Below are 57,419 nucleotides of genomic sequence, written 5' to 3'. Positions count from 1 at the left end.
GGATGCCCTGCATGATGATGCTCTTGGCGGCTTTGAACCGCTCGTCGACCATCGCGTCCGACGACAGCACCGCGCGCTTCTTGAGCCGGACCTCGTCGAGGATGCTGCGCGACAGACGGATCTCCTCGTCGCGCTTCTGCCGGACGTAGCGCGGCACGAAGTCGTCGGTCTCGGGGTCGACGAGCAGGATGACCGCACGGTCGGCGCGGATCAGCTGGAACGCCTCGTCGACGATCTTCTGCAGCAGCGTGTCGAGCTCGGCGTCGATCGACAGCCGCTGCGACAGCTCGTGGGCGATGCGCAGCTTCTCGTAGTCGGCGCGCAGGGTGGCGACGTCCTTGATGTCGGAGGCCGGCAAGAAGCGCGAGCTGGCGGACACCGAGCTCTGGACCTGGCTCTGCACCTGGTCCGGGGTCATGGTGACCTTGTTGAGGACCGGGGGCTGGTTGCGCGGCGGGTCCTCGGTGAAGCGGTAGGTCGTGTTGCCGAGCGAGATCTGATCGCCCGACTTCAACACTCGCTCGGTGACGCGTTCGCCGTTGACGAAGGTGCCGTTCAGGCTCCCGACATCGCGGACCACGTATCGGCCGTCGGGGCCGAGGGTGATCCGGCTGTGCTCCTTCGAGACGATCCGATCCAGCACCTGGATCGAGTTGTCGGGATGGCGCCCGAGGGTGTTGAACGACGTGAGGATGTGCTCAGTCGGGTGGTCCCCCCCGATGAGGATGAGCTTGGCCGCCATCGACGATTCCGCATCGTAGGGCAGGTAAATCCGCGGATCAACCGCCCTCGATGTCTCGCTGCGAGCCGGACGATCGACCGCGAGGGGCCCGGCAGGTCGATCCCAGGCCGCGTCCGCACCGCCGCCTCTCGCGGCGCCGTCCCCCTCGCGACCCCCGGCTGGCCTCGAGTTCATCCGCAGACCGGGCCTCTGCGGCCCGCGTGCAGACCGCCGCGCGCGTTTGCGCCATCGCTGTCTCTGGGGGAAAGCGACGGCCCTTGCAGTATGATGCCGGGGCCAAAGTCCCCTCCTCGTGTACCACCTGCCCGCATATGTAGCTTTGGAGCGTTGGCTGCTCCAAAAGCGCGTGGCCGTCGTGCTCCCCGGGGGGCCGGAAGGACCGCGGCGACTCGCCGCAGCCGGGGTCGCGCGGGTGCTCGTGCTCGGCGGCGACTGCCCGGCCGAGCCCGGTCTCGAGGTGTGGTCGGGCCCGCTGGAGCTGTCGCGCCTGCCGCTGCGAGACCGCAGCCTCGACGCCGTGACGTGCATCGAGGGCGGCGTCTCCCACGACCCGACCGCCCGCCACGCGCTCATCCTCGAGGCGAAGCGAGTGTTACGCGACGGTGGCATCCTCGCCCTCGCCGTCGAACCCGACCCGGATCACCTCTGGGAAGTCGAGGACGATCTCCGCGGCGTCTTCGCCCATGTCGGCGCCTTCGCCCAGCTCGAGTGGCAGGGCGTGAGCGTCGCGCCGCTCCTGCCCACCGCCCCGGGCGAGGCGCTGGTGCCGGTCCTGCGCGAGGGCCTGCTCGACGAGCCGCTGCCGATCCAGCGCTACCTCCTGATCGCCTCGCAGTCGGAGCTCGAGGCCCGGCTGCGCGAGTGCATCATCGTGCCGACCGGCCCGGTCGCGCCGCTCACCCCGACGATCGAAGTGGTCGAGGTGACGGTCGCGTCGCCGCTGCCGCTGCCGCCCGAGCCGGAGCCCGCACCGCCGCCCGAGCCGGCCGAGAACACCGACTTCGACCTCGTCGCGCTGTTCGCCGCCGAGTCCGCGTCCGCCCTGCTCGGCGGCGTGCCGCAGCCGCGCGCCCACGAGATTTCGGCGCCGGCGCCGATCCCCGAGCCCGAGCCGGAGCCCGCGCCGGAGCCGGCGGTAGCGATGCTCGAGCCGGAGGCGCCGGAGGTCGTGCAGGTCGACCCGGGCACGCTCGCGGAGCTCGAGCGCCTGCGGGAGATCGTCAACAACTTCTCGGCCGAGCGCGAGAGCCTGCTGGGCCACGCGGTCAAGCTCGCCGGCGAACTCGACCGCACGCGCGAGGAGAAGGCCCGCACCGACGCCGAGCTGCACGCCGCGCGTCAGCGCCTCGAGTCGCTGCAACATGTCCAAGAGGACAGCCGCATGCACTCGCTGGCGATGCTCATGCGCCGGCCCGACGCGGACAACGCGGTCGCCACCCACGAGCTGGTCGACGAGGTCGCGCCGCTCGCCGCCCCGGAGAGCGGGCGGGCCACCGCCGACGCCGCGATCGATCGCAACCGCCTGCGCGAGGAGCTGGCGCGCCGCACCGCCGAGCTGCAAGAGCTCGAGACGCGGGTGCTGCAGCAAGAAGAGGAGATCCGCCGCGAGCACCTCGAGAACGTGCGCCTGGTGACGGACGTCGATCGCCTCCGCGAGCAGGTCGAGCGCAGCCGGGCGATCGAGCAGGACCGCGTGCAGGAGCTCGAGCGCCTCGGCCACGAGCTGCGCAAGCTCGAGGTCGACCACGCCGAGCTGCAGGGCCTCTACAACACGCAAGAGCAGCGGCTACGGACGCGCGAGGAGGCCGGCGGTGGCGGCGGGGCGGCGACGCCGGTCGACAACGCGGCGCGGCAGCTCGAGCTCGAGAAGGTCACCGCTCAGCGCGACCAGCTGCGAGCCCGCGAGCGCGCCGCCGCCGACATCGTGCGCCGACGCGACCGCGAGCTCGCCGACGCGACGCGCACGGTCCGCGAGCTGCGGCGCTCGGTCGAGGATCACGCCACGCTCGCGGCCCAGCTGCGCGGCGAGCTGGCGGTCTTGCAGGTCCACATCCAGCGCCTCGAGGAGACCGTCCCGAGCCTGCAGGAGCGCCTGCGCGACCAGCAGCGCAAGACCATCGAGCGCGAGGACGAGGCGGCCGAACTGCAGCGCCGGCTCGAGGAGGGCGTGGCCGAACAGGAGCACCTGCGGGCCCGCCTGCGTCGCCAGCGGCAGGACATGGAGGCGCTCGCCGGGGCCAAGCAGGGCGCCGAGGTCGAGCTGTTCCGCCTGCGCCGCGAGCTCGAGGCCAAGCACCAGGCCATCGATCAGCTGCAGCAGATCGTCTCGCTCGGCGCCAGCCGCATGGGCCAGGCTTCGGGCCCGCTGTCGGACGCCGCGCGCGCCGAGATCCTCACCCTCCGCGGCGAGCTGGCCGATCAGGCCGCCGAACACGCCGAGGCGCTGGCCCGCAGCGAGGCCGAGCACCAGCGGATCGTCGAGCACGAACGGGCCCGCCTGCGCCGCTCTCGCCTCGAGGCCGGCATCCGCGCGGAAGAGATGGAATACATGCTGTTCCAGCTCGACACCGCGGAGCAGAAGATCTGGGAGATGAACGACGCCACCGACCGCTCCGCGGCGCGGTTGGCCGCCGGTCTCGCCCAGCTCGAGAAGCAGAAGGAGCAGTACGAGGACCTCGCGGACGAGCTCGACGTCACGCGCAACCTGCTGGTCGAAGCGCAGGCGAAGATCGCCGAGCTCGAGCGCCTCCTCGACAGCGAGCGCGCCCGCCTGGCCCGCGTGTCGCTGGCGCCGGCGACGATCATCGACGGGCCCGACACCAGCGGCAGCTTCGACGTGAACGTCGACGAGCCCGAGCCGGACCCGGAGGACTCGATCGTGGCGCCGACGATCCGCCGCTACCCCGGCGACCCCGATCCGCTGGCGGGCATCGACCTCGACGACGAGTCCGAGCCGGTCAGCCTCGCGGCGCGCCTGGCGGGCGGCTCGGCGGCGGACTCCGGCGACTTCGACATGGGCTCGCTCGGCAGCGCGGAGGTCTCCAGCCCGGTGTTCCGGCTGCCGTCCGACGTCGACGACGACTCCGACGACGACATGGATGCGTCGCACACGCGCGTGGTGGTCGTGCCCGACGAGGACGAGGACGAGGTGTTCTCGATCGACACCGAGTGGGGCGAGCTCGACGACGACAAGCGCTCCAGCGCCCCCCGCGCCAGCGAGATGACGACCCAGCGGATCGTCATCGAGGTGCTGGAGGACGAGGCCTGGCCGGCCGACGGCGAGATGGAGCCGGAGCTGCAGGCGCTCCTCAACGTCCGTCCCGACCAGGCGGCCGAAGACGGCAAAACGGGGCCCCTGCCAGCCGCCGAGTCCGGCAAGGCCCAGAGCGACAAGTCCTCGTAGCGCCGGGGCCCTGTCGCGCAGAGTGCGCCCCAGCTTTTTGCGAACTTCGACCTCGGTCCTCGCGAAAGTGCTTGACGCCAGACCCGAGTCGAAATAGGTTCCACGCCCGCCGCGAGGATGGCGAAATGGTAGACGCGCACGGTTCAGGTCCGTGTGTCCCTAGGACGTGGGGGTTCGAGTCCCTTTCCTCGCACTAGAAGGCTGAAGGCCCTGTCACCACCCGGTGACAGGGCCTTCGCCTTGGTCGCCCGAATCTCCGCCCGGCGCGAGGCTTTTGCTCGGGCCGAACGGTCGCGCCACAAAACGATGTACCGACGGGCTGCCGGCGCGAGGGCTGGCGACCGGTCGGCGACGGCCTGATGCGCTGGTGAGAGCGCCGGGCGGGCTCAGGGCTGGCCGAGGACCTCGATGCTCTTGACCGCGATGCTCGGGCCGGACATGTGGATCCCAAACCCCCGGACTCCACGGTGCCCTCGACCTTCACCCGCGCCCCGGCCTTCACGGAGCACTTGCTCAGGCGGTACACATCGCCCTTGTCGGTGACAAGCTCGTGAAAGCCGCCCTCGAGGTCGTTCTTCCGCACGGTCCCGGTGAAGGTCGCCATGGTCCGCAGTGTACCCGAGACTTCAAGCCACGCCACCGCGCTGTGGCTGCTCGCCGGGCTCGATCCGTCCGGCGGCGCCGGTCTGCTGCGCGACGGCTTCACGGCCGCCGCCTGCGCCCCGAGCGTCCCGGTGGCCCGCCTCGTCACCGCGTGGACGCGCCAGGGCCATGGTCGACCCGCGACCGCCGAGCCGCGCTCGGTGGACGCGGTCGTCCGCGAGCTGCGGACGATGCCGCCGCCGCGCGCGATCAAGATCGGCCTGCTGCCGGGGGGCTGGTCGAGGCGGTCCTCGGCGAGGTCGCCTCGCATCGCGTGCCGGTGGTCGTCGACCCGGTGCTCGCCGCCTCCGACGGCGGTGACCTCGGCGCCCGCGCGGACATCCTGCGAGATTGCCTTCGAGACATGTCCGAAGAGACATGGCTCGTCACGCCCAACCGGCGCGAGGCGGCGGTGCTCACCGGCTCGACCGAGGACGACCCCGAGCTGGTCCAGCGCACCGCCGACGCGCTCGGCCGCGCCGGGGTCCTGCTCAAGAGCGCGGTCGTCGACGAGCAGCGGGTCCGCGACGTCGTCTGTCTCCCGGGACAGGTCCACGTGTTCGAGCGGCCGCGCGTGGCCGGCCCCGACCCGCGCGGCACCGGCTGCGCCCTGGCGACGGCGATCGCCTGCGGCCTGGCGCAGGGCCGCCACATGCTGGCGTGCATCAGCGCCGCGGTGGCCTGGCTCGACGTCGCCCGCACCCGCTGCGTGCCCGGGGTCGACGGCCGCGCCCACCTGCCCGAGCGCGCGCCGCCGCTGGCGTGAGGCCTCAGCTCGCGCCCAGGCCGTTGGCGGCGAGCCACGCCGGGTCGGGCGCGACGCTCTGCAGGACCTCGACGAAGAGGCCGTCCGGCGCCGCCACCTGGAACCGCCGCTGACCCCACGGCTCGGTGACCAGCGGCAGGACGATCTCGAGACCTGCGCGGCGCAGCCGCGCGTGCTCGGCGTCGACGTCCGCGACCAGGAAGGCCAGCAGCGAGCCCGCGACCGGCTTGCCCCGCGTCGCGGCCGGCCAGGACTCGTGGTCGCGCTGGACGAAGTCGAGGCTGACGTCGGCGTGGCCGGGGTGCTGGAGGTTGACGTACCAGCCGATGTCGATGCCCACCTTGAACCCGAAGTGCGCGACGAACCACTGCGCGCTCCGGGTCGGGCTCTCCGCCGCCACCACCACGCCGATCAGACTGAACTGCATCTCGTTGCCTCGCTTGTCTCGCAGGATGTTCGCCGCGCGCGGCGAGAGACGCCGAGGCGACGCACGCGCCGGCCCGGCCGAGACTGTTTACCGCATCCGCGCCGCCCGGCCAGCTTCGACAGGTTCCTGTCCCCGGAGACAGGCGCGCTCGGCCGGCCGTGCCGCGGGCCGTTCGCGCCCGGACGCGGTCGACGAAGCGCCGCGGGCCGCAGCGCGGAGGCGCCGCGAGCTCGTGGCGCGCGGCGGCGCCGACGAGGCCTGCGAGGTGTTCGCGGTCAGGTCGAGTCATCCTCGCGCGCGAGGTCCTCCGCGCTCAGTCGCTCGCGCGCGTGCGGGCGAGGTTGACCGAGCGCAGCGACGGCAGCGCCAGCAGCGTCGCCGCGCCGTCGGCGGTGACGACGGTGTCGGCGAGGTTGAGCTGCTCGAGCTTGTCCATGCCGCGCAGGTACTGCAGCGACTGGTCGGTGATGAGGGTCGCGTCGAGCCGCAGCACCCGCAGGGCCGTCAGGTCCTTGAGGTGGGCCACGCCGCCGTCGACGACGTCGGTGTGGTCGAGCTCGAGCACCTCGAGCTGCGTCAGCCCGGCCAGGTGAGCGAGCCCGCGGTGCGTCACCTTGGTGTGGTGCAGCCGCAGCACCTTGAGCCCGTGCATCCCCGCGAGCGCGCGCAGCCCGTTGTCGGAGATCTGCGTGCGCCCGAGGTCGAGCTCGACCAGCCCGGTGAGCTCGCCGAGCTCGTCGGCGACGCGGTCGCCGAGGCTCGGGATGTCGAGCACGAGCGTGCGCAGGCCGGCCAGCTCGCCGAGGTGCTGCATCGACGGATCGGCCAGAGTCAGCGGCGGCGCCAGCCCGAGCACGAGGGTCCGCAGGTCGGGCAGGCGACTCAGCGCGAGCAGCCCGTCGGGCCCGAGGTCGCGGCCGCGGATCTCGATCGACTGCAGGCCGAGCTTCGCCAGCTCCTCGAGCCCCGCGCCGGTGATCCGCGACTGCGGCAGGACCAGCCGCCGCAGCCCGGGCTGACGGCCCAGCGCGCGCAGGCCCTTGTCGCCGAGGTTCGGGCAGGCGCACGTGAACTCGGTCAGCGGCAGGTCGCGCACGTACAGCGGGCTGTAGTCGTTGAAGCCGGGGCCGCGCAGCGTCAGCCGCGACAGCCCCGTCAGCGGCTTGAGCTGGTGCAGCGAGAAGTTGCCGGCGCGGGTGTCGAGCAGCTTGACGTCGCGCAGCGCGGTGGCTTCGGCGATCTCGAGCAGCGCGTCGTGCCCGGCCCACGGGCCCTCGAGCGTGAGCGCCTGCAGCCCGGGGACGTCGCCGGCGATCGCCGCCAGACCGGAGTCGGTGGCGAGGTCGCGGAGCACGAGCGAAAAGAGCCGCGCCCGCGCCAGCAAGGCCACCGGCTCGGCGCCCTGGGTCACCCGCGCCAGGGTCAGGTCGCGCAGCCGCGGCAGGCTGGCGATCCGGCCCATCACCACGCCGTCGAGCGTGAGGTCCGCGAGCTCGAGGCTCTCGACCCCGACGAGCGCGCCGAGGCCCGCGTGGACCGCGTCGAGGCAGCCGGAGATCCGCAGCGTCCGCAGCGCCGGGGTGCGCTCGGCCAGGCGGGTCAGGTCGAGCTCCGCGCAGGCGTGGTCGTAATCGAGGTCGTCGCGCAACTGGCCGGCCCGCTCGCGCCGGTCCTCCGGCGACATCGCGAGGTCGAGAGACACCAGCCGACCGAGGTCGAGCTCGCCAGCTCGCGCGGGTGCGAGACGACCAGCTTCTCGGGCGGCGGCGGCACACGCTCGGGCTCCGGCGCGGCGACCACGGGCGGCGGGGGGCGGGACCCCGGCGGCCGGCGCCGGCGTGGGCGGCGGGGCGCCGCAGCCGAGCAGGCCCGAACCGAGCGCCAGAACGGTGATCAGACGGCAGATTCGCATCATGTCAGGCGGCGAGCCGCAGCAGGCGGCGCGCGTTGGCGGTGGTCGTCGCGGCCACCAGCTCGAGCGGCTCGGCACGGGCCGCGGCGACGGCGCGGGCGATGTCTTCGAGGAACGCCGGCTCGTTGCGGGCCGGCCGACGCGACGCCGGGGTCTGGTCGGGCGAGTCGGTCTCGATCAGCAGTCGGTCGGCCGCGACGGCGCGGGCGGCCAGCACCGGCCGCCGGGCGCCTGGCAAGGTGATGGCCCCGGCGAACGAGATCGCGTGACCGCCGCGGCAGTACGCCGGCACCATCTCGGCGCTGCCCGAGTAGCTGTGCAGGATCGACGGCGGGAGCGGCTGCTCGTCCAGCAGCTCGAGCATGGCCGCGTGGGCCTTCAAACAGTGCAGCAGCAACGGAAGCCCGGTCGCTCGCGCCAGCGCGAAGTGGGCCCGCAGCACCGCGACCTGCCGCTCGCGCGGCACTCCGACCCCGAAGTCGAGGCCACACTCGCCGATCGCCACGAGCCCGGCCGGCGCCGCGCGAATCTGGTCGGTTAATGCGGTCAGAACCGCGGAATCATGCGCGGGGTCGAGCTCCGGGAGGACTTGCGGGTGGATCCCCAGGGCGGTGTGAAAGCGCACGGTCGGCGCTATTTCGCGCAGGTCCGCCGCGGTCTCGAGCAGGTCCGCCCAAGATTCCGGTTCGACACCGGGGATCACGATTGCCGAAATCCCGCGGCAGCGGCCCGAACAGCGGCAAATCGACGTTCCGCACGATCGCCGAAGCGCGGCATGTCGATGTGCGCGTGGGTGTCGATTAAATTCATACGGTAAATGCCGGGGATACGGTCTTGCGGATTTGACGCACCTGGGGGCTTTTGTAAAACCCAAAGCCCGTAACGCGACCCCCCAGTTTGCGACGTACGGGCCCAATTGGGCCAGAAAACAGGGAAGTCCATGTCATCGACACGAATTGAGCGCGTTCTTCGCCACGACGGTATCGTGGCCGTGTTGGACCAAACCGCGGAGCAGTCGCAGGCGGGCGACGCGGCGTGGGTCGGCGAGGAGCGCTGGAAGCCCATCGTGCTCGAAGCGGTGAAGCTGCGACAGGTGGCGGGCGAAAGCGCTGTTCGCATCCTCGTCGGCGAGCACGCGATCCTGGTCGCCGGCGACGAGAAGCACGTGGTGGGCGTCGTCTTCATCAAGGGTCACCCGGTCGTGAAGTCGGTGGTCCGCATGGTCCGCCAGCTCATGCGCCTGCCTGCCAACGCCCTCCCGGCGCTCTAGCACCGAGGCCGCTTTCCGGGCGATGAACATCGTTCGGAGGCGGCCTAACGCTGGTAACCGGGAAGCCGTGCCGAGCGCGCCCGCAGCATGCGGGCGCGCTCGCGCCTTGGGTTACCCTCGCACGCCATGGTCCCCGACCTCCAAGACCTCCGCGCGGCCTTGATCGCGGCCCTCGGCGCCGAGCGCCTGAGCGACGACCCGGCCGACCTCGGCTACTACGGCGCCGACCGATGCCGCGGCGGCTGGCCGGTGCAGCCGTCGTTCATCGTGTTTCCGCGCTCGGCGGCCGACGTCCAGGCGGTCGTCCGCGCGTGTGCCGCTCACGGCGTCCCGATCGTCCCCTCGGGCGGTCGCACCGGCCTGGCGGGGGCGGCGACCGCCACCCGCGGCGAGGTCGTCCTGTCGCTCGAGCGGATGCACCGGATCCTCGAGGTCGACACGGCGGCCCGCACGCTGCGCTGCGAGGCCGGGGCGACCCTCCAGGCCGTGCAGGACGCGGCGGCCGCCGCCGGCCTCCTTTATCCCGTCGATTACGCCGCCAAGGGCAGCGCCCAGATCGGCGGCAGCCTGGCGACCAACGCCGGCGGGGTGAAGGTGCTGCGCTACGGCCTCACCCGCGACTGGGTGCTCGGCCTCAAGGTCGTCCTCGCCAGCGGCGAGCTGCTCGCGCTGGGCGGGGCCCTGGTCAAGAACAACACCGGTTACGACCTGCGGCAGCTGTTCATCGGCAGCGAGGGCACGCTCGGGGTGATCGTCGAGGTCACTCTCAAGCTGGCGCGGCCGCCGGCCGACAGCCTCGTCGCGCTGTGCGCCGTCCCGTCCGACGCCGAGGTCCTGGCGCTGTTCGCTCGCCTGCGCCGCAGCAGTCTGACGCTGTCGGCCTTCGAGTTCCTCGACCACGGCTGCCTGGGCCACGTCCTCGCCCACCGCAAGGGCGATCCGCCGTTCGCCGAGGCGGCCGCCCGCTACGTGCTCGTCGAGGTCGAGGTCCCGGTGCCGGGGGCGGCCGCGCTCGAGCACACCCGCGACGAGCTCGGCGCCTGCCTCGGCGAGGCGGTCGACGCCGGCGAGGTCGCGGACGCGGTGCTCGCCGCGACGCAGGCCCAGGCCCGCGCGCTGTGGGCCTACCGCGAGGACATCAGCGAGTCGCTCCACCGCCACACCCCGCACAAGGCCGACATCGCCCTGCCGGTCGCCCGCGTCGCCGAGTTCCTGGCCGCCTGGCGCCCCCTCGTCGCCGAGCGCCTGCCCGGCATCGAGGCGCTGTGCTTCGGCCACGTCGGCGACGGCAACCTCCACCTCAACCTGCTGCGCCCCGACGCCACCGGCCTGCCCGAGTTCCTGGACCGCGTCCACGCCTTCGACGACGAGCTCTACGCCCTCGTCCAGGCCCACGACGGCAGCATCTCCGCCGAGCACGGCGTCGGCCTGCTCAAGCGCGACCACCTGCACTACAGCCGCAACCCCACCGAGGTCGCGCTGATGCGCGGGATCAAGTCGGTCCTCGACCCCGCCGGCCTCCTCAACCCCGGCAAGATCTTTGATCTTACGAAGGGGTGTCCCGAAGGTCATGCCCCGAGCGACATGTGGCTCGGGACATGTTCTTGGCGACATGTCCTGAAGCTCCGTTGCTCGAGCCGCGAGAGCGAAGCCTCACTGCCCCGGCGGCGGCTCGCTGAGCTCCGGCTCGCCCGCGCCGGGCTCGACGACCTTGGCCTTCTGCTCGGGCGACAGCGGCTCGTTGAGCAGCACGTCGATGCGGCTGCGAGCCCAGTCGTCGCCGACCACGGAGATCTCGACGCGGTACTGGTGCTCGCCGATCTTGAGGCGCGCGCGGTCGTTGAACCACGCCCACCGCCGCACGCCGGCGGCCGGCGCGTCGGTGCGGGGCTCGTCGGGCAGCTCGAGCCCCACGGCCGCCAGCAGCGCCTTGGGGTCGAACGGGCCGGATCCCTTTTATAGCCGTCGAAGCCGATCGAGGCCGCGACCCCGTCCTCGTACTCGACGCGGATCCCCGCCCACTCGTCGCCCTTGTCGGCGTAGCGCTGGAGCGCGAAGCTGCAGCGGAAGAAAGTCCGCTCCGGCGCGAAGCGGACGCACGTCGAGCGGGCCATGCCCTTGCCCTGGTGTTCGCCGAAGTTGGCCTCGACCGAGGCGACCGGCTGGCCGAGCAGGGCCGGCAGCGGCAGGCTCACGTCGCTGCGGACCTTGCCGAAGGTCGTCGGCGCCGCGGCCTTGGGCTCCGGCGCCTTGACCGGCTCCGCGGCCTTGGCCTCGGTCCTGACCTCCGCGTTGGCCTCGGGCTCCGCCTTCTGCGGCCCGGTCGGCTGCGAACAGCCGATCACCGCGAATCCACACGCCCACGTGTAAACCCTCTGGAGCGACGTCACGGCGGGATGATACGCTCTGTTCCGCGCGAGCCTGGCGAAATTGGTAGACGCGCTGGATTTAGGTTCCAGTACCCCCGGGTGTGTCGGTTCGAGTCCGACGGCTCGCAAATGCCCGACTTGACGCCGCCGGTCCCGCCGGCTAAGGCGTCCCCTCGTGATCGGCACGCTCCTCAAGCGCATCACCGTGCACACCCTGGACCGCGTCGTCGAGCGCGGCAAGACGTCGGAGCACGCGCCGGTGCGCATGGCCGCGGCCGGCCTCGATCGCGTGCGTGGGATCGTCGGCCTCGATCGCATCGACCTGCGCCTCGAGATCCCCGGCTGGGACGGCGGCACGCCCGACCAGCCGATGTGGCAGACCGACCGCGACAAGCTGCGCAAGTGGCAGCAGGACCGCGGCATCATCAAGCCCGAGACGGCGGCCGACGCCAAGCCGGCCGTGCCGGTCCTCGTGATCTACTACAAGCGCGGCTGCCCCTACTGCCGCGCCGCGCTCGACCTGGTGCGCGAGCAGAACCTGCTCGCCAAGACGATCGACTACACCGACAACCACGACCTGCGCACGGCGATCCGCACCAAGACCGGCCGCCGCACCACGCCGCACGTGTTCATCCGCGAGCAGTGCATCGGCGGCTTCGACGAGCTGCGGGAGCTGCACGAGTCGGGCAAGCTCAAGCAGCTGCTCGCGGACCCGACGGCCGAGCCGGTGGTCGCGGCGATCGTCGGTGACGACGACGACGAGGACGAGGGCGACGGCCGCGAGCTGACCGCGGCTGCCCTCAAGGCCAGGTTGGCCGAGGGCGGCAAGGTCCTGCTGCTCGACGTGCGCGAGCCGTCGGAGTGGGCACAGACCGGCGTCCTCGCCGGCGCGCGCACGGTCTCGCTCGGCGCGCTCGAGAAGGCCGAAGACCTCGACCCGCAGGGCGTGTGGATCGCCTACTGCCGCTCCGGCCGGCGCTCGCTGCAGGCCGCCGAGATCCTCGGCCGCCGCGGCTTCAAGTCGGTCGTCAGCCTGCGCGGCGGCATCGAGGGCTGGAAGGCCGCCGGCGGCGCGACCGTGCCGTACGAGCCCACCGCCCCCGCCCCCGCCAAGAAGCCGCCCGTCAAGCTGCCGGTGGTCCACCCCGAGCGCTCGCCGTTCGAGGCCCTGCTCGAGGACCCGAACGCCGCGGTCGACAGCGAGCCGCTCGAGGGCGAGGCGCTGATCGCCCGCGTCCGCGAGGTGCTCGAGACCTGCCGTCCGCTGGTCCAGGCCGACGGCGGCGACATCGAGCTGCTCGACGTCACTTCCGACACCGTCGGCGTGCGACTGACCGGCAACTGCGTCAGCTGCCCGAGCTCGCAGGCGACCCTGAAGCAGGGCATCGAGCGCAAGCTGAAGCAGCAGATCCCGCAGATCAAGGGCATCCGCTCGCCCCAGCTCGCGCCGTAGCGCGAGCGCGAGACGTTCGTCGCGCCCCGGTGGCGGGCCGAACCGCGCCGTTCAGCGTCGCTTCGTTGTGCCCGCAGCAGGCGGGCCCAAGACCGCTCCGCCGAATCGCGTCGTGCGACATCCCTTCGTCGATGTCGGCAGCGCGCCGAAGACCGCTCCGCCGAATCGCGCTGTGCGGCATCCCTTCGTCGATGTCGGCAGCGCGCCGAAGACAGTTCCGCCGAATCGCGTCGGTGCGGCATCCCTTCGTCGGTGTCGGCAGCGCGCCGAAGACCGCTCCGCCGAATCGCGCCATTTGGCGTCGCACGCCGGAGGCCGCGCGGAGAGATCACGCCGCCGCAGAAGCGGAGGCCGAGCGCCGCCCGACGCTGATGCGCCGCCCATCGCAAGCAGGCACACGCGCGCTCGGCACACCACGGAGGACTCGCACCCGCGGCGAGGCGCCGTCACCACGAGCGAGCCGCTGCCTCGCAAGAGCTCACTCGCTGCGCCGCTCGGCGATCGGCTCGCCTCGCTCGGCATCCCAAGCCGTCGTCGCATCGTGACGCGCCCGTCACCGAGATCGGCCCATCACCTCTTCCTCTTCGCGCCGCGAGCTGGGCGGCCGCGGGACGGCGATCCTCTTCATGGCGATCGCCCGCCGCTCGGCCGCACCGACTCGCGACGCCGATTCCCTCCCGGCGCCCGCAGAATGCCGTTCTGAACCGCGCCTTTCCGCGCGCGAAAGCGCCCAATTCTCACCCCGTGGTCAGGGTTATTAAACCCCGGCTCGGGACGGGCCCGTGGGTCAATTCGCCCCGTGGCGTGCTTTCTTGCGGGGATTTGGGAAGTGTGCAGGATTCTTCCCGGTTGACTGACACCTGTGTCACTGACGACACTGTCAGCCAACTTTTACCGCCCGGCAGGACCCAGATGGCGACCACGACGACGACCCCGACCTCGCAACGCACCTCGCTCAAGATCCTCTCGCAGCCGCAGGTGAAGTCGCTCCTCGACGAAGCGCAGCAGAAGTTCGCCCAGGAGGAGGGCGTGAGCTTCGGCGGCGTCAACATGCACTTCAAGAAGCCGTTCGAGCACACGTTCACGGCGCCGCAGCGGCCGCACACCACGCTCTTGTTCGGCGGTCTGACCTTCCGCCACGAGCACCTGCTGAAGGGCGTGTTCGAGTCGCTGGGCTACAAGACCGCCGTCGTGCCGACGCCGAACGTGGACGCGTTCCAGCTCGGCAAGGAGTACGGCAACAACGGCCAGTGCAACCCGACCTACTTCACGGTCGGCAACCTCGTGCAGTACCTGCAGCACCTGCGCGACAAGCAGGGCATGAGCGTGCAGGAGATCATCGACTCGCACGTGTTCTTGACCGCGGGCGCGTGCGGTCCGTGCCGCTTCGGCATGTACGAGGCCGAGTACCGGCTGGCGCTGCGCAACGCCGGGTTCGACGGCTTCCGCGTCATGCTGTTCCAGCAGAAGGGCGGGCTCAAGCAGGGCGACCTCGAGGCCGGCCTGAAGATGAACCTCGACTTCTTCGCCGGCATGGTCTCGGCGTTCAACTGCGGCGACATCCTGAGCGAGGTCGCCAACTGCATCCGCGCCTACGAGACCACCCCGGGCGCCACCGACAAGGCCGCGAGCGAGTCGCTCGAGTTCATGTACCGGGTCATGAAGCGCAAGCAGCCGGCCGAGCTCGCGGGCACCACCGTCGGCGACCTGCTCAAGGGCAAGAACAGCAAGGCGTTCGACATCGCCGAGCAGGCGGTCAAGTTCCTCGACCTGCTGACCAGCGAGGACTACATCGAGCCGCTGCGGCACGTCGCGCGCAAGTTCGACGAGGTCGAGGTCGACCGCCTGCAGCCGAAGCCGATCGTCAAGGTCACCGGCGAGTTCTGGGCCCAGACCACCGAGGGCGACGGCAACTTCAACATGTTCCGCTTCCTCCACAGCGAGGGCGCCGAGGTCATCACCGAGCCGATCGCCACCTGGCTGGCCTACATGCTGTGGCAGACCAAGATCAAGGCGCGCGACCGCCACGGCCTCGTCGAGAAGGCCGACGAGGTCAAGTGGTACGAGCTCGGCAAGCGGGCCCAGCTCGAGGTCGGCTACATGAAGAAGCGCGCGATCGCCAAGGTCGCCGACACCATCTTCCGCCGCGAGTACAGCCGCATGGTCGAGGCGCTCGGCCACATCGCCCACGAGATCGTCGACATGGACGAGATGGAGCGGCTGGGCCACGGCTTCTACCACACCCGCTCCGAGGGCGGCGAAGGCCACCTCGAGGTGTCGAAGAACATCTACTACTCGCACAAGGGCCTCGCCCACATGGTGCTGAGCCTCAAGCCGTTCGGCTGCATGCCCAGCACCCAGTCCGACGGCGCCCAGTCGGCGGTCGTCAACCGCTACAAGGAGATGATCTTCCTGCCCATCGAGACCTCCGGCGAGGGCGAGATCAACGCCCACAGCCGCGTCCAGATGGCGCTCGGCGAGGCCAAGGCCAAGGCCAAGCGCGAGTTCGCCGAGGTCCTGTCGGGCATCCCGTACAGCCTCGAGGAGCTCAAGGCCTACGTCGACGCCCACCCCGAGATGAAGCGGCCGATGTACCAGTTCCCGCGCCAGAACCCGCGCGTGGTCGGCACCGGCGCCAACTTCGCCCTGCACGTCGCCGAGCGCATGCAGGCCGACGGCGTCAAGCCCAAGCAGGATCGCGTCGCCGCCGAGTGAGGCTGCCTCTCGCGCCAGGTCCTTCTCGCCAGGTCTTCAGGAACAGGAACTTCAGAACATGTCCCAGCTCAAGTACATCGTCGGCGTCGATCTCGGGTCGACCACGGTCAAGGCAGTCGTCGTCGAGGCGGCCACGGACACGATCGTGTGGAAGGACTACCAGCGCCACGAGAGCAAGCAGGCCGACCGCGCGCTGAAGATGTTCAAGGAGATCGAGGAGGCCGTCGGCGACCTCCGCGGCAACGCGCGCATGTTCATCACCGGCTCGGGCGGCGCGACCGTCGGCCGGTGGGTCGGCGCCAAGTTCGTGCAGGAGGTCAACGCCGTCTCGCTCGCGGTCGAGAAGCTGCACCCCGAGGTCAACTCGGTCATCGAGCTCGGCGGTCAGGACGCCAAGATCATCATCTTCAAGCCCGACCCGGAGACGGGCCGCAAGAAGAAGATCCCGTCGATGAACGACAAGTGCGCCGGCGGGACCGGGGCGGTGATCGACAAGATCAACGCGAAGCTGAAGATCCCGGCCGACCTGCTGTGCCAGCAGGGCTACGTCGGCCACAAGCTGCACCCCGTGGCCGGCAAGTGCGGCGTGTTCGCCGAGACCGACGTGAACGGCCTGCAGAAGCTCGGCGTGCCGGCGGACGAGCTGATGGCGTCGCTGTTCGAGGCGATCGTGCAGCAGAACCTGTCGGTGCTGACGCGCGGCCACACCCTGATGCCGCACGTGCTGCTGCTCGGCGGCCCGAACACGTACATCAAGGGCATGGTCGAGGCGTGGAAGGCCAACATCCCGCCGATCTGGCACGAGCGCAACGTGCCGCTGCCGGAGGGCGTCGACCCGGCCGACCTCATCATCGTGCCGCAGAACGCCCAGTACTACGCGGCGATGGGCGCGGTCGAGTTCGGCAAGGACGAGGACGAGCGCGTCGGCGTCTATCAGGGCACCGAGAAGCTGCACTGGTACCTCACCGAGGGCCGCCTGCTCGAGAAGAAGAAGGCCGGCGCGGCGGGCTTGTCGAAGGACGAGGCCGACCTCGACGAGTTCATGACCAAGTACAAGCCGCCGAAGTTCGTCCCGAAGGAGTTCACCCCGGGCGAGGACGTGCGGGTGTTCATCGGCATCGACGGCGGCTCGACCTCCTCGAAGGCCGTGATGCTCAACGAGCAGGGCGAGGTGATCCGCAAGGTCTACCAGCTCTCGAAGGGCAACCCGATCGTCGACACCAAGGAGCTGCTGGCCGACCTGCGCCAGCAGGTCGAGGGCGCCGGCTGCACGCTGACCGTGCTCGGCGTCGGCACCACCGGCTACGCCAAGGACATCCTGCGCGACACCCTGCGCGCCGACGCGGCGATCGTCGAGACCGTGGCGCACTGCGAGAGCGCGCTGCACTTCTACGACAACGTCGACGTCGTGTGCGACGTCGGCGGGCAGGACATCAAGATCATCATCCTGAAGAACGGGAAGGTGAAGGACTTCAAGCTCAACACCCAGTGCTCTGCGGGCAACGGCTACTTCCTGCAGAGCACGGCGGAGGGCTTCGGCATCGACGTCAAGCAGTACGCCCAGCGGGCCTTCGGCGCCCAGGCGATGCCGACCTTCGGCTACGGCTGCGCGGTGTTCATGCAGTCCGACATCGTCGACTTCCAGCGCCAGGGCTGGGCGCCCGAGGAGATCATGGCCGGCCTGGCCGCCGTGCTGCCCAAGAACATCTGGCTGTACGTCAGCCAGATCCCCAACCTCGCCAAGCTCGGCAGCAAGTTCATCCTCCAGGGCGGCACCCAGCACAACCTCGCCGCCGTCAAGGCCCAGGTCGACTTCATCCAGGAGCGCTTCAAGTCGAAGGGCACCGAGGCGCAGGTCATCGTCCACCAGCACTGCGGCGAGTCGGGGGCGATCGGCGCGGCGCTCGAGGTGCGGCGCATGGTCCAGCAGCTCGAGCACAAGACCGAGTGGATCGGCATCGACAAGGTCGCCAGCATCGACTTCTCGCAGCGGCGCGACGAGAGCACCCGCTGCTACTTCTGCAAGAACAAGTGCCTGCGCACCTTCATCGACGTCGACCTCGAGATGAAGCAGCAGGAGGCCGAGAAGCGCATGGCGCTGGGCCAGCTGCTGAAGATCCGCAAGCGCGAGGACAAGCCCGACGAGGCCGTCGGCACCAAGCGCCTCATCATCGCCACCTGCGAGAAGGGCGAGGTCGAGGACCTCGACTCGATGAAGAAGATCAAGGGCGGCCTCGACCAGCTCAAGAAGAACTACCCGAACCTCGCCGCCAAGGCCGCGAAGGACATCTGGGACGCCCAGAACCCGCCGAACGTGGCCGACAGCATCGACGACGTCGGCCTCGGCCTGAGCGAGCACCTCGACCTGCCGCCGCAGCTGGCGGAGCACCAGGACAAGGTCGACGGCCTGCTGCGCAAGCTGAACCGCAGCCCGAAGGTCGCCGAGCTGCTCGGCAAGGCCGCGGGCACGCTCGAGAAGGTGGCGGAGAAGGTCGGCAAGGCCGCGCCGCTGGCCGCGGTCACGCGCGAGACGCTGGCCGCGCAGCAGCAGCGGATCGCGCTGATGAAGAAGCGGGCGACGCTGCGGATCGGCATCCCGCGGGTGCTGAACCAGTACTCGCAGAACCCGTTCTTCAGCGCCTACTTCGAGGCGCTCGGGGTCCCGGCGAAGAACATCGTCTACTCCGACTTCACCTCCGAGGAGCTCTACAAGGAGGGCGCCAAGCGCGGCGCGATCGACCCGTGCTTCCCGTCGAAGGTGTGCATCGCCCACATGCACAACCTGGTCGAGACCAAGCACAAGAAGCGCCCGCTCGACGTGATCGTGTTCCCGCAGGTCGACTCGATGGAGACCTGGCTGTCGGGCACGGTCGGCTCGCGCGTGCCCGACGGTGGTCGGCTCGGCCGACACGACCAAGGCCGCCTTCATCAAGGAGGCCGACGTGTTCGCCCAGAAGGGCATCAAGCTGGTCGTGCCGTTCGTGCAGATGGCCGAGCGCAAGCTGTGCAAGAAGCAGATGTTCGAGTACTTCAAGGACGTGCTCGGGCTGTCCGAGGAGGAGAACGCCCGCGCGGTCGAGGAGGCGTTCAAGGCCCAGGACGGCTTCTTCGTCGGCCACCGCGCCGACGGCCGCAAGGTGCTGAAGTGGCTCGAGCAGGAGCAGCGGATCGGCGTGGTCCTGCTGGCCCGCCCGTACCACAACGACCCCGGCATGAACCACGAGATCCCGGACGAGCTGCAGAAGCTCGGCTACCCGATCTTCACCGTGCAGTCGCTGCCGCTCGACGAGGACATCGTCCAGCCGCTGTTCCAGCCGGACATCGACGCGGGCTTCATCAAGGACCCGTTCGACATCACCGACGTGTGGAAGAACAGCTACAGCGAGAACACCAACCAGAAGGTGTGGGCCGCCAAGTTCACGGCGCGTCACCCGAACCTGGTCGCGCTCGAGCTGTCGAGCTTCAAGTGCGGCCACGACGCGCCGATCTACACGGTCATCGAGGAGATCATCGAGAACTCCGGCACGCCGTACTTCTCGTTCAAGGACATCGACGAGAACAAGCCGACCGGGTCGATCAAGATCCGCATCGAGACCATCGGCTACTTCCTCAAGCGCTATCAGGAGGACATGCGCCGCCAGCTGGCCAAGAAGCAGCGCGTGCAGGAGCGCCTCGAGGAGTACCAGGCCGAGCTGCTGCGCCGCATCGAGTCGGCCCAGGAGCGCCTGGCCGCCGAGCAGGCGCAGAAGCCCGACGTGGTGCTGCAGGCGGCCGGCCTGCTGCCGCGCCCGACCGCCGGCGGGGTGCCGACCGGCGCGCACCTCGACAAGAAGGGCTGACCTGAAGGACAGGTGAACGAAGCGACGACCTCCCGCAGGAGGTCGTCGCTTTTTGCGCGCCAGGCCGCGTCGGGCGAGACAGGACAGGCATGTCCTTCGAGCCAGGTTTGTGCCCATCACCGGGGGGCGCGTTGACTGCTCGGAGACCGCATGTCACCCTGGATGCGTGCGGATTGGCTTATGGTTGACGTCGATGGTGGTGGCGCTGGGCGTCCTGTACGCCTCAGCGCCCGCGGGCGCGCTGTCCTGCGGCGGCGGTCCGTGGTGGAGCGGCGGCAGCTCCGAAGTCGCGGGTGAGACTGACGGCGACGGCGATAGCGAGGACGACTGGACGGTCAGCGCGCCCGCGGAGCCGGTGCCGGTCGACGCGCGCTTGTGGCAGTTCTTCAGCTGCTACTCCGAGCCCCTGCCGTGCAGCTTCACTTCCGAGACGCACACGGTGGAGGTCGATCGCGTGCAGGCCTCGGAGTGCACGCGAGAGGGCCACCACGGCCGGATCGTCGAGCTCGTCCCGCGCGAGCCGCTGTGGCCCGACCACACCTACGTGAACGGCTGCGCCTACAGCGAGCAGAGCTTCACCACCCGGGAAGGCTCGGCCGCGGCCCCCGAACCAGTGCAGGTCACCGCCATCGGGCTCGATCGCCAGTCCGACTTCCCGTGCAGCAGCGGCGACCGGCTCGCCCTCGTGCTCGCGGACCTCGACGCCGCCTACCTGCGCGAGGGCGGGCGCATCGAGATCGCCTATCCCGAAGGACATGTCCTTCCGGTCACCGAGAAGACCCTCTCCTTCGCCGCAGGTTTCCCCGAGACCGACGGCCCGATCACGCTGACGCCGGTCGCGGTCGACGGCGCCCGCGGCGAGGCGGTCCGGGTCGCGGAGATCCGCTACAACCAGGCGGTGTTCGTGACCTGCGCCGTCGGTGAGCCGGGGCCTTGGCACGCGCTGTGGGTCGTGGGGCCGTTGCTGTGGCTGGCTGGGCGGCGCCGGAGGTCATCGTGAGCGCCGTGGTTTGGGCGGCGTGGTTGCTCGTCGGGCCGGCCGAATCAGTGGACGTGGCGACGCCGCCCGCGGCACCGGCGAACGAGTCGGCCGAGGCGGCGCCTGCGAGCGAGACGGCGGTCGTACCGGCGCCTGCAGCCGCGTCGACGCCCGCGAGCGGGCAGCCAAGCGAGCCCGCGGATTCACAGCCGAGCGCGCCAGCGACGACGCCCGTGGTCCTCGCCGCGCCCACGCCGGACCCCGCGGCCACGCAGCGCGGGCGGTTCGTCTATGCGTGGTGGATGGGGTTGAACCTCGGCATCTTCCCGATCCCCTCGTTCAGCCCCGCGACCGTGTTCCTCGGCGGTCGCACGCGCGGTCCGTGGGCCGTGGGCTATCAGATCGGCCTGTCGCTCGGCGGGGCGGAGCGTTACTGGGGCGAAGGGGCGATCCCCGTGGCGCACCGGCATCACGTCACCGGCATGCGCAGCTTCGGTCGCAACCGCCGGGGACTGGTCGCAGTCGGCGGCGGCGCAGCGTTCGTGTGGCCGCTCAGCCCGGTGGTCGAGGCGGAGACGCGCGTCGCGGTGCGCTTCGGGTCGGGCCGCTGGCACCTCGGCGGCCTGGTCCGGCTCGGCTGGGACATCGGCCACCGCGAGTACGCCCCGATGCCGCAGTTCGGCCTGTTCATCGGCACGACCAGCTTGTGATGCACAGTCCGAAAGGGCATGTCCGCAAGGGCATGCCCTTTCAGACATGCCTCAATTGCCAGCCGGCAGGCGGTTCTCGGGCACCGCGACCATGCGCCACTTGACGCGGGTCTGATTGAAATGGCCGTGGACGTTGGGGTCGTTGTCGAGGGCCTGGACGTTGCCGTCCTCGTCAATCGCGCGCGCGCCGATCTTGTAGGTGCCGGGGCCGGGCGGCTGCCAGTGGAACTGGAACACCGACCAGGCGCCGTCGACCTCGCCGGAGGCGAGGCGGGCGTCGCGGACCACCTGCTCGCGGATCGGCTGCAGGCGGGCGGGCTGCCACGACAGGCCGCCGTCCGTGCTGACCTCGACGGCGGCGACCGGGCGCTCGCCGCCCCACGCCGCGCCGAGCAGCAGCCAGCCGCCGCCCTGGGCCGCGCGGCAGTCGGAGATGATCGACTTGAGGCCGATCCAGCGCGCCTGCACGCGCACCCACTTGCCGCCGCGCCGCTCCTTGTTGGTGAACACGAATCGGTTGTGGATGCCCATGTGTGGGCTCGTCTTGCCCTCGATGTGGCCGAGCCACTTGACGTGCGACATCGAGTAGATGCGCGGCACGATGAGGCGCGACGGGAAGCCGTGGCGGCGCGTCAGCGGCTCGCCGTTCATCGTCACGGCGACGATCGCCCGCGCGCGCGTGAGCTCGTCGAGCGACAGCCCGTAGTGGTAGCCGCGCTTGAGCAGCCCGAGGTCGTCGAGGCCGTGGCAGGCGAAGTGGGTGGCCGGCCCCGGCCCGCCGCACAGCTCGAGCAGGCTGGCGAAGCTCGGGCCCTCCCACACGGCCTGGCCGCACAGGCCGGCCGAGCCCTGGAGGTGGTTGCCGTTGCCGGCGCACTCCTGCACGCACACGCGGGTCTCGCGGGGCAGGGCGAGCAGCTCGGGCAGGGTCAGCACGCGCGGGGTGGCGACGCCGGTGATCTGCAGGCGGTAGGTCTCGGGGTCGACGGCCGGGTGGACGTGGCGGTCGCGGCGAAAGTAACCGGCCGTGGGTGTGACGAGCTGGGACAACTGGGCAGGCTTGTTCTCCTCCATGCTGACCAGTCGCAGCAGCGCGCGCGAGCCGGCGGCCGAACCAGGTCGGCATGCCGTCGACAGGCCGCAGCTCGAGCGAAGCCCCTCCGGCGCGAGCGCTGCGGTGGCTTCGGGGAGGTCGTGTACGCCGAGAGTGTCGCCGTCCGTCATCGGAACGCCGTCACGCTAGCCCGGCCCCCGCCCACGAGCAACGCAGCGGGCGGCGCGACGAGCGACCGGGCATGTGTCCAAGGACACGACCGCCGTGGTAAAGGGGTGCGCACCGATCCCCGCAGGAGCACCTTCGAATGAGCGCGCAGAAGCTGAACGGTACGAAGACCCACCAGAACCTCAAGGACGCGTTCGCCGGCGAGTCGCAGGCCAATCGCCGCTACCTGTACTTCGCCAAGCAGGCCGACGTCGAGGGTCACCCCGACATCGCCGGCCTGTTCCGCGACACCGCCGAGGGCGAGACGGGCCACGCGCACGGCCACCTCGACTACCTCCGCAAGGTCGGCGATCCCGCCACCGGCCTGCCGATCGGCGACACCTCCAACAACCTCAAGGCCGCGGTCGCCGGCGAGACCCACGAGTACACGGACATGTACCCGGGCATGGCGCGCACCGCCCGCGAAGAGGGCTTCGAGGACATCGCCGACTGGTTCGAGACCCTGGCGCGGGCCGAGCGCTCGCACGCCGGCCGGTTCCAGAAGGCCCTCGACGTCATCGAGTTCTGAGCCGCGCGCGGGCCGCCCGCGCGGCCGCGCAGAACGACAGGGCCTTGTAGACATGTTCGTACGGACATGTCTGCGAGGCCAGCTGAATGCCGCGGCCCCGGGCCGCCCCACCGACCCCCGCACCCAGAGCGCCATGAGCCAGGGACCGATCTCGTACAAGCCGACCGACGGGCTGTCCTACGATCCGAGTGAGCCTGTCTATTGGGACAGGTCCGCGCTGGCCAAGGAGGTCACGCGGGCGTTCGAGATCTGCCACGGCTGCCGCATGTGCTTCAAGTACTGCGACGCGTTCCCGACCCTGTTCGAGCTGCTCGACAGACATCACGACGGCGATGTCACCAAGCTCGGCGCCGAGGAGACGAACCGGGTGATGGACGCCTGCTTCCAGTGCAAGCTGTGCGAGGTCCAGTGCCCGTACACGCCGCGCGACAAGCACGAGTTCCAGCTCGACTTCCCCAAGCTGGTCCACCGCCACCAGGCGATCCGCGCCCGCGAGGAGGGCACGAGCCTCGGCGACAAGTTCCTCGGTGACCCGGACCTGACCGGCAAGCTGGCGCGCGCGAGCCTCGGGGCGGTCAACAGCTTGAACAAGGTGAAGCTGCACCGGTGGTTCATGGAGAAGGTGCTGGGGATCCACCGCGACAAGCTGCTGCCGGAGTTCGCGCCGCAGGGCTTCGAGCAGTGGGCCGACCAGTCGGGCAAGATCGCCGCGGAGCCCGGCGGCGAGGCGGTGCTGTTCCAGACCTGCTACGTCGAGCACAACGAGCCGCAGATCGGCAAGGACACCTGCGAGGTGATGGCGCGCAACGGCGTCGACCTGCGCTGCGCCGCCGGCCTGCGCTGCTGCGGGATGCCGGCGTGGGAGCACGGCGACCTGGCGTCGCTGCGCAAGAACGCCCGCACGAACCTCGACGTGCTCATGCCGTTCGTCGAGCGCGGGGCCAAGGTGCTGGCGATCAACCCGACCTGCTCGATGATGCTGCGCCGTGATTATCCCGGCCTGCTCGAAGGGACAGATCGTGAGCGGGCCGCGAAGCTGGCGGCCGCGGTCATGGACCCGAGCGAGTTCCTGTGGTCGATCCGCCGCGAGCCGCGGTTCGCCGGCACGTTCGCGAGCAGCCCGCACGGCCAGGTCGCCTATCACGCGCCCTGCCACCTGCGCGCCCAGGCGGTCGGCTTCAAGGGCCGCGACCTGATCAAGCGGCTGCCCGGCGTGCAGGTCACGACGGTGACCGAGTGCTGCGGCCACGACGGCACCTACGCGATGCGCGTCGAGGGCTTCGAGCCGTCGCAGCGGATCGGCAAGAAGGCGTTCGAGGGCATGCACGGGGCGGAGGCCACGACGTGGGTGACCGACTGCCCGCTGGCCGCGCTCCAGTTCGAACAGCACGCGGGGACCCGCCCGCTGCACCCGATGTCGCTGCTGGCCCGCGCCTACCGCGGCGACAGCTTCGGCCCCGGCGAGACCGACGAGACCTAAGGAAGAGTGACCATGCGAGCGGTCCAGCGCGCCGAGATCGTCGATTACGTGACCTACAACGAGCAGCGGGCGCAGCTCGCGACGCCGCGCTGGCGGCCAAGCGGCTGCGCCGGGTGGTGGTCGCCGACTGCCTGACCTTCCTGTTCGAGAACCACGAGACCATCCGCTACCAGATCCAGGAGATGATGCGCGTCGAGCAGATCGTCCGCGAGCGCGACATCCTCCACGAGATCGAGACCTACAACGAGCTGCTCGGCCACGGCGGCGACATCGGGGTGACGGTGCTGATCGGCTTCGACGACCCGGCGGAGCGCGACCTCAAGCTGGCGCGCTGGCAGGCGCTGCCGCAGCACCTGTACCTGGTCGGCGCGGACGGCCGGCGCATCCGCGCGATCTGGGACCCGCGCCAGGTCAGCGAGCGGCGGCTGTCGTCGGTGCAGTACCTGAAGTTCGCCGTCCAGGGCGCCGCGCCGGCCGCCTGCGGGGTCGACTTCGCCGGCGAGGTGGTCGGCGAGACGGCCCTGACCGCGGCGCAGCGCGAGGCCCTGGACGCCGACCTCGGCGAGCGCGACTAGTCGGCGAACACCTCGTCGAGGCGGGTCGCCGTCAGCACGCGAGCGGCCCAGGCGTCGAGCTGGGCCTCGTCGCGGCAGTCGAGGACGCGCCCGCGCTGCTCGTCGCTCGGGGCGAAGCCCTTGAGCTGCAGCAGCTTGAGCAGCATGTCGGCCTTGCCCTTGGCCTTGCCGCTGGCGATGCCGTCGAGCCAGGGTTTGCGGAACATGTCACTCAGCGGTTCCCAGCTTCCGTTGGCCATGAGGAGCTTCTCCAGCGCGGTGCGGGCCACGCGGCCCAGGAGGGCGACGACGAAGTCAGGATAGAGGATCCCCCGCTGGTCGTCGAGCTCGCGGGTGGCCTCGAGGGCGACGAGGGCGATGTGCTCGGCGCCGGGGTCGTCGGCGTGGGCCGCGACCGAAAGCACCGCCAGCTCGGGCAGCTCGCGGGCCCGCTCGAGGTCGGTGATCGCCGGCACCGCCTCGGGCCCGAGCACCCACGGGTGGACGGTGGTGCGGCGCCGGCCGAGGTCGATCGGCTCGGCGCACCAGCGGGCCACCTCGCGGTCGAGCGACACGACCACGAGGGTGACGGGGCAGCCGAGACGCGCGCGCAGACCGGCGACGTAGACGGGCCAGGTCCAGCGCTTGCGAGGGTCGCGCTCGACCTGGACCTCGACCACCAGCGCCTCGTCGGGCCGGTCCTGCGCGCCGCCGAGGCCGAGCACGACGTCGGCGCGGTGCTCGGCGAAGTTGAGGTCGACGAACTCGGCGGCGGTGATCCGCACCGGTCCGGGCGCGCGCTCGCCGGGCCACAGCAGGTCGGGGATCAGCGCCGGCGCGTGACGGACCAGCTGGACGAGCGCCTCGTGGGGCAGCTTGGGCATCGTGCGCGCGAGTTAGCATCGCGCGCCGCCGCCGGCCAGCGTCAGCCCTCTTCGGGCGCCACCGGCACCTGGCGCTTGAAGACCAGCGACTTCACGTCGTCGCTGCTGCAGGTCAGGAGGTCCTGGTCCAAAGTGCAGGTCAGGACCAGCTCCGCCGGCGCGACGATCGGCCGGCCCGGCGCGGCCAGATCGATCGCCGGCGAGTCGTCGCCGAGGTAGCCGCCGTCGTCGTAGCCGTCGGAGGTGACCGCGGTGCCGACCGAGTCGGAGTAGTCGATGTCGCCGCCGAAGAAATCTTCTGCACCTCGATGCGGTACTTCGGCGCCGCGCTGTCGTCGACGACGAGCTCGGAGCCGTACGAGTGGCGGTACTCGTAGCTGTCGTAGTCGAGCACGCTGTAGTACTCGAAGGCGCCCACGAGGTCGTCCTCGATGTTCATCCGCAGGCCGTAAACGGACGAGTAGGGGCCCTCGGAGTACATGGAGGGCAGCTTGTCGCCGTCGAGCTGGACGGCGCCCCAGTCCCCGACGATCGGGTTCGGCTTGTCGTCGTCGCCGGCGCAGCCGGTGAAGTGGAGGCCCATGAGGGCGAGCACGGGGATGCGGGTGCGGTGTTGCATGGCGCTCAGACCTCGTCTTCCGGGCGGATGCGGGTGAACACCCAGTGCTTGAGCTCGTCCGCGTCCTCGCGGTCGCAGGTCAAGGTGTCGCGCTCGAGGGTGCAGACGAACGCGGTGCCCCCGGGCGCCAGCTGCGGGACGCTCGGCAGCTTCAGCGGCCGCAGGCCCGCGAGGTCGTCGCCCTCCTCCGCGGGCGCGCCGGTGTCGTCGGTGCCCGAGTCGGCGCTGCCGGTGTCGACGTCGCCGGTGTCGTCGTAGCCCCCGACGTCGTAGTAGGACGGCGGCTCGTAGGGCTCCTGCCCGACCTCGAAGAAGTCGTGCGCGACCTCGATGCGGTACTTCGGCGCCTCCGAGGCGTCGACCACCAGGTCGGACACGCGCTCGCTGTTGTAGTCGAGGCCGTCGAGCTCCGCCGACTGGTACAGGGCCAGCTCGCCGGCGAGGTCGTCGCCGATGCGGAGCTGCTCGCCGACCAGCAGCTGCGCGTCGTAGGCGTGTGACTGCGGGTGCTTCTCGCCGTCGACCTGGACCGCCCGCCAATCACCGATGATCGGGTCGGCCGCCTGCTCGCGGCCGGTACACTGGGTGAAGCTCAGGGCCACCAGGGCGAGCCCGGGGATCTTGCTACGCTGCTCCATATACTTTAGTTCCTGCGCTCAAGGACATGTTTGAACAGTCATGTGGAAGATCGACCGCGGCGCGCGAGCGGCTCGCCCGGGCGCCGTGAACGAGGCGGTCTTCCATCGCCGCCCAGGATACGCCGGCCCCGAGCGCGCGGGTAGGGGCGCCGGTCAGGAGGCCCGCACGACGTGCACGCCGCCGGCCGGGCCGAGCGAGAGGTTGCGCCGGACCGGCCGCGGCGGCGTGGTGTCGACCAGCCGCAGGTCGTACTCGGGCACCAGCACCGCGAGGGCCTGCTTCATCTCGTAGAGGGCGAAGGCGGCGCCGATGCAGCGCCGGTGGCCGCCGCCGAACGGCGTAAACTCGAACGGCGAGACCTTGCGGCCGAGGAACCGCTCGGGCCGGAACGCGTGTGGGTCGGGGTAGAGCGTCGGGTCCTGGTGGAGCAGCGCGGTGCCCACCGCGATCCCGGTGCCCGGCGGCAGCTCGTACGGGCCGAGCTGCAGCGGCCGCACGAGGGTGCGCGGCGCCATGGGCAGGATCGGCCACAGGCGCAGGACCTCGTGGCACACCGCGTCGAGGTAGGGCAGGGCCGCGACGGCCTCGTAGTCGGGGTCCGGGCCGAGCGCGACCAGCTCGGCGCGCAGCCGGGCGAACACCGTCGGCGCGCGCAGCAGCCACGAGAAGGCCCACGCCAGCGCGATCGCGGTGGTCTCGTGGCCGGCGAACAGCAGCGTGTGCAGCTCGTCGACCAGCTCGTCGTCGTCGAGCGCCCGCCCGTCCTCGTCGCGGACCGCGAGCATGAGGCTGAGGATGTCGTCGGCGGGCCCTGCCCGGCGCGCGGCGATCTGCGAGCGCGTGAGCGCCGAGGCGCGGGCCTGGGCGGCGGCGAAGCGGCGCCACGGGGTCAGCGGCCCGAGGTCGCGCTGGGCGTGACGCGAGAACAGGAGCACCGGGTGCAGGGCGTCGATCACCCCGACCAGCGCCGCGCCCACCTCGGCGATACGGTCGGGGTCGGTGACCCCGAACACGGCGCGCACGATCACCTCGAGCGAGATCGCCTGGGTCGTGCCCTGCATGACGAACGGCTCGCCGACCCGCCAGGCAGCGGCGTGACGGCGCGTCGCCTCGCGGATGATCGCGCCGTACGAGCGCATGCGGGCGCCGTGGAACGGCGGGGTCAGCAGTTTGCGGTCGCGGCGGTGACGCTCGCCGCTGACGACGATCAGCGAGTGCCGGCCGAGCACCGGGGCGAGGTTCTCGGTGCCGAACGAGCGGGTGGCCTCCGGGTCCATCGTGAAGATGACCCTGGCGAGCTCGGGCTGACCGGTGACGACCAGCCGCTTGCCCCCGAGGTCGAACGCGAACGGGTCGCCGTAGCGCCGCCGGCACGCGGCGAAGAAGCCGTAGGGGTCGACCGCGAAGCGATAGGCGGCGAGCGGGGCGATGCGCGGGCCGGGCACGAGGCGTGACATGCGTCCACCTTCCACCCGATCGGGGTGTACTACAATACGGGCATGACTCCGCGCGCGCCCCCTTCACCAAGATCCTGGTGCCGGTCGACTTCTCACCGGCGAGCGACGAGCACATCGCCGCCGGCCAGGCGGTCGAGGTCGACGGCCAGTACATCGAGTTCTCGCCCAGCTCCGTGCGCAGCGTCGTCCTCGCGGCCGACCTCGCCCGCGCCAGCCTCGGCACCGTGGTCCTCCTCCACGTCACGCCGGCGCTCAACTACAGCACGATGTACGCCGGCAACCTCAGCGTCGGCCTGTCGTCGCAGGTGCTGACGGACGTCCACGAGGCGGCGCAGAAGACGTCCAAGGCCGCGCTCGACGTGATCGCGCAGCGCCACTGCGGCGGGGTCCAGGTCGTCATCGAGGCCCGGCCCGGCGTGGCCGTCAGCGTGATCATCGAGGAGTCGGAGAAGAAGGGCGCCGACCTGATCGTGCTGGCCGCGAGCGGTCGCTCGCGGGTGGCCCGCTTCTTCGTCGGCAGCACCGCCGACCGCGTCATCCGCGAGGCGATCTGCCCGGTCCTCGTGATCCCCGCGCTGCACGAGTGAGCGAGCGCCGGGGACGGCGAAAGGACATGACCCTGAGCGCATGCTCCAAGGGCCATGTCCTTTGAGGTAGGTCGAGTCGTGAGAGGTGAGGCGTGAGGGGTGGAAGACGGTGCGACGCGCGGCGCGCCGACCAGCGCGCCGGACCGAGGTCCGACTGGCTAGGCGGCGCGCGGCATCGGCGCGGACACGGCCGGCTCGGGTTCGGCGGGCACGACGATGGTCGGCTCGATCACGCGCGGGCGCGTGGCGACCATCTTCAGGCCGGCGTAAAAGGGCCGATCGATGACGGCGGCCGTGAAGCGTTCGGCGAAAATCATGCGGGCGGCGAGTCCTGTGTGGCGCATGCCGAAACCATTGGCGAGGGCCCCGGAACGTCAAATCAAGGCGGCATCAATGTGGCCATGATGGCCGAGAATCGGGTCGTAGCGGCTCTTTTGAGCCCGATCGGGCGCGATGGGTGTCGCTGCAGACACACTCGACGTCGCACGACGATGCGGCACCGTCGGGAGGTCCATGATGCGTCGCAGAGGGCCGCGCGGGGCACGTGGCCGGCGCATGACGACGTCGCGGGACGCGAACGAAAGCCTGGCGCGGCGCAGGCCTCGTCGGCGCTGCGCGGGCCGCATCACCGCTGCGCGTTGCGCGGGTGACCGCAGGCACTTTACCTCGCGCCCGCGTCAGGGGTAACATGCGCCTGCGGCCGTCTATGGCGCCTTCGCCGACACCTCGTCGGCCGACGAGGTGCACTCGCGGATCGCCAGGGCGCGCTGATAGGCGCAGTTCCACTGTACGAGCTCGGCGCTCAGGCGCTTGGCCTCGTCGGCGTCGCCCTCCGCGATCGCCTCGCCGTAGCCCTGCCAGGCCTGCAGGTGCGCGGCCGCGTCGAAGCCCTGGTCTTTGAGCTTTTGGGACATGTCCGGAAGGACAACTCGCGTGTAGGCCACGCCCTCGGCCGCGGTGGCCATCGCCGCTGCGCTGCCGAGCGGGCCCTTGGCCGCGGGGGTGAGGGCCTCGTCGCAGTACTTGCGGGCGCGCTTGACCAGGGCCAGGGCGATCTCGCGCTCGATCGTGTCGGCGTCGACCTTGTCGGGGGCGGCCGCGAGGGCCACGTCGACGACGGCGATGCCGGGGGTGTTGCGGTCCTTCAGGCGGTCGCGCAGGTCCTCGAACACGCCGCGCGCGCGCGCCAGCGGCACCGGGTCGGCCTTCTCCTTGGCCTCGGCGAGGGCGCTCGTCAGCCGGCGGTGCGCCAGGCGGAACCACGACTTCTCGACGATCTCGTGCCCGGGCAGCAGGGCCTTGTCGATCGCGGTCGGGTCGCCGCTCGCCAGCGCCGCCTCGCCGGCCGCGAAGGCGGCGTCGATCTCCTCGGCGAGGCCGGGCTCGGCGCCAGCGACCTCCGCCGCCAGCGGCTTCAAGGCGACCTCCCAGGCGCAGCGTGCGGCCCCCAGGCGGCCTCGCGGCCCTCCTTGGCCTCGGCGGCGTGCTTCAGGCGGTCGCGCATCCACTGGGCGATCGAGCCCTCGATGCGCGCGCGCAGGAAGGCGAAGCCGGCGGGGGAGGTGTCGACCAGCACCGCGGCGATCGCGGCGTCGTCGTGACGGCCGGTCGCCGCGTCGCTGGCCTTCACCCACGCCTGCAGCGGCGTGTCCGTGTAGGTGATCGGCGCGTCGCCCTGGTGCGCGCGCAGGGCCGCGAGCGGCGCGGCGGCGGCGTCACACAGCGGGTCGCGGGCCTTCGCGGCGGGCGCGGGCGCGGACGCGGGCTCGGCCTTCGCGGGCGGGGCCGGCTGGGCGGCGGGGGCGGCCTCGGGCTTGGCGGCGGGCGCCGGCGCGGGCGCGTTGCAGGCGGTCCCGGCGAGCGCGAGGGCGAGGACGAGGGCGGCGCGGAGCATGCGGCAGGATATCGCGGAAACCCCGGCGCGGGCGCCGGCGATCGGCCCCGGACTTTACGCGGCGGCCGCGGCCCGCTAGCGTGGCCGGACCATGGCAGTCAGCGTCGGCGGTGACGAGGGCGACGCCCTCAACGAGATCAACGTGACCCCGCTGGTCGACGTCCTCCTGTGCCTCCTGATCATCTTCATGGTGTCGGCGCCGCCGGCCACCAACACGCAGATGCCGCTCGACATCCCCACCCAGTCGAAGGTGCAGGGCGCGGCCGATCCGAACGCCACCTTGCTGCTGTCGATCGACGCCGGCGGGGCCGTCAAGCTCGGCACGCAGGTGATCGCGAGTGACACCGACAGCGTGATCGCGGCGCTCAAGGCCAATCAGAAGGTCCAGAACGACGGCAAGCTGGCGATCGACGCCGCCCCCGGGGTGAAGTACGGCGAGGTCATCCGCCTGATGGCCGCGGCCCACGACGCCGGCGTCGGCTCGGTCGGCATCGCCTCCGACAAGCTGTAGTGGGGCCCCGCTCGCGCTCGGTGGCGGGCGGAGTCGCGGATCGCACTTCGCCCTCGCCGTTCGCTGGCGAATTGTCCGTCCTGGACAATAAAATGCGCCGCGATGCTCAGCGGTTTCAAGAAGTTCGCCATGCGCGGGAGCCTGATCGACATGGCTTCCGGCATCATCCTCGGCGCAGCGTTCGGCGCGATCGTCAAGTCGCTGGTCGACGACGTGATCATGCCGCCCATCGGCCTCGCCCTCGGCGGCGTCGACTTCTCCAACCTGTTCCTGGTGCTGAAGGACGGCAAGGTCCCGGGGCCCTACCTCTCGCTGGTGGCGGCCAACGAGGCGGGGGCCGTGACCGTCCGCTACGGCGTGTTCCTCAACTTCGTCATCACGTTCCTGATCGTCGCGTTCGCCGTCTACCTGCTGGTGTCGGCGATCCACAAGGCCAAGGAGCGCATGACCGAGAAGGAGGAGCAGGCCGCGGCGGAGCCGTCGTCGCAGGAGAAACTGCTGATGGAGATCCGCGACCTCCTCAAGACCCGCTCGGGCCGGTCTGAGACCTGCCCTCAGGGGCATGTCCGTTCGGACATGCCCTCGCGTTCAGCTCAGGTGTAGCCGAGCGCGAGGCCGACCTGGTAGACCAGGACCGCCAGCGCGTAGGCCAGCGCCGACATGCTGGCGAACATCACCAGCGGCCACTTCCACGAGCGGGTCTCGCGGCGCACCACCGCCAGCGTCGACATGCACTGGCAGGCGTAGACGAAGAAGATCATCGCCGCCAGGCCCTTCAGCGGGGTGTGCCGGCGCGAGCCGTCGGGCTCGCGGGCCTCGCGGAGCTTGTCGCGCAGCGGGTCTGGTTCTCGTCGTCGGCCTCGATGCCGTAGACCAGGCCGAGCGTGCTGATCATGACCTCGCGCGCGGCGAAGCTGCCGAGGATGGCGATGCCCATGCGGAAGTCCTGGCCCATCGGCCGCAGCACCGGCTCCATGGCCTTGCCGATGCGGCCGCCGATCGAGTGGACGATCGGCGAGTCGTCGTCGGGCTGGCTGTCCTCGGGGCCAGCCGCGGCTGTCTCGGAGGGCATGTCCTTCGGGGCATGCGCGGCCGGATCGATCTGCACCGCCTCGGCGACGTCGCGCCCGCTGTCCGGGGCGTCGGGCGGACGCGGGAAGCTGAGCAGCACCCACAGCACGACGGTGACCGCGAGGATGACGGTGCCGGCCTGGCGGACGAAGTCGGCGGTGCGGTCGTAGACGTGGAGCAGGGTGTTGCGCAGCCGCGGCAGGCGGTACGGCGGCAGCTCGAGCACGAACGGCGGGGTCGGCCCGCGCAGGGCGGTGCGCTTCCAGATCGCGCCGACGGCCAGGGCCGAGACGGTCGACAGCGCGTAGAAGCCGACCAGCATGAGGCTGCCGACGGTGAACGGGCCGACGCGGTCGTCGGCGGGGAACAGCGCGCTGATGAAGAGGACGTAGATCGGCAGGCGCGCGCTGCAGCTCATGAAGGGGATCATGAGGATCGTGGCCAGGCGGTCGCGCGGGTCGGTGATCGTGCGGGTGCCGAGGATCGCCGGGATCGCGCAGGCGTAGCCGCTGAGCAGCGGGACGAAGGCGCGCCCGTGCAGGCCGACGCGGGCCATCAGGCGGTCGACGAGGAACGCCGCCCGCGCCATGTAGCCCGAGTCCTCGAGGATGCCGAGCAGCAGGAACAGCAGGGCGATCTGCGGCACGAACACCAGCACGTTGCCGGCGCCGGCGATCACGCCCTGGGTCAGCAGGTCGGTGAAGACGCCGGGGCCGAGGGCGGCGCCGACCTGCTCCGAGAGCCAGCCGATGAGCGCCTCGATCGCGCCCATGATCGGCTCGGCCCAGGTGAAGATCGAGCTGAAGATCGTCGCCATGACGCCGACGAAGATCAAAAGGCCCCACACGCGGTGGGTCAGGACGCGGTCGATCGCGGCCGAGCGGGTCATCGCCGGCGCCCGCTCGCGCTGGGCGGCGGTGAAGCCGATCTCGGCCAGCAGGGCGTCGACCTCGCGGTAGCGGGCGATCACCCGCGCGTGCGCGGCCGCGGTCAGGGCCGCCGGGGAGTGGGCGGCGAGCGCGGCCTGCTCCGCGGCGGTCGGGCCGGCCAGCTCGAGCGTGCCGGCCGCGGCCGCCGACACCAGCCAGCGCCAGCGCGCGGCCTCGATGTCCGGCGGCGCGGGCAGGCCGTCGTCGCCGGCCAGCAGGCGCGCGCAGCGGTGAGATGGCCTGAGGGACATGTTCGATGGAACCTAGCGCTTCGACCAGGCGCGCCATGCCCTCGCCGGTGCGCGCGACGGTCGGCACGACCGGGACGCCGAGGGCGCGCGCGAGGGCCTCGGGGTCGACGGGCGTGCCGGCCTCGGCGGCGACGTCCATCATGTTGAGGGCGACCACCAGCGGGCGGCCGAGCTCGAGCAGCTGGACCGCGAGGTAGAGGTTGCGGGCCAGGTTGGCGGCGTCGAGCACGAGGGCGACGACGTCGGGCGGCTCGCTCTCGGCGCCGGTGAGGCAGCGGAACGCGACGGCCTCGTCCTCGGCGATCGGGGTGAGGCTGTAGGTGCCGGGCAGGTCGAGGACGGTGATCGGCCGGGTCGGCGACAGGCGCGGGACGACGGCGCCGGCGCGGGTCTCGACGGTGACGCCGGCGTAGTTGCCGACCTTGTGGCGCGCGCCGGTCAGTTCGTTGAAGAGGCTGGTCTTGCCGACGTTGGGGTTGCCGGCCAGCGCGACGCGCAGCGGGGTCATAGCGGGACCGCCTCGATCCGCGCGGCCTCGGCCTTGCGCAGCGACACGTGGCAGCCGCGGACCTGCAGCTCGAGCGGGTCGCCGAACGGCGCCCGCTTGATCAGCACCACCACGGTGCCCGGCGTGAAGCCCATCTCGAGCAGCCGCAGCGCCAGCGGCCCGGTGCCTCCGACGAGGGTCACGCGGGCGCGCGCGCCGAGCTCGAGCTGCGACAGGTTGAACGCCACCGTCGAGGGAGCTTGGCGCCGGGCCCCGCACGCGGTCAAGCGCGGCGTGCGACGCACACCCGCCGCCTGCCGTTCGGGACAGGTCTGCGGGAGAGATGACCCCGAGGACAGCTCACGCGGCGCGCCGAGGCGCTCGGAAAACTCACGCGACCGGGCGCAAACGGGCGAGCGGGCGCGACCGTGACGGGCCGCTATGCTGCCCCGTCGTGGCGACGCGCGCACCCTCGCAGCTCCCGATCGACGAGGTCCTCGGCGACATCGTCGCGGCGTTGCAGCGGTCTGCCTGCGCGGTGATCGAGGCCCCGCCCGGGGCCGGCAAGACCACGCGCGTGCCGCTGGCGCTGCTGCAGGCCGGGCTCGCGGGCGGGCGCGAGATCCTGGTGCTCCAGCCGCGCCGCCTGGCCGCGCGCATGACCGCCGCCCGCGTGGCCGAGAGCCTCGGCGAGCCGCTCGGCGCGACCGTCGGCTACCAGGTCCGGTTCGAATCCGCGGTCGGCCCCGAGACGCGCCTCCGCTTCATCACCGAGGGCCTGCTCGGGCGCAAGCTGCACGCCGACCCCGAGCTGCGCGACGTCGGCGCGGTCGTGCTCGACGAGTTCCACGAGCGCCACATCGACGGCGACATGGGCCTCGCCCTGCTGCGCCAGCTGCAGCGCGGGGCCCGGCCCGACCTCAAGATCGTGGTCATGTCGGCGACCCTCGACGGCGCCGCGGTCGCGAACTACCTGTCCGAAGGGTCAGCCACGCCGTGCGCCCGGATCACCAGCGCCGGCCGCATGTACCCGGTGGCGATCGAGCACCTCGGCGAGCCCAGCGAGCTCCACTCGGGGTGCTGCGGGCCCTGGCCAAGCTGGTCGACGAGGGGCTCGACGGCGACGTCCTGGTGTTTTTGCCCGGGGCCCGCGAGATCGCCCGCGCCGCCGAGACCTGCGCCGGGTTCGCCGCCCACCACGGGATGCAGGTGCTCCCGCTGCACGGCGAGCTGCCGCCGGCCGAGCAGGACCTGGCCGTGCGGCCATGTCCCAAGAGGAAGCTGATCCTCAGCACCAACGTCGCCGAGACGTCGGTGACGATCGACGGGATCGCGGCGGTGATCGACGGCGGCCTGGCGCGGGTGGCCGCGCACGACCCGTGGACGGGGATCCCGACGCTGCAGCTCGCCAAGGTCTCGCGCGCCTCGGCGGCCCAGCGGGCCGGGCGAGCCGGGCGCACGCGGGCCGGCCGGTGCCTGCGGCTGTACGCGCAGGTCGACCACGACCGCCGGCCGGAGCACACGCCGCCGGAGATCCACCGCGTCGATTTGGCAGCCGCGCTGCTCGACCTGCACGCGTTCGCGGTCGCCGACCCGGCCGCGTTCGCGTGGTTCGAGGCCCCGCCGACCGCGGCGCTGCAGGCCGGCGAGGCATTGCTGCGCAGGCTCGGGGCGATCGATCCCGCGGGCCAGGTCACCGCGCTGGGCCGGCGCATTCTGGCGTTCCCGCTGCACCCGCGGCTCGGGCGGCTGCTGTGCGAGGGCGTCGACCGCGGGGTGCCGGGCCTCGCCTGCGGCGCCGCGGCGCTGCTGTCGGAGCGATCGATCCGCCCGGCCGGCGCGCTCGCCTCGTGCGACGCCGACGCCGACGTCCTGGTCGACCTCGCCGACCTCGAGAAGCTGCGCCGCCGCGGCGACGAGCGCGGCCTGCTGGCCGGCCCGGCCCGCCGCGCGCTGCAGGTCCGCGACCAGCTGCTGCGCGCGCTGCCGCATGACTCACGGGACAGGTCCAAAGAGCTAGGTATCAAAGAACAGGAACGAGAGGACAGGCTGCGCATGGCCCTGCTGGCGGCCTTCCCCGAGCGGGTGGCGCAGGCGCGCGAGGACGTCGGGGGCTTCCGCGCGCTGGCGCTGGCCGGCGGCGGGGCGGCGCGGCTGGGGCCGGGGTCGGTGGTGCGCACCGCGCCGTGGCTGCTGGCGCTGGAGGTCGAGCAGCGGCGCGAGGCCGACCGCGGGGCGCAGGTGCTGGTGCGCAGCGCCTGCGCGATCGAGCCGGAGTGGCTGGTCGACCAGCTCATCGACGAGATCGAGGAGCGCGACGAGCTGCAGTGGAACGCCGCGCGCGAGCGGGTCGAGGGGCGCGCGAGCTGCGGTACATGGGGCTCCTGCTCGAGCGCACGGTGAGCAAGCAGCTGCCGCCGGCGGCCAGCGAGCTGCTGCGCGCGCAGGCGCAGGCGGCCGGGCCCGAGCGGTTCGTCGGCGACGCCGAGGCGCTGCGCGGGCTGATGGCGCGCTCGGCGTTCGTGGCGGCGCACGTGCCCGGGGCGCCGGTGATCACCGAGGCGGTCGCGCGCGAGGTGCTTGCCGAGCTGTGCGAGGGGCGGTCGAGCTTCGCCAAGCTGCGCGCGGCCGACCTGTTCGGCCAGCTGCTGGGTCGCGTGGCCGGCGGCGGCGGACTCGAGCGGCTGGCGCCGACGCACGTGCAGCTGCCCGGGGGCCGCCGCGCCGCGGTCCACTACGAGCCCGACAAGCCGCCGTGGCTGGCCTCGCGCCTGCAGGACTTCTTCGGCATGAGCCGCGGCCCGCACATCGCCGGCGGCAAGGTCCCGCTGGTGCTCCACCTGCTGGCCCCGAACGGCCGCGCCGAGCAGGTCACGACCGACCTCGCCGGCTTCTGGGACCGCCACTACCCCGAGGTCCGCAAGGCGTTGATGCGCCGCTATCCCCGGCACTCGTGGCCGGAAGACCCACGCACCGCGGCGCCGCCGACGCCGCGCCGGTGAGCCACGCTCGCCCCGCCTCGCGCATGTCCGAACGGACATGTCCGAAGGCATCGTCCTTCTCGCGCCCGCGGCGACCGGCTCCCGGCCGCCCCCTGGATGTCCGAACGGACATGTCCGAAGGCACCCGTCATTCCCATGCCGCGACGGCCGGCGCCGCGGCCGCTCCTGAGGTGTCCGAAAGGGTCCGAAGGCACCCGTCATTCCCCATGCCGCGACGGCCGGCGCCGCGGCCGCTTCTGGATGTCTGAACGGACATGTCCGAAGGCACCCGTCGCCTCCGCGCCGGAGGTCCAGGCCATCGAGGGCGGCCTCGCGCCGAGGCGGCGGCGCCTCGGCTAGCAAATGTCCTTTCAGACATGTCCGAATGCACCCGTCCTTCCCGCGCCGGGGAGCCGGCGCGGATTTTCCGGACCCGGCCGAGGGCGGCCTCGGCCTCGGGCCGAGGCGGCGCCGCCTCGGCTCACGAATGTCCTTTCAGACATGTCCGAAGGCACCCGTCATTCCCGCGCCGGCGGCGCCCGGCGGCGCGTTCACTCCTGGATGTCCGAACGGACATGTCCCTTCGGGCCGCCGGTAGGCGCGCCGGCGCGCGCGCAAGGCCAGGACCCGAAGCCGGAGGCCCGGCGTCGGACCTGCGGCGGACCGGGTCGGTGGTTCGCGCCTCGCGCGGGCGGCGACCCTCGCCGGCGCGGGCGCACGGCCAGGCGCACGCGCGGCGGCCTCGGCGGGCGCGGCCTCCCGCGGGCCCGGGCGGCATGCTACAAGCAAGCGTCGAGGGCCACCGCTCCCGCATGTTGACGCTCGCCTCCTTGCTCGCCGCCATGACCATCGCCGGCGCTTTTTGGGTCGGCATCCTCGCCGCCCGGCGGCTCCGCGACTGGGGCGACCGGCGGCAGCTCACCGAGGGCGACGGTCCGCATCCGCAGTTGGCCCTCGCGGCGGCTGCTTCCGTGTCGACCACTTCCGGATCGATCCCCGGCGACCCCGTGAGCCAGAAGATCCGGGCCCGCGTCGCCCAGCGCCTCCAGGGCCGCCTCCAGCCCGCCCCCGCGCCTCGCGCCGCGCCCGACACCCCCGACGGGCCCGAGCTCACCCTCACCGCGCTGCGCCAGGGCGACGTGGTCGTCGTCGAGACCGGCGACCCCAACCTCGACGGCGACTATCTGGTCGACGGCGTGGTCAACCTCAAGGAGGGCGCGACGGCCACGGTCATCGCCGTCATGACCGACGCCGACCGCCATCGCTGGCTGATCGGCTCGCCCGACCAGGAGCGGTGGTTGCTCGCCGAGCCGGTCCGCGGCCACGGGCTGTCGGGCGAGCCGCCGCGCCACATCCCGCACCAGGAGCACACCTACGCGCTCGAGCGGCGCGGGCAGGCCAGCGCGGCCGGCGTCGGCATGCACGGGCGCCCGGCGCTGCCGCGGGTGGCCACCTACGTCTACCGTGCGGCGGCCGACCGCGCGCTGTGGGTCGAGCGCTGGGGCGACCAGGTGCTGGTCGGCGCGGCCACGACGATCCCGCAGCACGCGGTGCAGTTCCTTCCGGGGTCCTGAGCGCTTGTCGGCCGCGCCCGCTCTGCGGTGGGTCCACCGCCCGCCGTCCGGCGCGCCGATCACCACGGTCACCGTCCTGCGCTTCCCGCCGGGCCAGCGCCTGTGGGCCTTCCAGCAGATGGGCCGCGCCCGCGCCCCGCTGGCCGCCACCCCGGGCCTCATGTTCTGGCGCCTGTGCGGCAGCGGCGGCGGCCTCGGCTTCTCCGCCCGGCCCGACCTGTCGCGCTACGCCCTGATCGCGACCTGGTCTTCGGAGCATGTCCTCGAGGACTTCTTCGCTCGCAGCCGGCTGTTCGCCGACTACCGCGCGCGCCGGCGAGGCGTGGACGATCGCGCTGCTGACGGCGCGCGGCCGCGGCAGCTGGGGCGGGACCTGTCCGTTCGGACCTGGCCTTTCGGACCTGCCCGAAGGGCTACCCGTGGTCGCGATCACCCGCGCCCGCCTGCGCCTGCGCGGCTTCTTGAATTTCTGGGCCCGGGTGCCGGCGATCAACCGCCGCCTGCTCCGCGCGCCCGGCCTGCGGGCGGCGCTGGGGATCGGCGAGCTGCCGTGGATCCGTCCGGTCACGTTCAGCGTGTGGGACGACGCCGCGAGCCTCGAGCAGTTCGCGTGGGCCGGCTCGAACCACCAGGCGGCGGCCCGCGCGGCGCTGGCCCGCCGGTGGTTCGCCGAGGACCTGTTCTTCCGCTTCGCCGCCGTCGGCGCGGCCGGCACGCTCGACGGCCGCGAGCCGGCGTTCGGGTTCACAGCGTCTTGAGGTACTCGAGCACCGCGCGGCGCTGCTCCGGCGTGAGGTGGTCGCCGAAGGTGTGGCCCGAGTTGGCGTGGGCGATGAACGTGGTGTCGTAGATGAACTTGCGCTCGTCCTCGGGCGCGCCGATCTGGCCGTAGGGCAGCTCGACGAACGGCCAGCCGAGCGCGTCCTCGTCGAAGTGGGTCGAGTCGTAGTCGACGCGCTTCCAGTACTTGGGACGCTTCGTGCTGTCGAGGACGAGCTCGATGGTCGGCACCGAGCCGTTGTGGAGGAACGGGCCGGTCGCCCACACCCCGTCGAGCGGCGGGGCCATGTAGCCGGGGAACGGCTCGCCGGGCTCCATGCGGGTGATCTGGCCGTACCAGCTCTCGTTGTACCAGTCGACCAGGTAGGGCGCGTACTCGGTGCCGGCGGTGGCGACCACCGGGTCGGTGCCGACGACGTCGAGCGGGAACAGTAGGTTGGGATACGTGTCCTGCGCGTCGTCGGCGGCGTAGGTGCCGTGGCAGCCGGCGCAGTTGGCCAAAAACAGGCTCTCGCCTTCGCTCGCCAGCGCCGCGTCGATCGCCAGCGGGTACTTCGGCGCCTGCACCGAGCGGATGAACGCCTGGATGTGGTGGAAGTAGCCGTCGATCTGCTCGGCCTCCGCGACCGAGTCGGTGCACAGCGCCGAGGCCAGCATCATCGTGCCGCGGTGATCGCCGCGGGCCATGCCGTTGTAGAACAGCGCGTGCTTCTTCTTGGCCCGCCACCACGGCGGCGGGTCGGAGGCGACCACCATCTCCGGCAGCGGGTACTGCAGCTCGTCGTACCACTCGAGGGTGTGCCGGTCGCGGTGCGCCACCAGGGTCACGGCGATGATCTCGGCCGGGTTGGTGCCGACGGTGTGCATGACGGTCGCGGGGCCGAGCGCCTTGGTGCGGTTGAGGAAGCGGGTGAACTCCTCGAGGCCGGGGATCGGGATGTCGGGGATCCACACGTTCGCGAACATCTGGCTGATGTCGTCGGTGAAGTCGAAGTCGGCGGTGCCGAGGCCGACGATCAGCTGGCCGTCGAACGAGCCGGCGTGGCACTGCAGGCAGTTCTGGCTGACGATGTCGGCGCCGTTCTTGTTATGGACGTTCCAGTGGTACGGGACCTCGGCGTTCTTGCCGGTGCGCCCGGGCAGCGGCGGGCGATCGGCCCAGCCGCCGATGAACGGCTTGACGAGCGGCCACAGGCCCCACGGGACCCCGCACGACACGTAGCCCTTGGTGAGCAGCGCCTCGTAGCCGAGCGCGGGGTCGCCGTCCTTCTGCGGCTCCGCGGGGATGTAGACGCCCTGGTCCCACGGGCCGGGACCGAAGCCGTCTTCGCCGGTGGTGCCGCTGCTGCTGCTGGTGCCGGTGCCGTCGCCGGTGGTCGTCGGCGCGGACCCGCTGCCGCCGGCGTCACTCACCTCGCTCGTCTCGCTCGCGGCTCCGGAGCTCGGGTCCGTGGTCGCGCCTCCGGCGTCGCCGCTGGTGCCGTCGCCGTCGCTGGTGCCGCCCTGGGTGCTGCCGCCGGCGTCGCCGCAGGCCGCGAGGAGGAGCGAGACCGAGAACACGGCAGGGGCGCGCCAGGACATGCCACACCCTACGGCCGGGCCTCGCCGGTCGGCAAGTCCTCGCCCGCCGGCGCGGCCGCGGTCCGCTATCCTGCGGGCGATGAAGTTCGGCCCCTGGTACCCGCTGTCCGAGGCCGCGGACCGCCTGCCCGCCGCGCCGGGCGTGCTGCAGGTCCGCCTGCGCGAGGGCCTCGTCCGCTACCCGCGAGGCAAGAGCGCGATGATCCACTACGCGGGCGCCGCCGACGTCGCCGCGCTGGCGGCCGCCCTGGCCGCCCGCCACCCCGAGGCCCCGTGGCTGGGCCGCGCCAGCGTCGGCCCGTGCCCCGACCCCACGGCCGCGGCCGCCGGCCTGCTGGCCGACTTCGATCAGCGCTTCGGGGCATGTCCGAAAGTACCTGGCCCCGAGGACATGGCCTGAGGGCCACACCAGAACTTCGATCGCGCGCCCGGGACCGCGCCTGTCGCCGGCTGTCCGACCTCGTCGCACCGTGGGGCCGCGGGGCCACGGGCGGGGAATCCGCGCGGGCTTGACCCGGGGGGCGCCCGGGTCCGATAGTCCTGGAACGACGCCGCGTGGGCCGGTCCAACGCGCGGATGCTCCCCTTCGAGGTCGACCGTGAAATCACCGATCCTGTCCCTCTCGCTCCTCCTCGCCCTCGCCGGCTGCGACGCCGCCATCATCGCCAACCAGCGCGCCGCCGCCGAGGCCGAGGCCGAGGCCGACGTGGCGGTCAAGGCCGAGGCCGGCGGCGACGCCGTGGTGGCCACCGTCGTCGAGACCAAGGACGGCGACACGAAGGTCGTGGCCGACGTCGACGTCAAGGTCGAGCTCAAGCCCGAGGCCCTCGACCTCGAGACCGTCACGTACTTGATCAAGAAGGGCAAGGTCAAGGACGCCAACGCGCTCGAGAAGAAGCTCAACAACCCGAAAGAGAAGCTGCACAGCATCGACATCGACGGCGACGGCAAGCTCGACAAGATCCAGATCGTCGAGGTCAAGCAGGGCGACACGATCGTCTTCGAGCTGCACGTGTTCCCGTCGAGCAAGAAGGAGAAGGACAACTTCGTGGTCGTCGGCTACGTCAACTTCACGGCCGACAAGACCACCAACGTCCTGATCGTCAAGGCCACCTACGCGCCGGTCGTCGTCGGCTACGACACGATCGTGTACGACTACAACGTGCCGATCGTGGTCAAGAACGACGTGGTGGTCGTCACCGGCGGGGTCGGCTTCTACGGCTGGCTGTACGCGCCGCGCCCGGTCTACGTCGGCGTGGTCGTGTGGGACGCGCCGTCGATCGTCATCGACGTCCACCACGACGACTGCTGGCCGCCCGGCCACTGCAAGCACCACCACAAGCACCACAAGCACAAGCACAAGGGCAAGGGCAAGCACTGGCACTGACGGGCCGGGCCCGCGCGGCCCCAGGCGGGCGTCGACGCTCGTCCGGGCGCCCGCGCGAGCCCCGGAGCCGGCGCCGCTTCGACCTGTCTTTCGAGTCTAGTCGAGACCGCGCGCCCGGAGGCGCCCCGGGGTCGCCACGGCCGCGGGCGTCTGGTACCGTCACGCGGCCCTTGACGACCCCTGACCTGCCCACCGCGCGCCTCGGCGACCGCAGCCTGTTCCCCGACCTGCAGCCGCGGGCGTACCTCAACCACGCCGCGGTGTCGCCGTGGTCGGCGCCGGTGCAGGCCGCCATCGCAGCGGTGGCGGCCGACTACGCCCGTCGAGCCGCGGGCGCCATCCCGTTGTGGATCCAGCAACGCGCCCGCCTGCGCGCGGCGATCGCCGGGCTCATCGGCGCCGAGGCGGCCGACATCGCGCTGATCAACAACACCACCCGCGGCGTCACGGATGTCGCTCTGTGCCTGTCCTGGAGGCCAGGTGAGCGCGTGCTGCTGTTCCAGGGCGAGTTCCCGGCCAACGTCACCCCGTGGCAGCAGGCGGCGGAGCTGTTCGATCTGTCGGTCGAGATGCTGCCGCTCGCCGACTTCGCTCGTTCGCCGGCCGACGGCCTCGCCGCCCTGCAGGTCGCCCTCGCCGCCGGCGGCGTCCGCCTGGTCGCCGTGTCGGCGGTGCAGTTCCAGAGCGGCCTGCGCATGCCGCTCGCGGCCATGGCCGACGCCTGTCACGCCGTCGGCGCCGAGCTGTTCGTCGACGGCATCCAGGCCGTCGGCGCCGTGCCGCTCGACGTCCGCGAGGCCGGCATCGACTACCTCAGCACCGGCGGTCACAAGTGGCTCATGGGCTGCGAGGGCCTCGGCTTCCTCTACGTCCGCCCCGAGCGGCTGGCCGAGCTGCGCCCGCGCGTGGCCGGCTGGCTGAGCCACGAGGATGGCCTTCGGTTCCTGCTCGAAGGGTCAGGTCACTTGCGCTACGACCGCCCGATCCGCCGCTCCGCCGACTTCATCGAGGGCGGCGCCGGCAACACCCTCGGCTGCGCCGCGCTCGCGGCCGCGATCGGCCTCATCGCCCAGCTCGGGCCGGGGGCGGTGTGGACCCACGTGCAGGCCTACCTCGACCTGCTCGAGGCGGGCCTCATCGCCCGCGGCTTCGTCAGCCTGCGCTCACGCGACCCTGAGGCCCGCTCGTGCATCCTCAGCGTCCTGCCGCCGAACCCCGGCGACGTGCTCGGCTTCCAGCGCGAGCTCGCCGAGCGCGGCGTCGCCTGCTCCACCCCCGACGGCCTGCTGCGGTTCTCGCCGCACTGGCCCAACCACCCCGACGAGGTGCCGTTCGTGCTCGACGCCGTCGACGACGCGCTCGGCCACGGATAAGGACGTTCGAGCCATGGACCGCCAGCGGCCCCGCACCACCAGCGACGAGATCGACCTCTACATCCGCACCTATTACTCGCTGCTGCGCAGCTCCGGCGAGGTGTGGGTGCGCGCGTTCGAGGAGGCGCACGCGTTCAGCGACTCGAGCCTGCACCCGGGGGCGCGCACGGGCGTGCCCGACGTGGCCGCGTTCGCCTACAGCGCCGCGCGCCTGCCGGCCTGCATGCCGCAGGTGCAGAAGATCGTGCTCGGCCAGTCGCACGAGACCTTCGAGGCCAACGGCTTCGACGTCAGCGCGTGGCAGCGGGTCCAGACCCGCGGGCGCCGCCGGCCGCTGCGCTTCGACGGGGCGCGGACGCTGTGCGCGTTCATCTCGAGCACCAGCGACATCGACGACCTGGTCCCGATCGTCACGACCTACCAGATCGTGTGGAACCAGATGCACGTCCTGCTCGGCAACGCGGAGCTCGGCCGGCGCCTGCGCGAGGACGACGCGCTCACCGCCGAGGAGGTCGACCACGCCGAGCTCGCGCGCGTGCTCGACCTCGACCCCGACGGCGTGCGCACTCTGATCGCCGCGCTCGACTCCGGCTGGTTCGCGGCCCTGCGGACGATCGCCCAGAGCCCGTGCGACCTGTCGATGCGGGTGCTGACGGGCTCCTACTCGCAGTACCAGCGCTCGGTCCAGCGCTGGTGGTCGGGCATCGAGCCGAGCCTCGTCCGCGAGCGCAAGCCGCGGCGCCCGCCGATCTACTTCGTCTCGTCGAACACGCACTCGCTGCTCAACCTCGTCGGCGGCTACGCCCGCCAGCACCGCGAGGCGATCCTCGACTTCGCCCGCCGCCGCAACCCCGAGGACCTGGCGCGCCACTTCAGCCGCGCGCTCGAGGGCGGCGACGAGGCCGAGGTCAACAACCTCAGCTACTACCTGCTGCGCGCGTTCCTCCACCAGGATCCGTCCCGTCTGGCCGAGGTCCAGGAGTTCGAGGCCGAGGCCGGCATCACCTCGATCGACGTGCCGGGCAAGATCGACGTCAACGCCCAGATCTTCGACCTCTCGCAGGTCCGGCCCGAGCGCCTCGACCCGCGCGTGCGCGTGCCCGACCTGCACCTGCTGGCCCGCAGCGACGCGGTGATCCTCAACATCGACTACCCGCTCGGCATGGCGGCGTACCACCACCTGTCGCGCGCCGGCCAGGGCTCCAACGAGATCCGCGGCGTCTACGTGATGGGCAAGGCGGCGACCCTCAACGGCCGCGTCGGCGACGTGATGATCTCGTCGGTCGTCCAGGACGAGCACTCGCGCAACACCTACCTGTTCCGCAACAGCTTCGTCGCCGCCGACGTGCAGCCGTACATCCGCGTCGGCACCGTGCTCGACAATCAAAAGGCGCTGACCGTCCGCGGCGCTTTCTTGCAGAACCGCGAGTACATGAGCGTGTTCTACCGCGAGGGCTACACGGTGCTCGAGATGGAGGCCGGGCCGTACCTGTCGGCGGTGTACGAGCTGTGCAACCCGCAGCGCCACCCGAACGACGAGATCGTCCACCTCTCCAACTCGGTGGGCTTCGACGTCGGGGTTCTGCACTACGCGTCCGACACGCCGTACTCGCGGCGCCAGAGCCTGCTGTCGAAGAGCCTGTCGTACTTCGGGGTCGAGAGCACCTCCGCGTGCGCCACCGCGATCGTGCGCCGGATCTTCGCCGCCGAGATCGCGCGCCTGCGCGCGGAAGAGGAGAGTACGTGATGCAACTGCCCGACCTCGATCGCGACGCCGACCCGTGGACCCTCGCCGGCTCGGCCCTGGCGCCCGAGGCGGGCCGCGCGCGCGCATCGAGCTCGCGCTGCACACGGCGCTGACCGCCCCGTCGCCGGGCAACTGCCAGCCGTGGCGGTGGTTCGCCGGCGGCGAGGTGATCGAGCTGTACCGCGATCCGGCCCGCACCTCGGCCGGCGCCGACCCTGACGGCCAGGCGACGGCGCTGGCCTGCGGCGCGGGGCTGGGGGCGCTGCGCGTGGCCCTGCGCGCGCTCGGGCTGGCCGAGCAGACGGCGCTGCTGCCCGGCGGTCACCCGGACCTGCTCGCGCGCGTGGCCGTGGGCGGCCGCGCCAGCCCGCTGCCCGAGGAGCAGTGGCTGTACCAGGCCGCGCCGAAGCGGCGGACGTTCCGCGCGGTGATGGCCCACGGGCCGCTGTCGCGGGCGCTGTCGAAGCGCCTCGGGGCCATGGTCGATGGGACAGGTGCGGAGTTACATGTCGTCGAGGACATGGCCCGAAAGCAAGCCATCGGCGCGGCCGTCGAGGCGGCCATCGCCGGCGAGCCGCCCGTCCGCGCGGCGGCTCGCGCGGCCGCCGGTGAGGCGGGGGTCAGCTTCGAGGGGCCCGACGGGGCGGAGGCCCGCGGCCCGGCGATCGCCGACGGGGCGCCGGCCTTCGTGGTCGTGACCACCGCCGCCGACGAGCCTGCCGAGTGGCTGCGCGCCGGCCAGGCGCTCATGCGCGTGCTCCTGCGCGCGCGGGTCGACCACGCGTGGGGCAGCTTCCTCCACCTGCCCCTGACGGAAGCCGCCGGCCGCAAGCAGCTGGCGAGCCTGGTCGGCGCGACCGGCCACGCGCAAGCCCTGGCTCGCCTCGGCGGCGCCGCCGACAGCCCGCCGACGCCGCGCCGGCCGCTGTCCGAAGTGCTGCTGACGCAGCGGCCGAGTTGAGGCTGTCTGAAGAGACAGGTGACGCGTCGGGCGCGGGGCGCGTCGATGGCTTCGCCGACGCCGCGTTCGCGCGTCCGTGCGACCGAGTGCGGGCTCAAGGGGAGTTTATACTGTCGTAAGAGACAGGTGACGCGTCGGACCCGGGGCGCTGTCGATCGCCCTGCCGACGAAGCGTTCGCGCGTACGACCGAGTCCGGGCTCCCAGGCAAGCTGAGGATGTCCGAAGAGACAGGTGACGCGTCGAACTCGGGCGCTGTCGATCTCCCTGCCGACGAAGCGTTCGCGCGTACGACCGAGTCCGGGCTCCCACCAAGCTGAGGCTGTTTAGAGAGGCAGGTGACGCGTCGAACTCGGGGCGCTGTCGATGGCTTCGCCGACGCGTTCGCGCGTCCGTACGACCGAGTGCGGGCTCCCAGATGTGCTGACTCTGTCTTAAAAGACAGGTAACGCGTCGGACTCGAGGCGCTGTCGATGGCTTCGCCGACGACGCATTTGCGCGCCCGTACGACCGAGTCCGGGCTCCCAGGCGAGCTGATGCTGTCCGGAAAGACAGGTGATGTATCTGGCTCGGGGCGCTGACGATCGCTTCGCCGACGATGTGTTCGCCCGTCGCCACGGCCGAGTCCGCTTCGAGACGTCGGACGAGCGAGTTGCCCGACCGCGCGGAACATGGTGTGCTAACGGGTCCATGAGCAACGAATCTCAGTTCATCGCCGCTGCGCTCGATCAGCAGACCAAGCTTCTTCAGCAGATCGCGGCCGATCTCGCCGCCATCCGAAAGGCCGTCGAGCGCTCCGAGTCCCCGGCCGCGGGGGCGCAGCAAGGCGGATTGACGGTCCTCGAGCCGGGTAGCTCGACGCCCAGCCCCGAGCCGGAGGCTCGTGCGGGGGGCCAGAAGGTCGGGGTCGCCCTCGAGCTCGAGCAGTAGCCCGGAAGGCGCGACGCGCGAGAGGCCAGCCGGTGCAGCGTCCGGCTCGAGCTGTCTGAAAGGACAGATAGCAATGGCCGGGGCCGCCCGACTTCGAAAATGACTGTTCGAGAGGACGGGCGCCGCGCAGGCGGGGGCGCGGATCCGTCACGTCGGGCCGGTCGCGCCTTCCCTCGCGGGACACGCCCGGGCGTGGGCGGCGCGCGGCTCATGGCTGGCGCGGTGTCATGCTCGAGGTCCGTGCGCGTGCCCGTGCGAGCCCTGGCCGCGGCGGCCGTGCTGACGGCCGGGGACGCGCGCGGCGGCGCCGGTGCGGGTCGAGTTCCACTTCCAGCCGGTGCCCGAGGCGCAGATGGCGATCTGGCTCGAAGACCAGGCGGGCCGGCACGTGGCCGACGTGCTGGTCACCCAGGCCACGGGGAAGTTGGGGATCGCCAACCGGCCGGGCCACTGGAATTTCTTGTCGAGCTGGCGCGCGCCGTACGGTCCGCGCGTCTCGGTGCTGCCGGTCTGGGCCCACCGGCGCGGCAAGACCTACCCGCGCATCGTGTTCTACGACGACCCCGACCAGGACTCGCTCGGCTGGCACGAGAACACCAGCAGCGCCGAGAACTACTTCTGCCGCCCGCTCGAGGAGTGGGAGCAGGAGACGGTCGCGGTCGACACCAAGACCTGCCCGTCGCCCAAGTCTTTTAAAACGGACAAGGGGGCGTTCGCGGCGACGGGGACGACCAGCGTGTATCCGCCGCGCAACGACCTGCTCCACCGCGACGACCTCGACTCGGAGGACGTGGGTGTGTTCGCGGCGCTCAACGACCTCGACGCCGTGACCGCGGCGACGCCGAGCGGCGAGGCGCCCGAGTTCGTGGTGATGGTGCTGAGCCCGGAGGTGCTGGCGCACGGCCCGTTGACCGCGTTCGTCGAGATCAACCGCGAGCACGACGAGAACAGCCACTGGGACTTCGACCGCGAGACCGATCACTTCGTCGACCCGCGGCTGGCTCGCTACGGCATCGAGTACCTCGGCCAGCCGTCGGTGGTGTACCGCGTCGAGTTCGACCCGCTGCGGCGCGGGTTCCACGGCAGCGCCGAGTACGCCGGCTACGGCGACTGGGACGGCGCCACAGGCACGCTGCACCCGCCGGACGGTACGATCAGCGAGTCCGACGGCAGCGGCGCCGATCGGCTGCGGGTGGTGACGCTCAACGGCGATACGTTCCGCTGGGGCGTGTTTTCGTACGGCGACGGTCACGACCCCGACCCGGGCGACGGCTGGGGGCACCACTGCGCGCCGCGGGTGCTGGCGCCGGTGACGGGCCTGGCGGCGCGGTCGGTGGCCTTCGACGAGGTCGAGCTGAGCTTTGAAATCCCGCGCAGGGCGACACGGCGTTCGAACTGGCCGACGTGCGGGTGTACCAGATCTCCGGCGACCAGCCGCTCACGCCGGACATGCTCGGCTCGGCCCAGGAGATCCCCGTGGCCCTCGATTCGCTGGCGCCGCCGGGCCAGCGCAGCACCGTGACGGTGCGCGAGCTGTGGGGCGACTACACGTATCAGTTCGGGGTGGTCTACACCGACGGCTGCGCGCAGCGCAGCGCGTTGGCGTCGCTCGGCTTCACGACCGAGCCGCAGCGGTTCCAGACGGTCGAGGGCTTCTGCTTCCTCGCCACCGCGGCTTACGGAGCTTCCTGGACGGCCCAGGTGGCAGCCCTGCGAGCCTTCCGCGACTTCTTTAAAAGAGTCGGCGACGGGGGTGGACCTGATCCGCTTCTACTACGGCCATAGCCCGCCGCTGGCGGCGGCGGTCGCCCGCGAGCCGCTGCTCGGGGGCTGGCCCGCGTGGTGCTGCAGCCGTTCGCCGACGCCGGGGCGGTGGTGACGTGGGCGAAGACCCGCGGGCCGGCCGGCCCGGACCGCTGAGGACGGGCGCGCCGGGCGGGCGAGCCGACCGCGGGCCTGGCGGCCCGGACCGCTGAGGACCGCCAGGCCGGGTGGTCGGGGCCGGCGGCGGTGGTGGGCGAGTCGGGCTCATCCGGTGCGGCAGCGAGGGGCTGGCCCGGGGTCGAGTGGGGTCGGGGCCGCCGACGTGGGCGAGCCGGGTTCACCCGGGCCGGGCAGCGCCAGGGGCTGGTGCGGGGTCGAGCGAGCGGGGCAGCCGAGGGTGGGCCAGCCGGGCTCACCCGGGCCGGGCAGCGCCAGGGGCTGGTGCGGGGTCGAGCGAGCGGGGCAGCCGAGGGGTGAGCCAGCCGGGCTCGTCCGGCCCGGGCGGCAGGCGACGCGAGGGCTTCGTGCGGCCATGCGGAAGGGTTCGTGGTCGATTCCGCGCCCTGTCAGCGGCGCGGCGCTTCGAGCGCCGCCGCCTCTGCTCTTCGCTGCGAGAGCTCGCCCAGGGCGCGACGGCGGTGGATTTGCGGTCGTTTCGGGGCCGCCGGCGGCGGACCGAAGCGCGGGTTTGCCGGGCGAGCGATCGATGATTCGTCCCGAGTTCTGTTTGTGGACCGATCGTCGAAAATATTTCGAATTCGATCACGAGCGATCAAAGGGCCATTTTACGCTCGGAACTGCCCCTGGTGGGCGGACCCCTCGGACGGGGTTCAGACGGCCGGTGCTCGAGAAAGGGGCGTGGGAGCCGCGAGGGTAGCCGGGCACCTCAAGGGCGCCGGAAAGGCGGTTTGCTGCCATTCAGGGGGCCGGGCGGGCTCGCCTGGGCCTCTGTCGACCCGGCCTCCGGCCTTTCGGCTCGCGCGACTCGCTTCCCGACCGGAGAGATTTTCGACCCGCGGTCGAAAAATCACCCGCTCGGCTGCGAGGCCGCCTGGATCGCCGCGAGCCGGCGCAGCAGGTCGGGCTGGACGCCCAGCGCCGCGCAGCGGGTCTGGAGGGGCTCCAGACGCCAGCGGTGCGGCTCGACGGTGGCGCGCGGGTGCCGGCGGTGGCCCTTGATCAGCAGGTTCTTCGGGGTGTGCTCGCCGCCGACGAACTCGAGCACCGTCACCTCGTAGCCGCACGCCTCGAGGGCGGCGACCCGGAGACTGTCGGTCAGGACATCGGCGTAGGCGCGCCGCAGCAGGCCGTGGTCGACCATCGCCGTCAGCGGCTGCGCCGCGGCCGGCGCGCGAGCCGCTGCGCGGCCAGCTCGGCCTGGCAGCACGGCACGCTGAGCAGGGCAGGCACGCCGAGCTCGATCGCCAGGGCGATCGCCTCGTCGGTCGCCGTGTCGCAGGCGTGCAGCGCGAGCACAAGGTCGGGCACGCCCCCGAGCCGCGTCGGAGCGGTCCGCGCCGCGCCGGCGATGTCGGCCTGCGCGAACGACAAGCCGACCACCGGGCGTCCTTCGGCGCCGTCGGCGAGGACCGCGGCATCGCGCTCGGTCGCTTCCTGTACGGTCGCCTCCTCGGGCGCCGCGAGGCCGAGGGCGCGGGCCCGGTCGATGCTGCGGGCGACCACGTCGGCGCGCACGTCGACGCCGTGCAGTCGCAGCGGCACGTCGCGCAGGCGCAGGACCTCGGCCAGCACGAAGCTCAGGTAGGCGTTGCCGCACGCGAGGTCGAGCGCGCGCACCGGCGCCGCCGGGCTGATGGGGCGCGTGGCAGCCAGGCGATCGATCACCGGCTCGCACAGCGTCGCCAGGTGGCAGATCTGCTTGTACTTGCGGGCATGCGTCGCCGAGATGCTGCCGTCGGCGTTCATGATCCCGATCTCGCGCAGCAGCGCGGCGCTGGTGTCGGGCCGCAGCGCGCGCTCCTTGCCGCCCATGACCTTGAGCGCGGTGTCTTCGTCGAGGGTGCGCGTGGTGGCGCGGCCGTGACGCGCGTCGACCTGCACGCGCCGACGCGCGTCGAGCACGAGGGTCTGCTTCCACAAGCCGGCCCCGGCGGCCTCGGCGGCGGCGGCGAGCAGCGCGTCGACCTGCGCCGCGCTCGGCGCGACGCCGATGCCCGGCCCGGCCAGCACGCGCTCCGCCCGCGCGCTGCCGTCGTCGGTCTGCGGCGCGGCGAACACCGCTCGCTCCCATCCGTGCGCGAGGTGAGGCTTGAGCGCCCGCTGCAGCCGCTGAAGCTTGCCTTTGTCGAGCAAGAGGCGGACAGGGGTAGCAAAGACGTGTACGCGACGCCAGGCTCCCGCGGCGCGCCGGACCGCGAGTTTGCGCCCCGGAGATCGCTTCGCCGTCACGTGTGGTGATGGCGTACGAGGGGTGCTCCGCGCCACGTCGGGGCGTTCGCCGGCGATCTCCTGCATCACGAAAAGGAGGCGAAGGCACGGCGAGGACCGCGGTCCACGCGGCCGCGATCGCCGTGGCGATCTCTCGCGTCGGCGTCCATGGAAGCTCGGCCGCATCGACGATGTCCGCCAGGAGCGCCGACGAGGTGCCTGGTCGTCCTCGCAGACACGAACGGGCGGCGAGCTCTCGCGTCGGCGTCCATGGAAGCTCGGCCGCATTGACGATGTCCGCCAGGGGCGCGGACGAGGTGCCTGGTCGTCCTCGCAGACACGAGCGGGCAGCGATCTCCCGCCTGCGTCCATGGACGCTCGGCCGCATCATCGACGCTCGCCGGGAGCGTGGCGCAGCGTCCCCTTAAAAGAGAGAAAGCGTACCGATGGGGCGCCAGGGGCGTGCCAGCGGCGCGCGGCGGCGAGTTGCGGGCCCCGCGAGCCTGGGGCATCGTGCGCGCCGTGAACAGCCCGCACGCCCTGCTGCTCGAGAACATCCACACCACAGCGCACGAGGAGTTCGCCCGGCGCGGCGTCGTCGTCCACGCGGTGCCCGGGGCGCTGGGCGAGGCGCAGCTGATCGAGGCGTTGCGGGCCCTGCCGCAGGACGGCCCGCTGATCCTCGGGATCCGCAGCAAGACGCGGGTGCCGGCGGGGGTGTTCGCGGCGGTGCCGCAGCTCGAGGCGGTCGGCGCTTTTTGTATCGGCACCGACCAGATCGATCTGTCCGCCGCGCAGGCCAGCGGGGTCGGGGTGTTCAACGCGCCGTTCAGCAACACCCGCTCGGTCGCCGAGCTGGTGCTCGGCGAGGTGATCATGCTGGCGCGCCAGACCTTCGCCCGCAGCGCGGCCTGCCACCGCGGCCTGTGGCACAAGAGCGCCGAGGGCAGCCACGAGGTCCGCGGCAAGACGCTCGGGATCGTCGGCTACGGCCACATCGGCAGCCAGCTCAGCGTGCTCGCCGAGTCGCTGGGCATGAAGGTCCGCTACTACGACATTCTTTCCGTGCCGCTGGGCAACGCCCAGCCGTGCGTCAGCCTGATCGAGCTGCTGTCGCTCAGCGACTTCGTCAGCTTGCACGTGCCGGACACCGAGCACACGCGCGGCATGATCGGCGGCGACGAGATCGCGGCGATGCGGCGCGGGGCGGCGCTGATCAACGCCTCGCGGGGCGGCGTGGTCGACATCGACGCGCTGCGCGACGCGCTGGTCGCCGGTCACCTCGGCGGGGCGGCGATCGACGTGTTCCCCAGCGAGCCCGCGCGCGTCGGCGACGTGTTCGACAGCCCGCTGCGCGGCCTCGACAGCGTGATCTTGACGCCACACATCGGCGGCTCGACCGAGGAGGCGCAGGCCAGCATCGGCCGCGAGGTCGCCGTCTCGCTGTCGCACTACCTGGACTCCGGTGCCACCCTCGGCGGCGTCACCCTGCCGTTGCTCGACGCCGGTCCGGTGCGCTCCGGCAGCCGGATCGTCAACATCCACCGCAACGTCCCGGGCGTGCTCTCGAAGATCAACCGCGTGCTCGGCGACTCGCAGGTCAACATCACCGGCCAGAGCCTGGCGACGGTCGCCTCGATCGGCCTGCTGCTGGTCGACGTCCCGCTGGGCCACGGCGACCCGCAGCTCCACGAATTGGTGCAGGCGATCGCCGCCTTGCCGGTCAGCCTGCGCACCCGCGTGGCGCGGCAGAGCGCGGCCTGACCCGCGACGCGTCACTTCGACTATGCGGGGGTGTAAGACAAGCGCCTCCGCGCCGGCTCGATGTCTCTTTCTTTTTAAAAGAACTGCTGCCGACGGGAGCCGCTCGTCGCGGTTGTCTGCGCGTCACGGAACGACGAGGCGGTCGGCGTTCCGGGTGCCGAGGTCCGCGCCAGTCGCGGGAGTCCGCGAGCCGCCGCGAGACTGAGCGCGCCGATGGCCGCACGCGGGCGCGAGAGCTCGAGCGCGGCAGGCCCCGGTGGGAGCGTCGAAGACCCTGCCGGGTCCGGTGGGTCCAGTCCTCGCCGCCGAGCGGGTGGCGGCAATCGGCGCGCGCCCACGTCGCCACCGGCACCGGCCGGGGACGAGTCGGCGCGCTGCACGGCGTGCGGTGGCTCGGGACTCGGCCTCGGCGAGGCTCGAGCGCCGGCGGTCTCCGTCGGGTGCCGCAGGAACACCGTGCCGCGGCGCGTCGCGGGGCCTCGTCGTGGCACCGACCCGCGACGGCGACGGCGAGTCGGCCGGGCCTGCAGGGCCGGGGCGCCGCTCGAATTTGCGGAGCGCCGGGCTCGGCCGGCCTGTGGGGTCGGCGGTGGACCTGTCCCAACGAGCAGACCGGCCGACAGCGCGAAAATACTCGCACGCGCTGACGGCTCGCGGGCGCGGGCCGAGGTGATACGCTCACCGGCGATGCGTACGACCCTGATCGTGGCCGGTCTCCTCGGCCTCTCGCTGGCTCCCGCCGCTTGCAAGAAGAACAGCGATTCCAACGCCCCCTCGGGCGAATGCGGCGGAATGTGCGGCCGCGGCACCCGCTGCGACGGCAAGGCGTGCGTCGTCGATTACTCGCAGGACATCTGTACCTCGCAGGCGGTGGTGGAGGAAGAGGTGCCGATGCGCCCGCCGATCACCTCGTGGGGCGAATGCACGCTCGACCGCAACCAGCTGCCGAAGAAGTTCGTCCCGGTCGACGACAAGTCGATCCCCCAGTACGACCCCAACCGCACCCGCACGCTCGACTGGAGCGCCGGCGACGAGCAGCTCAACGAGCCAGTCCTCAACGCCAACATGCGCGAGGTCGAGTACGCGATCAACGAGTGCCTGGCGGTGGCCGCCTGTTACAACGGCGGCAGCCTCAAGGGCGGGCGGATCGATCTCATCATCAGCCTGGTCGGAAAGACAGGTCGCGCCGACGCGGTGTCGGTGACCGCGGGGCCCGACCTGCAGGTGTTCGGCATCGTCCCGTGCGTGCGCAAGGCGATCGCCAACCACCAGTTCCCGACCTACAACGGCCCGCCGATGACGGTGAAGTACAACATCGAGATCGGCGAATAGCGCGAGCGGCGTCGCCGAAACGGTGCGAGCGGCGGCGTCGGCGCGAGCGGCGTCGCCGACACGGTGCGAGCGGCCGGCTCGGCGACGGTGTCGCCGGGCCGGTGCGCGTCAGGCGACGCGAGGGCTCAGCGGTCGAGGTGGGCGCGGAGGAACCACCCGTGCTTCTCGAACTCGCTGATGATCGCGGTGAGCATGTCGACGCTGTCGACGTCGCCCTGCTGGTCGGCGACCTTGCGGCCCTCCTGCAGGCCGGTCAGATAGGTCTCGATGCGCTCGGCGAGCAGGCGCACGTGCTCGAGGTCGCGGGTGGTGTCCTGCGGGTACTCGGGCAGGCGCGAGGTCTTGGCGACATGGCGGGCGGTGCCGTGGATCTGCGCCCCGAGGGTCACCGCGCGCTCGGCCACCGTGTCGTTGTGGTTGGCGAGGCTGACGGCGAAGGTCTCGAACAGCGGGTGCAGCGAGGCGAAGTGCATGCCCTTGATGTTCCAGTGGGCGACCTTGATCTGGCTGTGCAGGTCGAGGCCATCGGCCAGCACCCCCTGGAGGGCGGTGGCGATCTTCTGACGTGCTTCTTGGGGCAGGTGGCTCGGGCTGGCGTACATCGTGTCGAATCCTGGTTGAGCGGGCGGAACTATGGGCGCGGTCCTGGACGCGCGCCAGTGGGCGAGAGCCCCCAAATCTCACCGGCGAGGCTCCCATGAACGAGCCAGTCCCGTGAAACGGCCACGCGTCGGTGAATCGGTCGGGGGCCCCGAACCTCGCATGGCGAGACGCAAGAGCGAGGCGACCGACACCGTGGCTCGCAGCCGAGCCTGCCGCGCTAGGTGCGCATGGACTTTCGGACATGCCTGAAGGGGCATGTCACCCGTCGAGGGCTCGGCGGCGGTGAGCCAGTCTGCTACCGGCTTGCCAGCCGAGGCTCCCTCCGGTGGCGTGCGGAGGACGGCGCGACGACGAGGCGGGCGTCCGCCGAGCTCGTGATGCTCGGGGCTCCCGCCGGGCGGCGGGCGGAGGACGTGGCGCGACGGCGTGGGCTCTCCGCCGAGCTCGTCATGCGCGGGGCTCCCCGTCGGGGGCGGGCGGAGGACGTGGCGCGACGAGGCGAGCGCTCCGCCGAGCTCGTAAGCGACAACGATGCTGAGCTCCGGCGATCACCCGTCGATGCGCGGGGCTCTCCACGGGCGGCGGGCGGAGGACGGCGCGCGACGAGGCGAGCGCTCCGCCGAGCACGTAAGCTCCGGTGATCACCCGTCGATGTGCGGGGCTCCCCACGGGCGGCGGGCAGAGGACGTCGCGCGACGAGGCGAGCGCTCCGCCGAGCTCGTAAGCGACAACGACGTTGAGCTCCGGTGAACAACCGTCGATGCGCGGGGCTCCCAGGGCGCAGGCCAGCGCGCTGGGCCTGTACGACAGGGCGGCCGAACCGCCGGGCGCGTGGCCGATGGCGCCGATGATGCCGACGACCGCCAGGCGAGGCGCCAGGCTCACCTCCCGACCGGTCGTGTTGCGAGCCGACCGGCGATCGATCGAGCTCGAAGGCGCCGGCGAGGGAGCGCCTTCCCACCATTCCCAGCGAGCGCGCCTTCCCGCCATTCCCAGCGAGCGCGCCGCGGCGGTCGGGGCGGCCGCGCCCTGCGTGGGTGCGCGGCGGGTTTGGCGATTCGAGCTGCGGAGCATTCAATGTCTTTCGGGACAGGTCGTCTCGGCGGGCCGGCCGAGCGGCGCGCTGCTCGTCGCGCCGGCGCGACCGACGAGTTGTGACTCAATCATCAGTGTCGTGATAGACGCGACCTGTACGATGAAATGCTATATGTATATTTCCAGAGGGCCTCCCGCGGGCGTCGGCCACTCGTAGGTGCGCGGAGCCCTCCGCGGGCCGCCGCGACCGCGCCGCACCGTCAATGATGATAGGCGCTTGGGCGGCCGATCCTGCGGCCCCGATATTGCCCGACTCGAATCCGTCGGTATGTGCAATGTAGGAGCGCGGCGGGCGACGGCGATATTCGCCTACGAAGGCCGCCAAACCGCCGCAGACGCCGCCGCCGCCGCGCTTCTGCCCGATCCTGGCGAAGCCGTGAATTTCCGGTGATGCGCCGGCGCACGCCCGCGTTTACGCCGATTCCGGCCGCGGTCGAGTATGCGATCCGCCACAACTCGACATTGCCCACGTTCTGGGTGGGCTGAATATTCCCACACAGCGCGACCGGGGGAATCATCCCACGCCGCGCCCGAGAGAAGAGAAGAAAGGAAACTCCCCAATGTTTCGTAATATCCTGATGGTTTGTCCCGTCCTGGTCGTGGCGTCCCTCGTGGCCGGTCCGACGATGGCGAGCCCGCTCACCGCTCAGCCGGAGCAGGCGAATGGTGGTCAGTGGGGTCAGATCGGTCCCGACGATCGCCCGGACCAGGGCCTGTGGGAGCAGGGCATCGGCGGCGCCGACGTGCTCCTCAACGCCTGCGTGCAGACCCAGATCTTCGT

49 protein-coding genes, 2 tRNA genes and 3 pseudogenes (2 of these 54 cut by a window edge) are annotated in these 57,419 nt (G+C 71.8%); 34 read left to right on the top strand and 20 right to left on the bottom strand.

Annotation, left to right across the window (positions count from 1 at the left end):
• Window positions 1-742: the beginning of an adenylate/guanylate cyclase domain-containing protein gene (locus OV079_RS32975; protein WP_267711588.1), read on the bottom strand. 857 nt of this gene lie to the left of the window's left edge; 742 of the gene's 1,599 nt are visible here — the first part of the coding sequence; it begins with the start codon at window positions 740-742; the stop codon falls past the left edge of the window.
• A 346-nt stretch (window positions 743-1,088) separates the two neighbouring features.
• Here OV079_RS32975 and OV079_RS32970 point away from each other — a divergent pair, with 346 nt between their 5' ends.
• The 3 genes from OV079_RS32970 (at window position 1,089) to OV079_RS56405 (ending at window position 5,553) form a co-directional block, all read left to right on the top strand.
• On the top strand, window positions 1,089-4,145 hold the full coding sequence (locus tag OV079_RS32970) for a hypothetical protein (protein ID WP_267773179.1): 3,057 nt from the start codon (window positions 1,089-1,091) through the stop codon (window positions 4,143-4,145).
• 111 nt (window positions 4,146-4,256) lie between these two features.
• A tRNA-Leu gene (locus tag OV079_RS32965) sits at window positions 4,257-4,338 on the top strand.
• 357 nt (window positions 4,339-4,695) lie between these two features.
• Window positions 4,696-5,553, top strand: a complete 858-nt coding sequence (locus tag OV079_RS56405; protein WP_338088960.1) for a bifunctional hydroxymethylpyrimidine kinase/phosphomethylpyrimidine kinase — start codon at window positions 4,696-4,698, stop codon at window positions 5,551-5,553.
• A 4-nt stretch (window positions 5,554-5,557) separates the two neighbouring features.
• On the opposite strand, the gene OV079_RS32955 is transcribed toward OV079_RS56405, so the two are convergent.
• The 3 genes from OV079_RS32955 to OV079_RS32945 form a co-directional block, all read right to left on the bottom strand.
• Window positions 5,558-5,980, bottom strand: coding sequence for a VOC family protein (locus tag OV079_RS32955; RefSeq protein WP_267773177.1), 423 nt, complete (start codon window positions 5,978-5,980; stop codon window positions 5,558-5,560).
• A 313-nt stretch (window positions 5,981-6,293) separates the two neighbouring features.
• Window positions 6,294-7,682, bottom strand: a complete 1,389-nt coding sequence (locus tag OV079_RS32950; protein ID WP_267773176.1) for a leucine-rich repeat domain-containing protein — start codon at window positions 7,680-7,682, stop codon at window positions 6,294-6,296.
• 214 nt (window positions 7,683-7,896) lie between these two features.
• The gene (locus OV079_RS32945) at window positions 7,897-8,595 is read right to left on the bottom strand and encodes a TatD family hydrolase (protein WP_267773175.1); all 699 of its coding nucleotides are present in this window, start codon (window positions 8,593-8,595) and stop codon (window positions 7,897-7,899) included.
• A 291-nt stretch (window positions 8,596-8,886) separates the two neighbouring features.
• Here OV079_RS32945 and OV079_RS32940 point away from each other — a divergent pair, with 291 nt between their 5' ends.
• The 9 genes and pseudogenes from OV079_RS32940 (at window position 8,887) to OV079_RS32905 (ending at window position 21,227) form a co-directional block, all read left to right on the top strand.
• Complete coding sequence (locus OV079_RS32940; protein WP_267773174.1) at window positions 8,887-9,162, top strand: hypothetical protein; 276 nt, start codon at window positions 8,887-8,889, stop codon at window positions 9,160-9,162.
• A 126-nt stretch (window positions 9,163-9,288) separates the two neighbouring features.
• Window positions 9,289-11,124, top strand: a complete 1,836-nt coding sequence (locus tag OV079_RS32935) for an FAD-binding oxidoreductase (protein WP_267773173.1) — start codon at window positions 9,289-9,291, stop codon at window positions 11,122-11,124.
• A 453-nt stretch (window positions 11,125-11,577) separates the two neighbouring features.
• Window positions 11,578-11,659, top strand: a tRNA-Leu gene (locus OV079_RS32930).
• 47 nt (window positions 11,660-11,706) lie between these two features.
• Window positions 11,707-12,984, top strand: a complete 1,278-nt coding sequence (locus OV079_RS32925; RefSeq protein WP_267773172.1) for a NifU family protein — start codon at window positions 11,707-11,709, stop codon at window positions 12,982-12,984.
• A gap of 912 nt (window positions 12,985-13,896) precedes the next feature.
• On the top strand, window positions 13,897-15,699 hold the full coding sequence (locus OV079_RS32920; protein WP_267773171.1) for a 2-hydroxyglutaryl-CoA dehydratase: 1,803 nt from the start codon (window positions 13,897-13,899) through the stop codon (window positions 15,697-15,699).
• A gap of 58 nt (window positions 15,700-15,757) precedes the next feature.
• Window positions 15,758-18,490 (top strand): annotated as a pseudogene (locus OV079_RS32915) (BadF/BadG/BcrA/BcrD ATPase family protein); the annotation flags it as partial.
• A gap of 100 nt (window positions 18,491-18,590) precedes the next feature.
• Complete coding sequence (locus OV079_RS58980; protein ID WP_420829557.1) at window positions 18,591-19,538, top strand: acyl-CoA dehydratase activase-related protein; 948 nt, start codon at window positions 18,591-18,593, stop codon at window positions 19,536-19,538.
• A gap of 166 nt (window positions 19,539-19,704) precedes the next feature.
• Window positions 19,705-20,538, top strand: coding sequence for a hypothetical protein (locus OV079_RS32910; protein ID WP_267773169.1), 834 nt, complete (start codon window positions 19,705-19,707; stop codon window positions 20,536-20,538).
• Window positions 20,539-20,750: 212 nt separating this feature from the next.
• Entirely contained in the window at window positions 20,751-21,227 is a 477-nt protein-coding gene (locus OV079_RS32905; protein ID WP_267773168.1) for a hypothetical protein, read from the top strand.
• Between the two features lie 51 nt (window positions 21,228-21,278).
• Here OV079_RS32905 and OV079_RS32900 read toward each other — a convergent pair whose 3' ends face one another.
• Window positions 21,279-22,451 (bottom strand): molybdopterin-dependent oxidoreductase, encoded by a 1,173-nt coding sequence (locus OV079_RS32900; protein ID WP_267773166.1) that lies wholly within the window; start codon window positions 22,449-22,451, stop codon window positions 21,279-21,281.
• A 137-nt stretch (window positions 22,452-22,588) separates the two neighbouring features.
• Here OV079_RS32900 and OV079_RS32895 point away from each other — a divergent pair, with 137 nt between their 5' ends.
• From OV079_RS32895 to OV079_RS32880, 4 genes are all read left to right on the top strand, one after another.
• On the top strand, window positions 22,589-23,017 hold the full coding sequence (locus OV079_RS32895) for a rubrerythrin family protein (RefSeq protein WP_267711569.1): 429 nt from the start codon (window positions 22,589-22,591) through the stop codon (window positions 23,015-23,017).
• Window positions 23,018-23,150: 133 nt separating this feature from the next.
• Window positions 23,151-24,497, top strand: a complete 1,347-nt coding sequence (locus OV079_RS32890) for a heterodisulfide reductase-related iron-sulfur binding cluster (protein ID WP_267773165.1) — start codon at window positions 23,151-23,153, stop codon at window positions 24,495-24,497.
• A 12-nt stretch (window positions 24,498-24,509) separates the two neighbouring features.
• Entirely contained in the window at window positions 24,510-24,632 is a 123-nt protein-coding gene (locus OV079_RS32885) for a hypothetical protein (RefSeq protein WP_267773164.1), read from the top strand.
• A complete protein-coding gene (locus OV079_RS32880; RefSeq protein WP_267773163.1) occupies window positions 24,614-25,072 on the top strand; it encodes a DUF3501 family protein in 459 nt (152 codons plus the stop codon). The genes OV079_RS32885 and OV079_RS32880 overlap by 19 nt, the downstream gene beginning before the upstream one ends.
• Here OV079_RS32880 and OV079_RS32875 read toward each other — a convergent pair.
• The 4 genes from OV079_RS32875 to OV079_RS32860 form a co-directional block, all read right to left on the bottom strand.
• A complete protein-coding gene (locus tag OV079_RS32875) occupies window positions 25,069-25,935 on the bottom strand; it encodes a hypothetical protein (RefSeq protein ID WP_267773162.1) in 867 nt (288 codons plus the stop codon). The two genes, OV079_RS32880 and OV079_RS32875, sit on opposite strands and share 4 nt — an antisense overlap.
• Before the next feature lie 139 nt (window positions 25,936-26,074).
• On the bottom strand, window positions 26,075-26,554 hold the full coding sequence (locus OV079_RS32870) for a hypothetical protein (RefSeq protein WP_267773161.1): 480 nt from the start codon (window positions 26,552-26,554) through the stop codon (window positions 26,075-26,077).
• 5 nt (window positions 26,555-26,559) lie between these two features.
• On the bottom strand, window positions 26,560-27,192 hold the full coding sequence (locus tag OV079_RS32865; RefSeq protein ID WP_267773160.1) for a hypothetical protein: 633 nt from the start codon (window positions 27,190-27,192) through the stop codon (window positions 26,560-26,562).
• A 153-nt stretch (window positions 27,193-27,345) separates the two neighbouring features.
• Window positions 27,346-28,650: a cytochrome P450 gene (locus OV079_RS32860; RefSeq protein ID WP_267773159.1), complete on the bottom strand. Its 1,305-nt coding sequence runs from the start codon at window positions 28,648-28,650 to the stop codon at window positions 27,346-27,348.
• A gap of 77 nt (window positions 28,651-28,727) precedes the next feature.
• On the opposite strand from OV079_RS32860, the gene OV079_RS32855 reads away from it, so the two are divergent.
• Window positions 28,728-29,237: a universal stress protein gene (locus tag OV079_RS32855; RefSeq protein WP_267773158.1), complete on the top strand. Its 510-nt coding sequence runs from the start codon at window positions 28,728-28,730 to the stop codon at window positions 29,235-29,237.
• Window positions 29,238-29,395: 158 nt separating this feature from the next.
• Here the strand turns inward: OV079_RS32855 and OV079_RS32850 are convergent, their stop codons facing one another.
• From OV079_RS32850 to OV079_RS32840, 3 genes are all read right to left on the bottom strand, one after another.
• Window positions 29,396-29,554 (bottom strand): hypothetical protein, encoded by a 159-nt coding sequence (locus tag OV079_RS32850; RefSeq protein WP_267773157.1) that lies wholly within the window; start codon window positions 29,552-29,554, stop codon window positions 29,396-29,398.
• Between the two features lie 387 nt (window positions 29,555-29,941).
• A complete protein-coding gene (locus OV079_RS32845) occupies window positions 29,942-30,655 on the bottom strand; it encodes a hypothetical protein (RefSeq protein ID WP_267773156.1) in 714 nt (237 codons plus the stop codon).
• Window positions 30,652-31,131, bottom strand: coding sequence for a hypothetical protein (locus OV079_RS32840; RefSeq protein WP_267773155.1), 480 nt, complete (start codon window positions 31,129-31,131; stop codon window positions 30,652-30,654). Before OV079_RS32840 ends, OV079_RS32845 begins: the two co-directional genes overlap by 4 nt.
• 91 nt (window positions 31,132-31,222) lie before the next feature.
• On the opposite strand from OV079_RS32840, the gene OV079_RS32835 reads away from it, so the two are divergent.
• Together OV079_RS32835 and mscL are read left to right on the top strand one after the other, a co-directional pair.
• Window positions 31,223-31,642, top strand: coding sequence for an ExbD/TolR family protein (locus tag OV079_RS32835; protein WP_267773154.1), 420 nt, complete (start codon window positions 31,223-31,225; stop codon window positions 31,640-31,642).
• Window positions 31,643-31,744: 102 nt separating this feature from the next.
• Complete coding sequence (gene mscL, locus OV079_RS32830; RefSeq protein ID WP_267773152.1) at window positions 31,745-32,245, top strand: large-conductance mechanosensitive channel protein MscL; 501 nt, start codon at window positions 31,745-31,747, stop codon at window positions 32,243-32,245.
• Here mscL and OV079_RS32825 read toward each other — a convergent pair.
• The 4 genes and pseudogenes from OV079_RS32825 to OV079_RS32815 form a co-directional block, all read right to left on the bottom strand.
• A complete protein-coding gene (locus OV079_RS32825; protein WP_267773151.1) occupies window positions 32,236-32,403 on the bottom strand; it encodes a hypothetical protein in 168 nt (55 codons plus the stop codon). The genes mscL and OV079_RS32825 overlap by 10 nt on opposite strands.
• 14 nt (window positions 32,404-32,417) lie before the next feature.
• A complete protein-coding gene (locus OV079_RS32820) occupies window positions 32,418-33,893 on the bottom strand; it encodes a ferrous iron transporter B (protein ID WP_267773149.1) in 1,476 nt (491 codons plus the stop codon).
• A 28-nt stretch (window positions 33,894-33,921) separates the two neighbouring features.
• A pseudogene (locus OV079_RS58975) lies at window positions 33,922-34,401 on the bottom strand (FeoB small GTPase domain-containing protein); the annotation flags it as partial.
• Window positions 34,398-34,628, bottom strand: coding sequence for a FeoA family protein (locus tag OV079_RS32815; protein ID WP_267773148.1), 231 nt, complete (start codon window positions 34,626-34,628; stop codon window positions 34,398-34,400). The pseudogene OV079_RS58975 and the gene OV079_RS32815, both read right to left, overlap by 4 nt.
• Before the next feature lie 206 nt (window positions 34,629-34,834).
• Here OV079_RS32815 and hrpB point away from each other — a divergent pair.
• The 3 genes and pseudogenes from hrpB to OV079_RS32790 all read left to right on the top strand — a co-directional run bounded on the left by hrpB (window position 34,835) and on the right by OV079_RS32790 (window position 39,693).
• Window positions 34,835-37,382: pseudogene (gene hrpB, locus OV079_RS60635) on the top strand (ATP-dependent helicase HrpB).
• Between the two features lie 821 nt (window positions 37,383-38,203).
• On the top strand, window positions 38,204-38,935 hold the full coding sequence (locus OV079_RS32795; protein WP_267773143.1) for a DUF4178 domain-containing protein: 732 nt from the start codon (window positions 38,204-38,206) through the stop codon (window positions 38,933-38,935).
• Between the two features lie 257 nt (window positions 38,936-39,192).
• Window positions 39,193-39,693, top strand: a complete 501-nt coding sequence (locus tag OV079_RS32790; RefSeq protein ID WP_267773142.1) for a hypothetical protein — start codon at window positions 39,193-39,195, stop codon at window positions 39,691-39,693.
• Here the strand turns inward: OV079_RS32790 and OV079_RS32785 are convergent.
• Window positions 39,680-41,296, bottom strand: coding sequence for a c-type cytochrome (locus OV079_RS32785; protein ID WP_267773141.1), 1,617 nt, complete (start codon window positions 41,294-41,296; stop codon window positions 39,680-39,682). The genes OV079_RS32790 and OV079_RS32785 overlap by 14 nt on opposite strands.
• A 79-nt stretch (window positions 41,297-41,375) precedes the next feature.
• Between OV079_RS32785 and OV079_RS32780 the strand changes: the two genes are divergently transcribed.
• From OV079_RS32780 to OV079_RS32740, 9 genes are all read left to right on the top strand, one after another.
• Window positions 41,376-41,696: a hypothetical protein gene (locus OV079_RS32780; protein WP_267773140.1), complete on the top strand. Its 321-nt coding sequence runs from the start codon at window positions 41,376-41,378 to the stop codon at window positions 41,694-41,696.
• Between the two features lie 198 nt (window positions 41,697-41,894).
• Entirely contained in the window at window positions 41,895-42,683 is a 789-nt protein-coding gene (locus OV079_RS32775) for a hypothetical protein (RefSeq protein ID WP_267773138.1), read from the top strand.
• 170 nt (window positions 42,684-42,853) lie between these two features.
• On the top strand, window positions 42,854-44,056 hold the full coding sequence (locus OV079_RS32770; protein ID WP_267773137.1) for an aminotransferase class V-fold PLP-dependent enzyme: 1,203 nt from the start codon (window positions 42,854-42,856) through the stop codon (window positions 44,054-44,056).
• A gap of 13 nt (window positions 44,057-44,069) precedes the next feature.
• The gene (locus OV079_RS32765) at window positions 44,070-45,803 is read left to right on the top strand and encodes a DUF6909 family protein (protein WP_267773136.1); all 1,734 of its coding nucleotides are present in this window, start codon (window positions 44,070-44,072) and stop codon (window positions 45,801-45,803) included.
• A 34-nt stretch (window positions 45,804-45,837) separates the two neighbouring features.
• Window positions 45,838-46,764 (top strand): nitroreductase family protein, encoded by a 927-nt coding sequence (locus tag OV079_RS32760; RefSeq protein ID WP_267773135.1) that lies wholly within the window; start codon window positions 45,838-45,840, stop codon window positions 46,762-46,764.
• A 688-nt stretch (window positions 46,765-47,452) separates the two neighbouring features.
• Window positions 47,453-47,692, top strand: coding sequence for a hypothetical protein (locus OV079_RS32755; RefSeq protein WP_267773132.1), 240 nt, complete (start codon window positions 47,453-47,455; stop codon window positions 47,690-47,692).
• Window positions 47,693-48,002: 310 nt separating this feature from the next.
• Window positions 48,003-49,214, top strand: coding sequence for a hypothetical protein (locus OV079_RS32750; protein ID WP_267773130.1), 1,212 nt, complete (start codon window positions 48,003-48,005; stop codon window positions 49,212-49,214).
• Complete coding sequence (locus OV079_RS32745) at window positions 49,169-49,477, top strand: hypothetical protein (RefSeq protein ID WP_267773129.1); 309 nt, start codon at window positions 49,169-49,171, stop codon at window positions 49,475-49,477. The genes OV079_RS32750 and OV079_RS32745 overlap by 46 nt, the downstream gene beginning before the upstream one ends.
• Window positions 49,446-49,571: a hypothetical protein gene (locus OV079_RS32740; RefSeq protein WP_267773127.1), complete on the top strand. Its 126-nt coding sequence runs from the start codon at window positions 49,446-49,448 to the stop codon at window positions 49,569-49,571. Before OV079_RS32745 ends, OV079_RS32740 begins: the two co-directional genes overlap by 32 nt.
• Window positions 49,572-50,483: 912 nt before the next feature.
• Here OV079_RS32740 and OV079_RS32735 read toward each other — a convergent pair.
• Window positions 50,484-50,777, bottom strand: coding sequence for a hypothetical protein (locus tag OV079_RS32735; RefSeq protein ID WP_267773126.1), 294 nt, complete (start codon window positions 50,775-50,777; stop codon window positions 50,484-50,486).
• A 5-nt stretch (window positions 50,778-50,782) separates the two neighbouring features.
• A complete protein-coding gene (locus tag OV079_RS32730) occupies window positions 50,783-51,769 on the bottom strand; it encodes a class I SAM-dependent methyltransferase (RefSeq protein WP_267773125.1) in 987 nt (328 codons plus the stop codon).
• Between the two features lie 597 nt (window positions 51,770-52,366).
• Here OV079_RS32730 and serA point away from each other — a divergent pair.
• Window positions 52,367-53,608 (top strand): phosphoglycerate dehydrogenase, encoded by a 1,242-nt coding sequence (serA, locus tag OV079_RS32725; RefSeq protein ID WP_267773123.1) that lies wholly within the window; start codon window positions 52,367-52,369, stop codon window positions 53,606-53,608.
• 687 nt (window positions 53,609-54,295) lie between these two features.
• Window positions 54,296-54,940: a hypothetical protein gene (locus OV079_RS32720; protein ID WP_267773122.1), complete on the top strand. Its 645-nt coding sequence runs from the start codon at window positions 54,296-54,298 to the stop codon at window positions 54,938-54,940.
• Between the two features lie 125 nt (window positions 54,941-55,065).
• On the opposite strand, the gene dps is transcribed toward OV079_RS32720, so the two are convergent.
• Entirely contained in the window at window positions 55,066-55,542 is a 477-nt protein-coding gene (gene dps, locus OV079_RS32715; RefSeq protein WP_267773121.1) for a DNA starvation/stationary phase protection protein Dps, read from the bottom strand.
• Between the two features lie 1,656 nt (window positions 55,543-57,198).
• Here dps and OV079_RS32710 point away from each other — a divergent pair.
• A protein-coding gene (locus OV079_RS32710) for a hypothetical protein (RefSeq protein WP_267773120.1) crosses the window boundary here: on the top strand, window positions 57,199-57,419 show its start. Its footprint extends 337 nt past the window's final position; only the first 221 of its 558 coding nucleotides appear in the window; it begins with the start codon at window positions 57,199-57,201; the stop codon falls past the right edge of the window.

This window comes from Nannocystis pusilla (assembly GCF_026626665.1).
Lineage (GTDB): Bacteria > Myxococcota_A > Polyangia > Nannocystales > Nannocystaceae > Nannocystis > Nannocystis pusilla.
The sequence above is the reverse complement of the archived record's forward strand: the minus strand, read 5'-3'. Positions and strand labels throughout refer to the sequence as shown.

Excerpts from the sequence above, each read along its gene's own strand:
- OV079_RS32955 (WP_267773177.1), bottom strand. The coding sequence starts at position 5,980 with ATGCAGTTCAGTCTGATCGGCGTGGTGGTGGCGGCGGAGAGCCCGACC.
- OV079_RS32935 (WP_267773173.1), top strand. The coding sequence starts at position 9,289 with ATGGTCCCCGACCTCCAAGACCTCCGCGCGGCCTTGATCGCGGCCCTC.
- OV079_RS32920 (WP_267773171.1), top strand. The coding sequence starts at position 13,897 with ATGGCGACCACGACGACGACCCCGACCTCGCAACGCACCTCGCTCAAG.
- OV079_RS32900 (WP_267773166.1), bottom strand. The coding sequence starts at position 22,451 with ATGACGGACGGCGACACTCTCGGCGTACACGACCTCCCCGAAGCCACC.
- OV079_RS32895 (WP_267711569.1), top strand. The coding sequence starts at position 22,589 with ATGAGCGCGCAGAAGCTGAACGGTACGAAGACCCACCAGAACCTCAAG.
- OV079_RS32890 (WP_267773165.1), top strand. The coding sequence starts at position 23,151 with ATGAGCCAGGGACCGATCTCGTACAAGCCGACCGACGGGCTGTCCTAC.
- OV079_RS32885 (WP_267773164.1), top strand. The coding sequence starts at position 24,510 with ATGCGAGCGGTCCAGCGCGCCGAGATCGTCGATTACGTGACCTACAAC.
- OV079_RS32875 (WP_267773162.1), bottom strand. The coding sequence starts at position 25,935 with ATGCCCAAGCTGCCCCACGAGGCGCTCGTCCAGCTGGTCCGTCACGCG.
- OV079_RS32870 (WP_267773161.1), bottom strand. The coding sequence starts at position 26,554 with ATGCAACACCGCACCCGCATCCCCGTGCTCGCCCTCATGGGCCTCCAC.
- OV079_RS32865 (WP_267773160.1), bottom strand. The coding sequence starts at position 27,192 with ATGGAGCAGCGTAGCAAGATCCCCGGGCTCGCCCTGGTGGCCCTGAGC.
- OV079_RS32860 (WP_267773159.1), bottom strand. The coding sequence starts at position 28,650 with ATGTCACGCCTCGTGCCCGGCCCGCGCATCGCCCCGCTCGCCGCCTAT.
- OV079_RS32850 (WP_267773157.1), bottom strand. The coding sequence starts at position 29,554 with ATGATTTTCGCCGAACGCTTCACGGCCGCCGTCATCGATCGGCCCTTT.
- OV079_RS32840 (WP_267773155.1), bottom strand. The coding sequence starts at position 31,131 with ATGCTCCGCGCCGCCCTCGTCCTCGCCCTCGCGCTCGCCGGGACCGCC.
- OV079_RS32835 (WP_267773154.1), top strand. The coding sequence starts at position 31,223 with ATGGCAGTCAGCGTCGGCGGTGACGAGGGCGACGCCCTCAACGAGATC.
- mscL (WP_267773152.1), top strand. The coding sequence starts at position 31,745 with ATGCTCAGCGGTTTCAAGAAGTTCGCCATGCGCGGGAGCCTGATCGAC.
- OV079_RS32825 (WP_267773151.1), bottom strand. The coding sequence starts at position 32,403 with ATGATCTTCTTCGTCTACGCCTGCCAGTGCATGTCGACGCTGGCGGTG.
- OV079_RS32820 (WP_267773149.1), bottom strand. The coding sequence starts at position 33,893 with ATGTCCCTCAGGCCATCTCACCGCTGCGCGCGCCTGCTGGCCGGCGAC.
- OV079_RS32795 (WP_267773143.1), top strand. The coding sequence starts at position 38,204 with ATGACCATCGCCGGCGCTTTTTGGGTCGGCATCCTCGCCGCCCGGCGG.
- OV079_RS32790 (WP_267773142.1), top strand. The coding sequence starts at position 39,193 with ATGTCCTCGAGGACTTCTTCGCTCGCAGCCGGCTGTTCGCCGACTACC.
- OV079_RS32785 (WP_267773141.1), bottom strand. The coding sequence starts at position 41,296 with ATGTCCTGGCGCGCCCCTGCCGTGTTCTCGGTCTCGCTCCTCCTCGCG.
- OV079_RS32780 (WP_267773140.1), top strand. The coding sequence starts at position 41,376 with ATGAAGTTCGGCCCCTGGTACCCGCTGTCCGAGGCCGCGGACCGCCTG.
- OV079_RS32765 (WP_267773136.1), top strand. The coding sequence starts at position 44,070 with ATGGACCGCCAGCGGCCCCGCACCACCAGCGACGAGATCGACCTCTAC.
- OV079_RS32755 (WP_267773132.1), top strand. The coding sequence starts at position 47,453 with ATGAGCAACGAATCTCAGTTCATCGCCGCTGCGCTCGATCAGCAGACC.
- OV079_RS32735 (WP_267773126.1), bottom strand. The coding sequence starts at position 50,777 with ATGGTCGACCACGGCCTGCTGCGGCGCGCCTACGCCGATGTCCTGACC.
- OV079_RS32720 (WP_267773122.1), top strand. The coding sequence starts at position 54,296 with ATGCGTACGACCCTGATCGTGGCCGGTCTCCTCGGCCTCTCGCTGGCT.
- dps (WP_267773121.1), bottom strand. The coding sequence starts at position 55,542 with ATGTACGCCAGCCCGAGCCACCTGCCCCAAGAAGCACGTCAGAAGATC.